Annotated in this window: 50 protein-coding genes (2 of these 50 only partly in view); 20 read left to right on the top strand and 30 right to left on the bottom strand. The window is 70.1% G+C overall.

Annotation, left to right across the window (positions count from 1 at the left end):
- Positions 1 to 240, top strand: partial view of a hypothetical protein gene (locus tag OG251_RS30390; RefSeq protein ID WP_326680089.1) — the final stretch only. The gene continues 402 nt to the left of window position 1, outside the view; only the last 240 of its 642 coding nucleotides appear in the window; its start codon lies beyond the left edge, outside the window; it ends in the stop codon at positions 238 to 240.
- Positions 241 to 303: 63 nt separating this feature from the next.
- Here OG251_RS30390 and OG251_RS30385 read toward each other — a convergent pair whose 3' ends face one another.
- The 6 genes from OG251_RS30385 to OG251_RS30360 all read right to left on the bottom strand — a co-directional run bounded on the left by OG251_RS30385 (position 304) and on the right by OG251_RS30360 (position 7,097).
- Positions 304 to 957: a hypothetical protein gene (locus tag OG251_RS30385; RefSeq protein ID WP_326680088.1), complete on the bottom strand. Its 654-nt coding sequence runs from the start codon at positions 955 to 957 to the stop codon at positions 304 to 306.
- Positions 958 to 995: 38 nt separating this feature from the next.
- A complete protein-coding gene (locus OG251_RS30380; RefSeq protein WP_326680087.1) occupies positions 996 to 1,706 on the bottom strand; it encodes a ribonuclease HII in 711 nt (236 codons plus the stop codon).
- Between the two features lie 170 nt (positions 1,707 to 1,876).
- Positions 1,877 to 3,664: a DUF4153 domain-containing protein gene (locus tag OG251_RS30375; RefSeq protein ID WP_326680086.1), complete on the bottom strand. Its 1,788-nt coding sequence runs from the start codon at positions 3,662 to 3,664 to the stop codon at positions 1,877 to 1,879.
- A gap of 216 nt (positions 3,665 to 3,880) precedes the next feature.
- Positions 3,881 to 4,789 carry an ADP-ribosylglycohydrolase family protein gene (locus OG251_RS30370; RefSeq protein ID WP_326680085.1) on the bottom strand — a complete coding sequence of 303 codons (909 nt, stop codon included), beginning with the start codon at positions 4,787 to 4,789 and terminating at the stop codon, positions 3,881 to 3,883.
- Between the two features lie 12 nt (positions 4,790 to 4,801).
- Positions 4,802 to 5,461: a histidine phosphatase family protein gene (locus OG251_RS30365; protein ID WP_326680084.1), complete on the bottom strand. Its 660-nt coding sequence runs from the start codon at positions 5,459 to 5,461 to the stop codon at positions 4,802 to 4,804.
- 25 nt (positions 5,462 to 5,486) lie between these two features.
- Positions 5,487 to 7,097 carry an ABC-F family ATP-binding cassette domain-containing protein gene (locus tag OG251_RS30360; RefSeq protein WP_326680083.1) on the bottom strand — a complete coding sequence of 537 codons (1,611 nt, stop codon included), beginning with the start codon at positions 7,095 to 7,097 and terminating at the stop codon, positions 5,487 to 5,489.
- Positions 7,098 to 7,183: 86 nt separating this feature from the next.
- Here OG251_RS30360 and OG251_RS30355 point away from each other — a divergent pair, with 86 nt between their 5' ends.
- Positions 7,184 to 7,882: a TetR/AcrR family transcriptional regulator gene (locus OG251_RS30355; RefSeq protein WP_326680082.1), complete on the top strand. Its 699-nt coding sequence runs from the start codon at positions 7,184 to 7,186 to the stop codon at positions 7,880 to 7,882.
- Here the strand turns inward: OG251_RS30355 and OG251_RS30350 are convergent, their stop codons facing one another.
- Positions 7,883 to 8,488: a YdbC family protein gene (locus OG251_RS30350; protein ID WP_326680081.1), complete on the bottom strand. Its 606-nt coding sequence runs from the start codon at positions 8,486 to 8,488 to the stop codon at positions 7,883 to 7,885. It lies immediately after the preceding gene.
- Between the two features lie 247 nt (positions 8,489 to 8,735).
- Between OG251_RS30350 and OG251_RS30345 the strand changes: the two genes are divergently transcribed.
- Entirely contained in the window at positions 8,736 to 9,272 is a 537-nt protein-coding gene (locus OG251_RS30345) for a TerD family protein (RefSeq protein ID WP_326680080.1), read from the top strand.
- Between the two features lie 412 nt (positions 9,273 to 9,684).
- Here the strand turns inward: OG251_RS30345 and OG251_RS30340 are convergent, their stop codons facing one another.
- Entirely contained in the window at positions 9,685 to 12,582 is a 2,898-nt protein-coding gene (locus OG251_RS30340; protein WP_326680079.1) for a vitamin B12-dependent ribonucleotide reductase, read from the bottom strand.
- A gap of 165 nt (positions 12,583 to 12,747) precedes the next feature.
- Positions 12,748 to 13,260, bottom strand: a complete 513-nt coding sequence (nrdR, locus tag OG251_RS30335) for a transcriptional regulator NrdR (protein ID WP_326680078.1) — start codon at positions 13,258 to 13,260, stop codon at positions 12,748 to 12,750.
- A 499-nt stretch (positions 13,261 to 13,759) separates the two neighbouring features.
- Here nrdR and lexA point away from each other — a divergent pair, with 499 nt between their 5' ends.
- Complete coding sequence (gene lexA, locus OG251_RS30330; RefSeq protein ID WP_073721923.1) at positions 13,760 to 14,557, top strand: transcriptional repressor LexA; 798 nt, start codon at positions 13,760 to 13,762, stop codon at positions 14,555 to 14,557.
- Positions 14,558 to 14,683: 126 nt separating this feature from the next.
- On the opposite strand, the gene OG251_RS30325 is transcribed toward lexA, so the two are convergent.
- The 5 genes from OG251_RS30325 to OG251_RS30305 form a co-directional block, all read right to left on the bottom strand.
- Positions 14,684 to 16,654 carry an ATP-dependent DNA helicase gene (locus tag OG251_RS30325; RefSeq protein WP_326680077.1) on the bottom strand — a complete coding sequence of 657 codons (1,971 nt, stop codon included), beginning with the start codon at positions 16,652 to 16,654 and terminating at the stop codon, positions 14,684 to 14,686.
- Between the two features lie 50 nt (positions 16,655 to 16,704).
- The gene (locus OG251_RS30320) at positions 16,705 to 18,597 is read right to left on the bottom strand and encodes an IucA/IucC family protein (RefSeq protein WP_326680076.1); all 1,893 of its coding nucleotides are present in this window, start codon (positions 18,595 to 18,597) and stop codon (positions 16,705 to 16,707) included.
- Between the two features lie 60 nt (positions 18,598 to 18,657).
- Positions 18,658 to 19,377, bottom strand: coding sequence for a GNAT family N-acetyltransferase (locus OG251_RS30315; protein ID WP_326680075.1), 720 nt, complete (start codon positions 19,375 to 19,377; stop codon positions 18,658 to 18,660).
- A 79-nt stretch (positions 19,378 to 19,456) separates the two neighbouring features.
- Complete coding sequence (locus tag OG251_RS30310; protein ID WP_326680074.1) at positions 19,457 to 21,346, bottom strand: IucA/IucC family protein; 1,890 nt, start codon at positions 21,344 to 21,346, stop codon at positions 19,457 to 19,459.
- 29 nt (positions 21,347 to 21,375) lie between these two features.
- Positions 21,376 to 22,770 carry a diaminobutyrate--2-oxoglutarate transaminase family protein gene (locus tag OG251_RS30305; protein ID WP_326680073.1) on the bottom strand — a complete coding sequence of 465 codons (1,395 nt, stop codon included), beginning with the start codon at positions 22,768 to 22,770 and terminating at the stop codon, positions 21,376 to 21,378.
- Positions 22,771 to 23,071: 301 nt separating this feature from the next.
- On the opposite strand from OG251_RS30305, the gene OG251_RS30300 reads away from it, so the two are divergent.
- Together OG251_RS30300 and OG251_RS30295 are read left to right on the top strand one after the other, a co-directional pair.
- Positions 23,072 to 24,295 (top strand): trypsin-like serine peptidase, encoded by a 1,224-nt coding sequence (locus OG251_RS30300; RefSeq protein ID WP_326680072.1) that lies wholly within the window; start codon positions 23,072 to 23,074, stop codon positions 24,293 to 24,295.
- 303 nt (positions 24,296 to 24,598) lie between these two features.
- Positions 24,599 to 25,771 (top strand): trypsin-like serine peptidase, encoded by a 1,173-nt coding sequence (locus OG251_RS30295; RefSeq protein ID WP_326680071.1) that lies wholly within the window; start codon positions 24,599 to 24,601, stop codon positions 25,769 to 25,771.
- 158 nt (positions 25,772 to 25,929) lie between these two features.
- Here the strand turns inward: OG251_RS30295 and hflX are convergent, their stop codons facing one another.
- The 6 genes from hflX to miaA form a co-directional block, all read right to left on the bottom strand.
- Positions 25,930 to 27,450, bottom strand: coding sequence for a GTPase HflX (hflX, locus tag OG251_RS30290; RefSeq protein ID WP_326680070.1), 1,521 nt, complete (start codon positions 27,448 to 27,450; stop codon positions 25,930 to 25,932).
- Between the two features lie 207 nt (positions 27,451 to 27,657).
- Positions 27,658 to 29,109 (bottom strand): M1 family metallopeptidase, encoded by a 1,452-nt coding sequence (locus OG251_RS30285; protein ID WP_326680069.1) that lies wholly within the window; start codon positions 29,107 to 29,109, stop codon positions 27,658 to 27,660.
- A 104-nt stretch (positions 29,110 to 29,213) separates the two neighbouring features.
- Complete coding sequence (locus OG251_RS30280) at positions 29,214 to 31,376, bottom strand: RelA/SpoT family protein (RefSeq protein ID WP_326680068.1); 2,163 nt, start codon at positions 31,374 to 31,376, stop codon at positions 29,214 to 29,216.
- Between the two features lie 231 nt (positions 31,377 to 31,607).
- Positions 31,608 to 32,480 (bottom strand): diaminopimelate epimerase, encoded by an 873-nt coding sequence (gene dapF, locus OG251_RS30275; RefSeq protein WP_326680067.1) that lies wholly within the window; start codon positions 32,478 to 32,480, stop codon positions 31,608 to 31,610.
- 193 nt (positions 32,481 to 32,673) lie between these two features.
- A complete protein-coding gene (locus tag OG251_RS30270) occupies positions 32,674 to 33,111 on the bottom strand; it encodes a hypothetical protein (RefSeq protein WP_326681469.1) in 438 nt (145 codons plus the stop codon).
- Between the two features lie 102 nt (positions 33,112 to 33,213).
- Positions 33,214 to 34,152, bottom strand: coding sequence for a tRNA (adenosine(37)-N6)-dimethylallyltransferase MiaA (gene miaA / locus OG251_RS30265; RefSeq protein WP_326680066.1), 939 nt, complete (start codon positions 34,150 to 34,152; stop codon positions 33,214 to 33,216).
- Positions 34,153 to 34,308: 156 nt separating this feature from the next.
- Between miaA and OG251_RS30260 the strand changes: the two genes are divergently transcribed.
- Entirely contained in the window at positions 34,309 to 34,545 is a 237-nt protein-coding gene (locus tag OG251_RS30260) for an antitoxin (protein ID WP_326680065.1), read from the top strand.
- A 129-nt stretch (positions 34,546 to 34,674) separates the two neighbouring features.
- On the opposite strand, the gene OG251_RS30255 is transcribed toward OG251_RS30260, so the two are convergent.
- Both OG251_RS30255 and miaB read right to left on the bottom strand, forming a co-directional pair.
- A complete protein-coding gene (locus OG251_RS30255) occupies positions 34,675 to 35,415 on the bottom strand; it encodes a class III extradiol dioxygenase subunit B-like domain-containing protein (protein ID WP_326680064.1) in 741 nt (246 codons plus the stop codon).
- A 160-nt stretch (positions 35,416 to 35,575) separates the two neighbouring features.
- Positions 35,576 to 37,090, bottom strand: a complete 1,515-nt coding sequence (miaB, locus tag OG251_RS30250; protein ID WP_326680063.1) for a tRNA (N6-isopentenyl adenosine(37)-C2)-methylthiotransferase MiaB — start codon at positions 37,088 to 37,090, stop codon at positions 35,576 to 35,578.
- Positions 37,091 to 37,237: 147 nt separating this feature from the next.
- Between miaB and OG251_RS30245 the strand changes: the two genes are divergently transcribed.
- Positions 37,238 to 38,236, top strand: coding sequence for a TAXI family TRAP transporter solute-binding subunit (locus OG251_RS30245; protein ID WP_326680062.1), 999 nt, complete (start codon positions 37,238 to 37,240; stop codon positions 38,234 to 38,236).
- 61 nt (positions 38,237 to 38,297) lie between these two features.
- Here OG251_RS30245 and OG251_RS30240 read toward each other — a convergent pair whose 3' ends face one another.
- Positions 38,298 to 39,692 carry a sensor histidine kinase gene (locus OG251_RS30240; protein WP_326680061.1) on the bottom strand — a complete coding sequence of 465 codons (1,395 nt, stop codon included), beginning with the start codon at positions 39,690 to 39,692 and terminating at the stop codon, positions 38,298 to 38,300.
- A 15-nt stretch (positions 39,693 to 39,707) separates the two neighbouring features.
- Positions 39,708 to 40,400: a response regulator transcription factor gene (locus tag OG251_RS30235; protein ID WP_326680060.1), complete on the bottom strand. Its 693-nt coding sequence runs from the start codon at positions 40,398 to 40,400 to the stop codon at positions 39,708 to 39,710.
- A 382-nt stretch (positions 40,401 to 40,782) separates the two neighbouring features.
- Here OG251_RS30235 and OG251_RS30230 point away from each other — a divergent pair, with 382 nt between their 5' ends.
- The 9 genes from OG251_RS30230 (at position 40,783) to OG251_RS30195 (ending at position 47,499) form a co-directional block, all read left to right on the top strand.
- Positions 40,783 to 41,568, top strand: coding sequence for an amino acid ABC transporter ATP-binding protein (locus OG251_RS30230; protein WP_326680059.1), 786 nt, complete (start codon positions 40,783 to 40,785; stop codon positions 41,566 to 41,568).
- Positions 41,569 to 41,600: 32 nt separating this feature from the next.
- Entirely contained in the window at positions 41,601 to 42,524 is a 924-nt protein-coding gene (locus OG251_RS30225) for a glutamate ABC transporter substrate-binding protein (RefSeq protein WP_073721871.1), read from the top strand.
- Between the two features lie 78 nt (positions 42,525 to 42,602).
- On the top strand, positions 42,603 to 42,740 hold the full coding sequence (locus tag OG251_RS30220) for a hypothetical protein (protein ID WP_326680058.1): 138 nt from the start codon (positions 42,603 to 42,605) through the stop codon (positions 42,738 to 42,740).
- Positions 42,737 to 43,384, top strand: coding sequence for an amino acid ABC transporter permease (locus tag OG251_RS30215; protein WP_073721870.1), 648 nt, complete (start codon positions 42,737 to 42,739; stop codon positions 43,382 to 43,384). The genes OG251_RS30220 and OG251_RS30215 overlap by 4 nt, the downstream gene beginning before the upstream one ends.
- Positions 43,381 to 44,376, top strand: a complete 996-nt coding sequence (locus OG251_RS30210) for an amino acid ABC transporter permease (RefSeq protein WP_326680057.1) — start codon at positions 43,381 to 43,383, stop codon at positions 44,374 to 44,376. The genes OG251_RS30215 and OG251_RS30210 overlap by 4 nt, the downstream gene beginning before the upstream one ends.
- Positions 44,377 to 44,533: 157 nt before the next feature.
- Complete coding sequence (locus OG251_RS30205; RefSeq protein ID WP_326680056.1) at positions 44,534 to 46,189, top strand: FAD-dependent monooxygenase; 1,656 nt, start codon at positions 44,534 to 44,536, stop codon at positions 46,187 to 46,189.
- 32 nt (positions 46,190 to 46,221) lie between these two features.
- The gene (locus OG251_RS45030; protein WP_311605579.1) at positions 46,222 to 46,308 is read left to right on the top strand and encodes a putative leader peptide; all 87 of its coding nucleotides are present in this window, start codon (positions 46,222 to 46,224) and stop codon (positions 46,306 to 46,308) included.
- 73 nt (positions 46,309 to 46,381) lie between these two features.
- Positions 46,382 to 47,056 (top strand): cysteine dioxygenase, encoded by a 675-nt coding sequence (locus OG251_RS30200; protein WP_442818386.1) that lies wholly within the window; start codon positions 46,382 to 46,384, stop codon positions 47,054 to 47,056.
- Entirely contained in the window at positions 47,053 to 47,499 is a 447-nt protein-coding gene (locus OG251_RS30195; protein WP_326680055.1) for a rhodanese-like domain-containing protein, read from the top strand. Before OG251_RS30200 ends, OG251_RS30195 begins: the two co-directional genes overlap by 4 nt.
- Positions 47,500 to 47,548: 49 nt before the next feature.
- Here OG251_RS30195 and OG251_RS30190 read toward each other — a convergent pair whose 3' ends face one another.
- Both OG251_RS30190 and OG251_RS30185 read right to left on the bottom strand, forming a co-directional pair.
- Positions 47,549 to 50,224 (bottom strand): ABC transporter permease, encoded by a 2,676-nt coding sequence (locus OG251_RS30190; RefSeq protein ID WP_326680054.1) that lies wholly within the window; start codon positions 50,222 to 50,224, stop codon positions 47,549 to 47,551.
- Positions 50,221 to 51,069, bottom strand: a complete 849-nt coding sequence (locus OG251_RS30185; RefSeq protein ID WP_326680053.1) for a helix-turn-helix domain-containing protein — start codon at positions 51,067 to 51,069, stop codon at positions 50,221 to 50,223. Before OG251_RS30185 ends, OG251_RS30190 begins: the two co-directional genes overlap by 4 nt.
- A 218-nt stretch (positions 51,070 to 51,287) precedes the next feature.
- Between OG251_RS30185 and OG251_RS30180 the strand changes: the two genes are divergently transcribed.
- Entirely contained in the window at positions 51,288 to 51,989 is a 702-nt protein-coding gene (locus tag OG251_RS30180) for a DUF6197 family protein (protein ID WP_326680052.1), read from the top strand.
- A 124-nt stretch (positions 51,990 to 52,113) separates the two neighbouring features.
- On the opposite strand, the gene recX is transcribed toward OG251_RS30180, so the two are convergent.
- Both recX and recA read right to left on the bottom strand, forming a co-directional pair.
- Complete coding sequence (gene recX / locus OG251_RS30175) at positions 52,114 to 52,857, bottom strand: recombination regulator RecX (protein WP_326680051.1); 744 nt, start codon at positions 52,855 to 52,857, stop codon at positions 52,114 to 52,116.
- A gap of 3 nt (positions 52,858 to 52,860) precedes the next feature.
- The gene (gene recA / locus OG251_RS30170; RefSeq protein ID WP_326680050.1) at positions 52,861 to 53,991 is read right to left on the bottom strand and encodes a recombinase RecA; all 1,131 of its coding nucleotides are present in this window, start codon (positions 53,989 to 53,991) and stop codon (positions 52,861 to 52,863) included.
- A gap of 268 nt (positions 53,992 to 54,259) precedes the next feature.
- Between recA and OG251_RS30165 the strand changes: the two genes are divergently transcribed.
- Positions 54,260 to 55,222, top strand: a complete 963-nt coding sequence (locus OG251_RS30165) for an SDR family oxidoreductase (RefSeq protein ID WP_326680049.1) — start codon at positions 54,260 to 54,262, stop codon at positions 55,220 to 55,222.
- Positions 55,223 to 55,254: 32 nt separating this feature from the next.
- Here OG251_RS30165 and OG251_RS30160 read toward each other — a convergent pair whose 3' ends face one another.
- Together OG251_RS30160 and OG251_RS30155 are read right to left on the bottom strand one after the other, a co-directional pair.
- Complete coding sequence (locus OG251_RS30160; RefSeq protein WP_326681467.1) at positions 55,255 to 56,496, bottom strand: AI-2E family transporter; 1,242 nt, start codon at positions 56,494 to 56,496, stop codon at positions 55,255 to 55,257.
- Between the two features lie 280 nt (positions 56,497 to 56,776).
- Entirely contained in the window at positions 56,777 to 56,971 is a 195-nt protein-coding gene (locus tag OG251_RS30155) for a DUF3046 domain-containing protein (RefSeq protein WP_326680048.1), read from the bottom strand.
- 80 nt (positions 56,972 to 57,051) lie between these two features.
- Between OG251_RS30155 and OG251_RS30150 the strand changes: the two genes are divergently transcribed.
- Positions 57,052 to 57,671, top strand: the 5' portion of a protein-coding gene (locus OG251_RS30150; RefSeq protein WP_326680047.1) for a hypothetical protein. Its footprint extends 295 nt past the window's final position; only the first 620 of its 915 coding nucleotides appear in the window; the start codon lies at positions 57,052 to 57,054; its stop codon lies off the right edge, out of view.

Raw genomic sequence — 57,671 nt, 5'->3', positions numbered from 1 at the left:
GACGGTGCGTGGATGTGGGGTCTTCGGGACGCCTGCACGCTGCACGGCCTGCGATGCGGTGCGTACATCACGCTGACCAGCGGCGGATGGCAGGTGCTCGGCGAAGGCCGCGGCGGGCGCCGGCCCAGCTCTCTGTCACGGCCGGCAGCTCTCGCCGACATCGCTGTCGATCACCGTCAGGCCCCGCTGCGTACCGGCGGCGGAGCGGCGGAGGCGCAACGGCACACGGCTGCCCGCTGAACCGGAACTCCGGTTCGCCCGCCTGCGCCTTTCGGGCAGCCGGGCGAACCTCAGGTGGACGTCTCAGACGCCCGCGCCGAGCGCGGAGTTGATCGTCTGCGGGTCTCCGCAGACGATCAGCAGTGTGTCCGCACGTTCCCGCGCCACGGGAAGCGCGCGGGCGACGACGTCATCGACGTCTCCGTTGACCGCGACGACGACCACCGGACGGGACGTGGCACGGTCGGCCGCCGAGGCGGCCGCGAAGAAGACGTCGTCGCCGGCGTCGTGCTGGGCCCAGTAGGCGGCCTCTCCGAAGGAGAGTTCATGTGCTGCCCACGGGTGCTGCTCGCCGGTGGTGAGCACCAGGATGTCACCCGGTGCCCGTCCGGATTCGAGCAGCAGATCAACGGCCTCTTCGGCCGCGTCGAGTGCGCCGCCGACCGGGGCCGGGATCAGCTGGAGCTGCGGCGCGGAACGATTCTCCTGATGCGCCGACACGGCCTGGGCGGCGGCGGGAGCGGGTACGGGCTGCGGGCGCTGCGCGGGAGGCGCGGGCCGCGCGGGGCCGGGGCCCGGACGTCCGGGACGCGGTGTGGCCGCGGAACGCGGACCTGGTACGGGACGGGGGGTCGGCGCGGTGCGGCCGGCGGCCGGAGTTGCGCGGGGACCCTGGGCGCTCTCGTGAATCTGAGGCTCCTCGGGGATGAGAGGCGTGAAAGGTGGTCTGTCGGACACCGACGCAGTCGGCGTCAGGGGTGGGCGCGTGTGCGCGATCAGAAATCGAAGCCGAGCTGGCCCCCGCTTTCCAGTGCAGCCGCCTCGGCGGAAAAACGGACCTTCTTCAGGTGCTGCCACCTGGGCAACGCGTCCAGGTACGCCCAGGAGAGGCGGTGCTGGGGCGTGGGCCCCCGCTCCTCCAGTGCGGCCCTGTGTACGGGAGAGGGATATCCCGCGTTGGCGTCGAAGGCGAAGTCTGTGTACTCCTCGGATCCCGCGCCCAGTTCGGCCATCATCCTGTCGCGGTGGACCTTGGCGATCACCGATGCCGCCGCGACCGCGATGCAGGACTGATCGCCCTTGATCACGGTGCGGACCTTCCAGGGCTGCCCCAGGTAGTCGTGCTTGCCGTCGAGGATGACGGCGTCGGGACGTACCGGGAGCCCTTCGAGGGCCCGCACCGCGGCGAGCCGCAGTGCGGCGGTCATTCCGAGATCGTCGATCTCCTGCGGTGACGCATGACCGAGTCCGTAGGCCGTGACCCAGCTCTTGAGCAGCGGGGCCAGTTCGGCGCGACGCCTGGGAGTGAGCAACTTGGAGTCGGTGAGCCCTTCGGGCGGTTTCCGAAGGCCGGTGACCGCCGCGCAAACGGTGACGGGACCGGCCCACGCTCCGCGTCCGACCTCGTCGACACCGGCGACGGTTCTGGCACCGGTGGTAGCGCGCAGCGAGCGCTCGACGGTGTGCGTGGGTGGTTCGTACGGCATGGCGCCAGCCAGCGTACGCCGACAGCAACAGCAGCAACACCCCGGGGCGCCCTGCTCGCCGCGAATCCGCTCGCGGCATCGCTGGGAGCAGGGCGAACCGGCCTCCACCGATGGCCTACGCGCGGGGAGCGACCGGGAGCGGAGCAACGAAATCGATGAGGTCGGAGAGATCAGTACGGGTCGTAGGAGTCGTCCTCACGGTTGGCGTCGCGCTCGCTGCCGCTGCCCCGGTCGAAGCAGCCCCGGCCGTCGACGACCGCCGGCCGTTTCTCCAGAATGCCCCTGGCCCGCGCTTCGCCCCAGCTCGTGGCGTACCAAGGCGGGTCCGAGCCGTCCAAGGTGCTCTGAATCTCCTGGAGCGCACAGGAACGCAGCGGTTCGGGAAGGGTGTTGAGCGCCGGTACGGCATCGGCCGAGAGGCCCCTGAGGTAGGCGATGTCGATCGGCTTGTCCTGGCGATGGCGCTGGACGTTCTGCTCCGCGATCACCGCGTCCGGCGAGAGCAGCCCGAAGGCGAGCACACCCACCGCGGCACTGACCGCGACGGCCCGCGGCAGGATCCTGGCCCCGAACACGCCCGCACCCAGAATCAGGACCATCACCACGCCGAGCCAGAGTTCCACGGCGGCGACGGATATCCGGAGCCTGGTCAGGCCGTACTCGTCGACGTACAGGTCCATGCGGCGCAGCGCGGACGCCACGACGACAAGGGTGAGTACACAGAGGGTGCCGAGCACGCTGCGGACGAGGGTGCGGTCCCGTTTGCCGCCGCGCGGCGCCCAGCGCAGAGCCAGGGCGATCACCAGGAGGGTGAGCAGTGTGGCCCAGAGCAGCTGCCAGAACCCTTGGCGCGCGTACTCGGAGCGGGTCGGGCCGGTCTCCGTCAGCACCTTGCCGTAGCCACCGAACAGGACGGTGAGCTGAAGGGCGATGAAGGCGGCGAACAGCAGATTGAGCACGATGAGCGGCAGCGCCCACTCGACCCTTCCGCGGGGCTTTCCCGGGCGGACGGTGAGCCCGTCCCAGCGCACGGGGGCGGCCGCCGTGTACGCGGCGGCCAGGGCACCGGCTAGGCCCAGCAGGAACAGGAAGAACCGCCAGGGGCCCTCGCCGACGGACGCGTCGGGGGTGAGGTTGCCGAGGAGGTCGGCGAAAGCGGCGTCGGCACTGGCGAAGAGGGCGCCGAACACGATCAGGAGCACGGCAGCCACCGCGGTGGTGCGTAGCGCCGCGCCCCAGCGGCCGCGATGCCCGTCGGCCCGGTCGCGCAGGCCGCGCCACCCCCACTGGAGCCCGGGGACGATCGAATCGAACAACCCCACTGAGCCGGCCAGCACGCCCAGCCAGCTGCGGCTGCCGTGCAGGGCGAGCGAACCCAGTGCGATGGCCGAGACCACGGCGAAGAAGGTCGGCCAGCCCGCGTCCCGGAGTGCCGGGACGGAGAGGAGTGCGAGTCCACCGACCGCCCAGGTCAGGGTCCAGGGACGGGGGCGACGGCCCACCGCCTGTGCGGCGAAGAAGGCCGCCAGCGCCGCCGGGAGGGCCACGATCAGGAGATTCGGCCCGACACCGTCGCCCAGGAGCAGTGAACTGAGCAGTGCGGTGGCCAGAACCGCCCAGAGCGTGGCGGCCCGGACGGGGGCCGGTGCGGTGGGGCGCAGCAGGGACAGCGGTCGCGGCGTTTTCGGACCGGGCTGCCACGGGTTGCCCTGATGCGGCCCGGCTCGCCGTCGCTGCTGCCGCGCCTGCGGGTCGGCGGGCGCGGGCAGCGGCCCCGCGCCCCCGGCGACCAGCACTTCGGGCTTCACCGCGGCGGGGGCCTCGGACAGCACGGAGGCCGTATCCCGCGCGGCCGCCCCCTCTCCCTCGGCCCGCGGGAACGTTTCCGGTGCGCTCGATGCCTGGGACGCGTCGGACGCGTTCGGCGGATTCGATGCCTCGGACGGTTGATCGGACATGGGCCCCCTCCCCCACCGGGGGCCGGTCGCGCGGCCAGTGGGCGGCGCGCCTGCCCCGGTGTCTCATTCGGCGCACGCCCGTCAAGATCGACGAGGGGCGGCGTGGCCGAAAGAGTAGCTGCGGCCCCCTGTGCCCAGACGGTCAGGACGATGCTGTGGCAGGACCGTGACAGTCGGCGCGGTGGGGCGGGTCGCACCGCGCCGACGGGTGTGTCATCAGCTGTGTGCCGGGGCGGCCCAATGCGGAAGGTCTTCCGTCTGCGCCAGCCAACCGGCCGGTGGCGTACCGCCGTTGCCCGCCGAGACGACTCCGCAGGCGATGGCGCACGTCGTGTCGACGTCACCGCCCGCTTGGGCCGTCTCCCAGAACGCCTGCTCGAAGTCCCCGAGATTGCGCGCCGCCGACCAGAGCGCGAACGGCACGGTGTCGTGCGCACTTGTGCGGCGTCCGTTGCCCAGGACCGCGGCGACCGTGCCGGCGTCCTGGTAGTCGAGCATGTCGCGCGCCCGGCGCAGGCCAGCACCGACAGCACTGCGCGGGACGAGCGCGACGACACCGTCGAGCAGATCCCCCGGGGTCGGGGCGCCTCCCGGGGTGGCGGCCAGCGAGGCGGCCGCGGCCACGGCCATCGCTCCCACGACAGCCTCGCGGTGCTGGTGCGTGGTGTACGAGGAGATCTCGGCCTGGTGCGTGGCCTGCTCCGGGTCGCCCGCGTACCAGGCTCCGAGCGGCGCGATGCGCATCGCCGAGCCATTGCCCCAGGACCCCTGGCCCTGGAACAGCGCGGACGCCAGCGCTCGCCAGTCGCCGCCCTCCCGCACCAGCCTGAGCAGTCGGTTCACCGCCGGTCCGTAGCCCCGGTCGAAATCGTGGTGCTCGGCGAAGGAGTGCGCGAGGGCGTCCTGATCGATGCGGTCGTGCGCCGCGAGAACGGCCACGACCGAGCAGGCCATTTCGGTGTCGTCGGTCCACTGCCACGGGCCGGGCGGCAGGGAGCGTTGTTTCAGCAGTGGGTAGTTGGCCGGGACGAAGAACTGGGAGCCCAGGGCGTCTCCCACGGACAGCCCACGCAGGCTGGCCAGGGCGCGTTCGAAGCGCCGGTCGGAAGCAGAATCAGCGGTCATCGCTCTGCCACTCTATCCGGTGATGCCGTACGGCTCGGGGGTGCGCCAGCGCACAAATGGCCGGTCAAGCGTGTAGCGGCCGTCCTCACCGAGCAGCAGCGTCCGCGTCTCGGCATTCCCGGGGTTGGACAGTGACTCGAACTCCGCCACCGACCAGTGGAACCAGCGCATACAGAAGAGCCTCATGGTCAGCCCGTGGGTGACCAGCAGGACATTCTCCGGATGACCGGGGTCCTCGAAACTGCGGTACAGGCTCTCCAGGAAAGCCCCGACCCGGTCGTACACATCGGCACCGGACTCACCCTGGGCGAAGCGGTAGAAGAAGTGGCCGTAGGCGTCCCGGTACGCCTTCTGCAGCCGCACGTCCTCCCGGTCCTGCCAGTTCCCCCAGTCCTGTTCGCGCAGCCGCGGCTCCTCCCGGACCCGCACCCGGTCGAGATCCAGGCCGAACGACCTGAACGTCTCGTGCGTCCGGCGGTAGGGCGATACATAGACGCTCACCCGCTCCCCCTCGAACAGATCACGCAGCCGGACCCCCGTCTCCCTGGCCTGTCGCAGCCCCGCGGCGGTGAGCCTCAGCGCATGGTCGGGCTCCCGCTCGTACACCGTGTCATCGGCATTGCCCTCGGACTCGCCGTGCCGGACGAGGACAATGCGCTGCGGTCGTGCCATGCGTCGAGACTAGATCGAGTCCGGCTCAATCGAGCAGTTGTCCGGACTCCATCCGGCGTATGTGACCAACGAAACGACGGCGCAGCATTCGGTCGTGAGAAACCACCACCATCGCGCCGGACCAGTCCGACAGAGCCCTCTCCAGCTCCTGAACCAGTCCGAGGGCCAAGTGGTTCGCCGGTTCGTCGAGGAGCAGCAGGTCGGCGGGGCGGGCCAGCAGTCGGGCGAGGGCCAGCCGCCGGAGCTGTCCCGCCGAGAGGGAACCGACCGGCACATGGAGGTCCCGGCGGCGGAACAGACCGTACGACAGGAGCAGTTCGGCCCGTTCGTCCTCGGCCAGTGGGAGACCCCTGCCGAACGCCATCAGCACCCGCTCCGCAGGGCGTCGCACCGGGATCTCCTGCGGGAGATACCCGATGCCGCACGGACGGACGGCGGAGCCCGCGTCCGGATCCAGGACCCCCGCCATGACGCGCAGCAGAGTGGACTTGCCCGCACCGTTCCCGCCGTGGATCAGGAGCTTCTCCCCTGCGGACACGGTGAGCTCGTCCACGGCGAGCCGGTCCCCGACACGGACACCCCTCAGGGACACCAGCTCTCCCGTCACCGCACCGGCCTCCGGGAGTGCGGCGAAGCGCAGCGGCTCCGGCGGTCTGGCCACGGGCTCTTCCTGGAGGCGGCGCAGCCTCTCCTGAGCATGGCGGATCCGTCCGGAGACCGATGACTGGACCCGTCCGGCGGCCCGGTCGTACGCCATTTTGTTGTTGTCCTTGATGGCACGCCCGGCCGCGACGCCATGGGCGGTCGTCCGCGCGTACTCCTCAAGGCGAGCCGTCTCCTCGCACCAGCGCGCGTACGCCTGCTCCCAGCGACGACGTGCCGCTTCCTGCTCGTCCCGGAAGCCCGCGTAGCCGCCGCCGTAGCGCACGACGGTTCTGCGGTCGGCGTCGACCTCCAGCACCGCGGTGGCGACCCGTTCCAGAAAGAGCCGATCGTGCGAGACCGCGACGACGGTGCCGGGATGCACGAGCAGCGCTGATTCCAGCCACTCCAGGGCACCCTCGTCCAGGTGGTTCGTGGGCTCGTCCAGCAGCAGTACCTCCGGGGCCGCCGCGACCAGACACGCGATACCCAGCCGTGCCTGTTCGCCACCGGAGAGACTGCCGAGGATCCGTTCGCGGCCGATGTGGGTGAGGCCGACTCCATGTATCGCCTTGTCGATCCGGGCATCCGCCTCGTATCCACCGCGAAGTTCGTAGGCGGTGAGCAGGTCGCCGTAGGCCGCGAGGTCCTCTTCACCCGCCGAGCCGAGGTCCGCCTCGGCTGCGCGCAGACGCCGCTCCATCCCGCGCAGCTCCGCCAGGGCCGCGTCGACCGCGTCCCCGACCGTGCGATCGGGCGGCAACTGGGGGGTCTGGGCGAGCAGCCCCGCACCGCCCTCGGACAGGGTGATCACTTCTCCGGCATCGGTCTGTTCGAGCCCGGCGAGCAGGCGCAGCAGCGTGCTCTTTCCCGCACCGTTCTCGCCGACGACGCCGATCCGCTCACCGGGGCGAACCGTGAGCGAGACGTCTTCGAGCAGAAGCCGGTCACCGCGGGACACCGTCACATCGCGGAGAGAGATCTGCGTGGGCAAGGGCGCCTCCATGAAATAAATGCAACCGTTGTCGCATTAGGAGGATTGTGGCACACTGAAGCGCACTAATGCAACGGGAGTAGCAATTGAGTGACGAGAAGGCCGCCCCGAGGGCGGTCGATTCAGACCCCGCGCCCGGCAGCCGGCGCCCCGGTGGGCGCACCGCCCGCACCCGAGCCGCCGTTCGCGACGCGGTACTCACGGGCCTGGCCGAGCAGGGCTTCCCCGGACTCTCCGTCGAATACGTCGCCGAGCACTCGGGCGTGCACAAGACGACCTTGTACCGCCGCTGGGGAAACGTCGAAGGACTGGTCGTCGACGCCCTCGAACTGGCAGGCGAGGACAGCTGGACGCCGCCCGACACGGGCAGCCTGCGGGGGGATCTGCGCGCACTCCTGCGCGAGACCGCCGACTCCTTCCGCGACCCCGCCCAGGCCGCCGCACCGACCGCGTTCATCGCCGCCGCGTTCCAGTCGCCGCGGGCGGCAAACGCGCTGCGCGCCTTCTACTCCGAGCGGTTCGGGCGCTGCGAAGAAGTGGTCCTGCGCGCCGTCGAGCGCGACGAGATTCCTCACGGCACGGATGCGGGCGCGCTCATACGGGCGGCGTCCGCGCCGCTGTTCCTGCGGTTGTTCATCACCCGCGAGCCGGTCGACGAGGGCCTCGCGGACCAGGCGGCGGACGCCGCCCTGGCGGCTGCCCTGGCCGGGGTGTTCACGGGGCCGACGCGGCCGACGCCCACCACTGACGGCACGGCCACCGGAACTCCCGCCCCAAACGGCTGATCACACCGTCCAGGACGGTTCGAGCTCCACCACGTCCCCGGTCAGCGCGGCGACATCCGTCTCGGTCTGCGCCCGCACGGAGAGCCTTTCGGCGCTCGCCGCCCGGTACTTGCCGCGCTCGGCGCTCGACTGCCACATCGACAGCACCAGGAACTCGTGCCCCGGAGCTTCTCCGAACACGCCACGCAACATCCCGGGCGACCCGGCCATCGCCGGATTCCACACCCTCTCCTGCATGAGGGCGAAGTGCTCGACACGGTCCTCGTGCACCTGACTGTGGGCCACTCTGACGACGTCCGCGTCCGCGAAGTGCGGCTCAAAGCCGGTCTTCACATCGAGCCGGTGCTCGAAGAGCTTCACCTGCATATCCCGGTACATACCGGACTGCGCGGCGGCCAGTCGGTCGTGCCCACGAGCCATGAAGGAGTCGTAGAAGACACGGTTCTCCCAGAACGCGAACACATGGGCGACCTCGGGGCGTCCTCGGCTCCACCCGCCGCTCTGTCCCCTGAATCCCGGCTCACCGAGCAGCCCCGCCCACTTTCGCTGCCCCCGCTCGAAGCCATGACGGTCGACCACGGTGCAGCGAATCCACTTGACCAGCACCGCGCCATCGTACGGGGCCGAACGTGTCGTGGGTCACCAGCGGGGAAACGCTTGCCCGAATCGACGTGTCCGACAGCCTCGCCGCGGCCGGCGGCCACGGCGAGAACGTGAAGAGCGCACCGCCGCGGTCGGCATGGGTGGCCCGAATCCGTCGCCCGACGCCAAGGCAGTTGGTTCCATGGACAGTTACGTACATGATCGGGTGATGAGAGCGGCCCGTCGGCCCGACTGCCAGGAGGGAAGTCCTGTGAGCACTCCTAACAAGGACATCGAGAAGGTCGAAGTACGGCTGAAATGGGACCCCAGCGACAGCGGCGAACCGGCCAATGACCTCGACATCATCGCCGCCACGTACACGACCGAAGAGCCCTACGGCAGCCCCTCGTACCTGGTGCACTTCGACAGCCGCTCACCGGACGGCACCATCACCCTGAACCGGGACAGCAGGACGGGCCAGGGCCTCGGCTTCGACGAAGCCATGACCATCGAGCTGGACCGGCTGGCGACGACGTACGGGCGGGTGGTCGTGGGCATCGCCATCCAACAGCGCAACGGCCACAAGACATTCGGCGACATACAGCGCACCGGGGTGCAGATCCGCGAGGGCTACACCACCCTCTCCGAGAACGACTTCTCCGGCGTCTCGGCGGCCACTGCGGCGGTCGTCGCCGAGTTCGTCCGGGACGGCTCAGGAGTCTGGGTGTTCCAGGCGGCCGTACGCGGCTTCGACGGTGACCCCGATTCGTTCGCCGCGGTGATGGGAAACCGAACCCCGGGAACATGATCCGGCGCCGCGCCGACCACATGTCCTCGGTGCGGCCCCGATGATTCCGGTCATCGGCCGCCGCACCGCTCACCGGCGGTCCCGTGCGCCCCGGAGGCGGAGGGCCCCGTAGGCGACGGCCGCCCCGGTCGCCTGCGCATCCATGGTCGAATTCCGGCCAACACCGGACAGCGAACCGTCGAACGCCGCTCACGTGCCCGCGTTCAGTGGTCCGCTGCGGCGCGGCTCCCCCTCCTCATCCAGGAGACGGGCCCTCTGCCGCCGGGCCCGGCCGTCCAGCGAACGCGTTGCAGAAGGCCGGTCCCAGTACGACGAAGGGGACCGGCCTCTGGCCGGTCCCCTTCGTGAGCCGCTGGTCAGCTACCCGTGCGGGCTACGTCGGATGCCACATCCCACGCACCCCCGCCCGGTATCAGCTGCAGCCGCTGGTGGAGCCGCAGCCCTCGCAGATGTAGCAGGAGCCCGCGCGCTGCATCTTCGTACCGCAGGAGAAGCAGAGCGGTGCGTCGGCGCTGATGCCGAGCTGCATCTCGACCAGTTCGGCCGAGGTGTGCGCCGTCTTCGGGGCGGGCTTCTCAGCGGTCTCCACCGGAGCCGCCACCGCCTTCAACGGCTCCACGTGAAGCGGAGCGGACTGGGCCAGGCTCTCGACGTCCAGTTCGCCGTCCTCGAAGGACGGCTCGTACGAACCCGTGTCGAGGTGACGCTGGCGCTCCTCGGCCGAGTGGATGCCGAGCGCCGAACGGGTCTCGAAGGGCAGGAAGTCGAGCGCCAGGCGGCGGAAGATGTAGTCGACGATCGACTGTGCCATCCGCACGTCCGGGTCATCCGTCATACCGGCCGGCTCGAAGCGCATGTTCGTGAACTTCGAGACGTACGTCTCCAGCGGAACGCCGTACTGCAGACCGACCGAGACGGCGATGGAGAAGGCGTCCATCATGCCCGCGAGGGTCGAACCCTGCTTGGACATCTTGAGGAAGACCTCGCCGAGACCGTCGTCCGGGTAGGAGTTGGCGGTCATGTAGCCCTCGGCGCCACCCACGGTGAAGGAGGTGGTGATGCCCGGACGCCCCTTGGGAAGGCGCTTGCGAACCGGGCGGTACTCGACGACCTTCTCCACCGCGGTGCGGATGGTGTCCTCGGCCTTGGCGGTGACCGCCTCCTTCTCCTTCTCCTTGGTCTTGGCGGAGAGGGGCTGGCCGACCTTGCAGTTGTCGCGGTAGATCGCGAGCGCCTTGACGCCCATCTTCCACGCCTCGAAGTAGACCTCTTCGACATCCTCGACGGTGGCCGTCTCCGGCAGGTTCACCGTCTTGGAGAGCGCGCCGGAGATCCACGGCTGGATGGCCGCCATCATCCGGACGTGGCCCATCGCGGAGATGGAACGCTCGCCCATCGCGCAGTCGAAGACCTCGTAGTGGTCGGTCTTCAGACCGGGGGCGTCGATCACATTGCCGTGGTCGGCGATGTGGGCGACGATCGCCTCGATCTGCTCCGGCTGGTAGCCGAGACGGCGCAGCGCCTGCGGCACGGTGCCGTTGACGATCTGCATCGAGCCGCCGCCGACCAGCTTCTTGAACTTCACCAGAGCGAGGTCCGGCTCCAGCCCGGTGGTGTCGCAGGACATCGCGAGACCGATGGTGCCGGTGGGCGCGATGACCGACGCCTGGGCGTTGCGGAAACCGTTCTTCGCGCCGAGGCGGATCACGTCCTGCCAGGCCTCCGTGGCGGCGGCCCAGATCGGCGCGTCCAGGTCGTCCACGTGGACGGCCTTGGCGTTGGCGTCGGAGTGCTGCCGCATGACGCGCTGGTGCGGCTCTGCGTTGCGGGCGTAGCCGTCGTACGCGCCGACGACCGCGGCGAGCTCGGCGGAACGCTTGTACGAGGTGCTGGTCATCAGCGACGTGATGGCACCGGCGAGCGCGCGGCCGCCGTCACTGTCGTACGCGTGGCCGGTCGCCATCAGCAGTGCGCCGAGGTTGGCGTAGCCGATGCCCAGCTGACGGTAGGCGCGGGTGTTCTCGCCGATCTTCTGCGTCGGGAAGTCCGCGAAGCAGATCGAGATGTCCATCGCGGTGATGACCAGCTCGACGACCTGGGCGAAGCGCTCGGACTCGAAGGACTGGTGGCCCTCGCCGTCGTCCTTGAGGAACTTCATCAGGTTCAGCGAGGCGAGGTTGCACGAGGTGTTGTCCAGGTGCATGTACTCGCTGCAGGGGTTCGAGCCATTGATCCGGCCGGACTCCGGGCAGGTGTGCCACTGATTGATCGTGTCGTCGTACTGGATGCCGGGGTCGGCACAGGCCCAGGCGGCCTCGGCCATCTTGCGGAAGAGGGACTTGGCCTCGACCTCTTCGATGACGTCACCGGTCATCCGGGCGCGCAGCCCGAACTTGCCGCCGGACTCGACGGCCTTCATGAACTCGTCGTTCACCCGGACCGAGTTGTTGGCGTTCTGGTACTGGACGGACGTGATGTCGTCGCCGCCCAGGTCCATGTCGAAGCCCGCGTCGCGCAGGGCGCGGATCTTCTCCTCCTCCTTCACCTTGGTCTCGATGAAGTTCTCGATGTCCGGGTGATCGACATCGAGGATGACCATCTTGGCCGCGCGGCGCGTGGCGCCACCGGACTTGATGGTTCCGGCGGAGGCGTCGGCACCCCGCATGAAGGAGACCGGGCCGGAGGCGTTACCGCCGGAGGAGAGCAGTTCCTTGGAGGAACGGATACGGGAGAGGTTCAGGCCGGCGCCCGAGCCGCCCTTGAAGATCATGCCCTCTTCCTTGTACCAGTCGAGGATCGACTCCATGGAGTCGTCGACGGCCAGGATGAAGCACGCGGAGACCTGCTGCGGCTGCGGGGTTCCGACGTTGAACCAGACAGGCGAGTTGAAGCTGAAGATCTGGTGCAGGAGGGCGTACGCCAGCTCGTGCTCGAAGATCTCGGCATCCGCGGGAGAGGCGAAGTAGCTGTACTCCTCGCCGGCCTTCCGGTACGTCTTCACGATCCGGTCGATCAGCTGTCGCAGACCGGTCTCGCGCTGCGGCGTGCCGACAGCCCCACGGAAGTACTTGCTGGTGACGATGTTGACCGCGTTCACCGACCAGAAGTCGGGGAACTCGACGCCACGCTGCTCGAAGTTGATCGAGCCGTCGCGCCAATTGGTCATGACGACGTCACGGCGCTCCCACGCCACCTCGTCGTACGGATGCACGCCGGGGGTGGTGTGGATGCGCTCGATACGCAGACCCTTGGTCGACTTGGTGCCCTTGGTGCGGGAACCTCGTGCCGGGCCGCTCGCCGTCTCTGTCATGCCGCCTCCCATATGTGGGCAAAAACGCCCTGAAGTGCCCAGTTCTTCCCGGGACACAGTGTGTGTCTGATGCTCCGGACGCCGCGTACGGCATCCGCGAACAGGTCTTGTACTGCCCTGTCGCCGTCCGGCAGCCCACTGCCGGACGGGACGAGCGGGTACCGCTCAGTCGGCGGCAATGGCGGGCGCCGGGACCTCAACGGTCTCCCGGCTCCCGCCGTCCTCCACGAGGGGCTGCCGCTCGCGCAATTCCACGATGGCGGCCTCGAAGTCTTCGAGTGAATTGAACGCCCGGTACACGGACGCGAAGCGCAGGTAGGCGACGAGGTCGAGTTCCTGCAGGGGACCGAGTATGGCCAGACCCACGTCATGGGTGGTCAGCTCGGCACTTCCGGTGGCACGCACCGCCTCCTCGACCCGCTGGCCGAGCTTGGCGAGGGCATCCTCCGTTACGGGCCGCCCCTGGCATGCCTTGCGCACGCCGGAGATGACCTTGGTGCGACTGAAGGGTTCGGTCACGCCACTGCGCTTGACCACCATCAGCGAGCACGTCTCCACCGTCGTGAAGCGGCGGGAGCAGTCGGGGCACTGGCGGCGCCGACGGATCGACGTGCCGTCGTCGGTGGTGCGACTGTCGACGACCCGGCTGTCGGGGTGCCTGCAGAAGGGGCAGTGCATGGCTCCCAACCCTCCTTCACAGCACGACTGAATAGCCTCTTCAGGTCCGTCGCGGACCCTTCGAAGCAAGCTCAAGCATAGGCGATCGCCACGAGCCCGATGAACCCGGACCACAACTTCTGGGCGGCTGGAGTAATCCAACCACTAGATCTAGGGTTTGGCCGCGTTTTCTGCCCCAGCGCGTGTCGTACGCCCGGGGCGGCCCGAAGGCGGGGCGAGCCAGGCATGAGGGTACGGGAAACACGCTGTCGCCGAGACGCCGGGGCACCGGTCGGCACCCTGGAGCGACACCCCCGCGAGCCACCCCGTACGCTCCGGAGGCGCCCGGGGACGCTACCGTAATGAACCGAATTGCCGGTCACTCCATGTCCCGCTCATACACCTGGCCGTAATGCCGCGACAGGCCTTTATTCGTTTTTCACTCGAACGTGTGTTTGGCGCAACCTTTCGAAAGCTACTACCGTTGTCCAACTAGGGAGAACATTCGAGAGGGGCCGACGTGACCACCACCGCAGACAGTGCCACCATCACTGCCCAGGACCACCGCTCCCAGAGCCGACTTGAGCCGGTGCATGCAATGAATGACTCAGTCACGAACACGGAGGGACCAGAGCCCGCGCGCCCTGCGCGCTCATTGCCCGGCCGGCCCCCAGGAATCCGTGCGGACAGTTCTGGGCTCACGGATCGGCAACGGCGGGTGATCGAGGTAATTCGGGATTCCGTGCAGCGCCGCGGATACCCGCCGTCGATGCGGGAAATCGGTCAGGCGGTGGGACTGTCCAGCACCTCTTCCGTCGCCCATCAGCTGATGGCCCTGGAGCGCAAGGGCTTTCTGCGGCGCGATCCGCACCGCCCGCGCGCCTATGAAGTCCGTGGATCCGATCAGCCCAGCACCCAGCAGACGGACACCACGGGCAAGCCCGCCGCTTCCTATGTGCCACTGGTGGGCCGGATCGCCGCCGGTGGGCCGATCCTCGCGGAGGAGTCCGTCGAGGACGTCTTCCCGCTCCCCCGCCAGCTGGTCGGCGACGGAGAGCTGTTCGTCCTGAAGGTCGTCGGTGACTCGATGATCGAAGCGGCGATCTGCGACGGCGACTGGGTCACCGTACGGCGCCAGCCCGTCGCCGAGAACGGGGACATCGTGGCCGCGATGCTGGACGGCGAGGCGACCGTCAAGCGTTTCCGGCGCGAGGACGGCCATGTGTGGCTGCTCCCGCACAACGCCGCGTATCAGCCGATCCCCGGCGACGAGGCGACCATCCTCGGCAAGGTCGTCGCGGTGCTGCGGCGGGTGTGAAACCCGCCGATTCCGACCGGGCCCCGGGATTCACTGCGCCGATCCCGGGGTCCTGCTGTGTCACCCGATGGCCGACGCCGCCGCATGCCCCGACTGTTGCAGCATGCGAGCGGCCCACTCCCCTGCCTACTTCCCGTCGGCCTTGGCCGCCGCGTCGATGGACGCCAGTGAGCGTCGGGCCTGGTTACGGTCGGTCGTGTACCAGAAGTCAGGCAGTGAAGCGCGCAGATAGCTCCCGTATCGAGCATTGGCCAGCCGGGGGTCCAGCACGGCGACGACTCCCTTGTCGCCCGTGGCCCGCACGAGCCGACCGGCACCCTGGGCCATCAGCAGCGCGGCATGGGTCGCCGCGACCGCCATGAACCCGTTGCCGCCCGCCTCCTCGACGGCCTTCTGGCGGGCGCTCATCAGCGGATCGTCGGGCCGGGGGAACGGAATCCTGTCCATGATCACGAGCTGGCAGCTCGCCCCGGGCACATCGACGCCCTGCCACAGCGACAGGGTGCCGAAGAGACAGGTCTCCGGATCGGCGGCGAAGTTCTTGATCAGCTCGCCGAGCGTCTCCTCACCCTGCAACAGAATCGGCTTGTCCAGCCGGCCCCGCAGTTCCTCGGCCGCCGCCTGAGCCGCTCGCATGGAGGAGAACAGACCCAGAGTCCGGCCGCCTGCCGCCTCCACCAGTTCGGCGAGCTCGTCCAGCATGTCCGTACGGGATCCCTCCCGTCCTGGCGTGGCCAGATGCCGGGCGACGTAGAGGATGCCCTGCTTCGGATAGTCGAACGGCGACCCGACGTCCAGGCCCTTCCACTGGGGGACGTTGTCGCCCGCGGTGCCTTCCGGGGCGAGCCCCAGCGAAGCCCCCACCCCGTTGAAGTCCCCGCCCAGCTTCAGCGTCGCGGAGGTCAGGACGACGGAGCGTTCGGCGAACAGCTTCTCGCGCAGCAGGCCGGAGACGGAGAGCGGTGCGACGCGCACGGAGGCCCCGAAGCGGTCGTGTCGTTCGTACCAGACGACGTCGTACTCCGAGCCCTGTGTGATCCGCTCGGCGACACTGTGGACCGACTCGACCGAGGCCATGGCCTGCTTACGGACCGCGTCCTCGTCCTGGACCGACTTGTCCCGGGTGGCGCCCAGAGCGGAGATCACCGTGCGCGCGGCGTCGCGCAACGCCATCAGGGCGTACCCCAGATCCTCGGGCACCTCCTCCAGGCGGCCGGGAAGCGCCAGCTCCATGACCCGCTCGAACCCCTCCGACGCGGTCTGCAGGGCATCGGCGGCCTTCTCGTTGACCAGCTTCGCCGCGCGGCGGACCGCGCGGTTCACCTGCCCCGGAGTGAGCTCACCGGTGGCGACGCCGGTGACCCGGGAGACCAGCTCGTGGGCCTCGTCGACGATCAGCACCTCGTGCTGCGGGAGCACGGGAGCACCCTCGATGGCATCGATCGCCAGCAACGCGTGGTTGGTGACGACCACGTCGGCGAGTTTGGCGCGCTCCCGGGCCATCTCCGCGAAGCACTCCGCGCCGTACGCGCACTTGGTCGCGCCCAGACACTCACGCGAGGAGACGGAGATCTGCGCCCAGGCCCGGTCCGAGACACCGGGAGTGAGGTCGTCCCGGTCCCCGGTCTCCGTCTCGTCGGACCAGTCCCGCATCCGCAGCAGGTCCTGTCCCAGTTTGCTCGACGGTGCCGCCGCCTCGAACTGGTCGAAGAGCCCCTCCTCCTCGTCCTGCGGGACCCCTTCGTGGAGCCGGTGCAGACAGAGGTAGTTCGAGCGCCCCTTGAGCATCGCGAACTGGGGACGGCGGCGCAGCAGCGGATGCAGCGCGTCGACCGTACGCGGAAGGTCTCGTTCCACGAGCTGCCGTTGGAGCGCGAGAGTCGCCGTGGCCACCACGACGCGCTCCCCGTGCGCCAGCGCGGGCACCAGATAGCCGAGGGACTTGCCCGTGCCGGTACCGGCCTGGACGAGGAGATGGGATTGGTCGTCCACAGCCTCGGCAACGGCCTCGGCCATGGCGGCCTGGCCGGGCCTTTCCGAACCGCCGACGGCGGTGACGGCGGCATGGAGGAGCTCGGGGAGAGATGGCTTCGTCATAGCCCGACCACCCTACGGCGCACCACTGACAACGGCGATCACTCCCGGCCTCACACGGCGGGGTGGAGCGGATTGGGCACGGTGCCGTGGATGGCGGCGTGCGGACGCTGAGGCCGGTCGCGGTAACCGTCCACATGCAGACGGTTACGGTTGAGACAGAGGCGCTCGATCTCCGGAGTGAGCATGTCGAACGTCTCGAACCGTTCCTTGAGCTCGGGAAACCGGGCGTGATGACGAAGAATCTCCGCCCGGACAAGTGACCAGAATTCACTCTCCGGCACACCCAGCTGTTCCTCGCACAGGGGGGACAGATAGCGGAAGACCCCGATGAAGAGACCGGAGTGGATGAACTGGGTGAGGAAGGAGGGTTCCTCGGTCAGCAGGACGCGCCGTACGTCCTCGGGCATCGAATCGTGCTCCGGCAACGGCAGGGCACTGACATTGACGTCGTCGACGAAGTCCTTGATCGCGAGTCGTACGGGGACGTCCTGTTCGTCGAAGACGACGATGGTGTTCTCGCCGTGCGGGGAGAACACCGTTCCGTAGCGGTAGAGGAAATGCAGCAGAGGCGGCACCAGAGCGGCGAACAGCCGGGTGAGCCACACGGTCGGCGTCAGTCCGGACCGGTCGACCAGCTCGGCCGTGAACGCGCGGCCGTCGGGGTCCGTGTGCAGCAGTGAGGCCAGGGTGCGGGCGCGTTCGCCCGGTGCCAGCCGAGGAGGCAGGGGCTCTCGCCAGATCGCGCCGAGGATCTCCTTGAACTGGTACGGCGCCTCGGGAAGATGGTCGTACAGCGGGTGCTCGACGGCCACGGAAGCGACCTCGCCGAGAAGAATGATGCGACAGGTGTCACGCAGGAACGGATCGGCGTCGCACAGTCCCTGCACCCAGGCGGTGACGGCCGGCGCGGCGAGCGTGCGCTCCGTGGGAAGACCGCGCCATACGAGCGTGTTGAGGATCGACAGCGGCAGTTTGACCGTGTGCCGGTCGGGTCGCCCCACATTGGAGAACGTACGGATGGACTGCTGCGGCAGCCGGGCGTCGTCGTCGGCGTGCAGCGCGACGATGTCCCCGTCCGCGATGGCCGGGGCGAAGAGCGGAACGATCCATTCGTTCCACTGCCAAGGGTGTACCGGGAGGTACAGATAGTCCTCCGGGTCGAGGCCGCGCGAGCTGAGTTCGGCGACGAAGGACGCGCGGACGGGGGCGTCGAGTTCCTGGGCGTAGAGGCGCTCGGGAGTGGCCAGTCTCGTCACCCCCCGGTATCCCGCGATGCGGGTGCTGACGGCGATCCAGGGCAGACGTACCGCTCTGCGTGTCTCCGGGGTGAACCGGGCGGTGTCCTCCGCGGAGAAACCGAGGCGCCCTTTGTTGGCGACGAGCCACGGGTGACCGGTCTGGTGCCCTTCGAGCTCGGCGTAGTCGAGCTCGGCCAGGCGGTCGGCGGTGAGAGCGGTGTGATCGAGACGGGAGTCGGCCGCCAGCGTGGTGGTGACCTCACGGATGAGATGGCCGAGCGTGGCACCGTCGAGTCCGAGGAGACCGCGGGCACGGGTGAGGAACCGGAGCGGATCCCGGAACGGCCGCGTCCGGGCTTGTGGTTCGCCGGAACGGCCCGCCGATTGCCCTCGGGGCATGCCGGAAGGCCCGGTCCTGGACGGCCCTTCGCACACATGGATCGAATCCGGGACGACGCGCCAGCTGCCGTAGACACCGCGGCCCGCCCGGAAACTCAGAATTGCGCCGTCGTCGAGCCGGATCGCGTAGGTGTCACTCTCCCCGGGCCGTTGCACTGGCTCGATGATCTCTTCGTAGGCGAATTCGCCGAGCATCTTGGCGAGCAGCCGGGCTGCCGCCCGCTCCCAGACCGTCCGGTTCAGCTCCGGGGTCCTGAGCAGGCCGTGGGATTCGGCTGATTCATGGCTCGCAGGGTATTTCGGCACAGGGACTCCTCCGGGTGGAACCGATGGGGTTCGAGCGGTCTGGGCAATACGGCGAGTTGTTCACAGCTGGGCACGGTGCGTTCGGTCACGGATCATCAGGGCGGCGCGCTTGGCGGGGAGTTCCACCTCGGCGGAGAAGCGGAAGCCGGCGCTGAGGAATGCGGCTACGGACGGCGTATTGCGGAGGTCCGGCTCCGCCACGACGCGTCCGCACAGGGGAAGGTGATCGAGTACGAGGTCGGCGACGGTGCGGAGCAGGGTGGCGCCGATGCCCCTGCCCCGGTTGTTCACGCCTCCGATGAGGAGGTGGATGCCGGTGTCATGAGGCCGGGCCGGATAGTGGCGCGCCAGCGGGTCCAGGTCCGCCCGGTAGATCTCCCAGTAGCTCATGGGCATGCCGCCGAGCACGCCCAGACAGGGGATGCTGCGTCCGTCGCCTTCGAGCTGTGGTCCGAGATGTTCGGCGGTGACGGCGTCGGGTCCGGCGAGTTCCCAGAACGCGGCGACCGCCGGGTCGTTCATCCAGCGGCTGAGCACGGCGAGGTCGCGCTCCAGTCGTACCGGGACCAGCTGGAACACGCCCCTGGCTGTGGTGACGGGGCGCCAGGTGGCGGGATCCCCGAGCAGATCGGAGGCGGCCGGCCGTGCGTCGGCCGCTCTCACGTCGTCGCCCGACAGAGCCAGGAGTTCTTCGGAGAGCCTCAGGTCGAGGGTGTCCTCGGCGCTGGTGGCGGGCGCCGCGGTGGGGCCGGGCTCCGGGTGCGCATCGGCGGGAGGCACGGTGATGCTCTCCTCTCCTGGGTCGGTCAGTCGGCTTTCCCCGTGGCACAGGGGCGCGACGGCTCGGGGACGTGATGGCTCAAGTGGTCAGAGGATTGGCGATGGAGACATAGACGGACTGGGTGTCGACGGGTCCGACCAACTCGTCGAGACCGTGCATCCGGGTCAGCAGGTTCGCCTTGCAGCGCAGTTGCCGCGTGTGAAGGAGGTACGCGGGCAGGGGCGAGCCCATCCCCGCGGCACCGGCCAGGAAACGGCGGAAGGCGGCGAGGAGGAGCTGCTCGTCGGCGAGTTGCTGTGCTCCGAAGGAGCCGATGAGTCCGAACACGTTGTTGATGCCGAGGTAGTAGGCGAAGCGCTCGTCGGTGACCGGATCGGAGACGAAGGTGTCGCTGACGGTGCCGATGCCGGGCAGCCGCTGTTCCAGCGCGGCACGGTGGGATTCTCGGAAGTAGTAGCCCTGGTTGTCCCGGTAGCGGCCTCCGATGGGCCAGCCTTCGGGATCGAGCAGAACCAGCGTGTTCTGCTGGTGGGCTTCCAGGGCCACCCCGGCGGTGGCGTCGAGCCAGAGCACGGGGCGTACGACACGGTCGAGGTAGCGCAGGAACCACTCGGCGCTGACGGCTCCGGTCGTCCGCCCGGTGCGCGTGGCGAGGCGGGAGACGATCTCCGCGAGCCGGGAGCTCACCTGGGTGCGGCCCGGCCAGGGGCGCTGCGCGGTGAGTCCGGCGATGCACACGGCGTCGTCGTCCGGTCCGAACGGGTTGTGGCGGAGCATGACATCGAGGCCGGGTACGGGCAGGCCGTCCATGCTGTCGACGGCGAGCCAGGCGGGGTCGCGGACGATGTCGAAGCCGGGATGGGCCTGTTGCCACTGTGCGGCCAGCCCGGTGCCGAGCAGGCGGTGGACCTCGGCGCCGCGGTGCAGTTCCTTGCGGAGGTTCTCGCGACGGGAGTTGGTGATGCGTACGCCGAGGGAGAGCTTCAGCATCAGGTTCGCGCCGGGCCGGTGCACGGTGCGGATGGAGGAGGTGGGGTGCCAGCGTTCACCGTGCCGGCCGAGGTCGTGGAGGAGCCCCGCGTCCCGGAGCGCGGACACGTCCGGCCGGCGGTGCAGTTCGGCGGCCTGCCAGGGGTGCAGCGGGAGCGCCGCGGTGTTCCCGGGGAGGCGCAGCCCGTCGGTGTGGGGGGCGAGGAGGGCCTCCGCGGACACCGGGCTGCCGTTGTCGGTCCAGGAGGATTCGGTGGCCAGCACCGATCGGTCCACGGCGATCCAGTGCAGCGGGAACGAGCCGTGCAGCTCCGGTGAGTAGAGGCGCGCCTCCGACTCGGAGAGACCTTCGCGGCTCTTGGGCGTCGGGTGCAGTGGGTGTCCCAGCAGGAGGGACTGTTCGGCCGTGAGGAACAGGTCGGCCTCGGCGGGAGCTTCCGGGGTACGCCGTCGCTGGGCGATGAAGTCGGCGGTGTGGCGTACCGAGTCGGCGACCCTGGCCACCAGGTCGGCGCCCCCGTGGCTGCCCGCCTCGCGGCCGAGGAGTGCCGCGACGGTGACGGCGTCGACGGCCGGGCCGTGCTCGGGTGCGCTCTCCAGGGCCGGTGCCCCGAAGCGGTGTGCTCCGGTGGCGGACCAGTAGAGGACGGGAACGAGCAGGGCGGTGCCGGTGGCGGGCAGGGGGACGCGCAGGGTGTCGCGGTCGGGGCGGGGCAGGTCGTTCTCCCGGATCCAGCAGCGCAGCAGGTTCTCGGTGCCCGCCGCGTCCGCGGCCCGGACCGGATCCGGGTGGTCCAGGAGATCCGCCGGTGCGGAGCCGCCGGGAGTGCCTGCGGGGGTGCGGAGATCTCTGCGGGGTGCGGCCTTCTGGCGGGGGACCGTCACCGCCTCGACCGTGCCGGGGCAGGCCGGGCCGTCCTGCCCCCGGTGCGGGTGGGACAGAGGGCCGTCGGCCTCGGATGCGTGGGTGGGGTTCACGGCGGTCTTCCTTGTGGGGGTGTCCGGGGTCAGTGGTTCGACCCGGCAGCGGCCCGACGGTTCGGCGAGCGCTCGGCGGCGGTCAGTGCGTCGGCGAGGCGGTCGACGACCGCCGTCGCCTGTTCGTCGGTGAGGGTGAGGGGGGGAAGCAGGCGGACCACGGCGCCGTGTCGTCCGCCGAGTTCGACGATGAGACCGCGGCGCAGGCACTCCTGCTGGACGGCGCGGGCGAGGACGGGGTCCGGTGGTGGCGGGGCGGAACTGCCGCCGGTCGTGGTGGGGAGCGGCGCGGCCTCGGGATCGACGAGTTCGATGCCGATCATCAGGCCGCGCCCCCGGACGTCGCCGATGCTCGGGTGATCCGCGCTCAGCCCCCGGAGGCGGGCGAGCATGCGGGCGCCCAGGGTCGCGGCGTGCTGCGCGAGCCCGTTGCTCCGTACGTACGCGAGGGTGGCCGCCCCCGCCGCCATGGCGAGTTGGTTGCCGCGGAACGTACCGGCGTGGGCCCCTGGCTGCCACACGTCCAGTTCGGACCGGTAGACGATCACGGCGAGCGGGAGGGAGCCGCCGATCGCCTTGGAGAGCACCATCACGTCGGGCACGATGCCGCTGTGTTCGACCGCCCAGAAGGCGCCGGTCCTGCCGACGCCGGTCTGCACCTCGTCGGCGATCAGCGCGATGGAGCGGGCCGCGGTGATCTCCCGCATCCGGCGCAGCCAGCCGTCGGGGGCGGGGTTCACCCCGCCTTCGCCCTGGACCGGTTCCAGGATCATCCCGGCGGGGGCGGGGACGCCGCCCTTCTGGTCGTCCAGGAGGTGCTCGGTCCAGTGCGCGGCGATGTCGGCCCCCCGCTCGCCGCCGATCCCGAAGGGGCAGCGGTAGTCCTGGGGGAACGGCAGCCGCGTCACACTGGTGTCCGGGGCACCGCCCGAGGCGGCGAGCGCCCCGGCCGTCATACCGTGATAGGCGCCCGTGAAGGCCAGCAGTCCGGTGCGTCCGGACGCGGCGCGGACCAGTTTGAAGGCCGCCTCCACGGCGTCCGTGCCCGCGGGGCCACAGAACTGGATGCGCGCGTTGTCGGCGAACTGCCGCGGCAGGGTGGCGAACAGCTCGGTCGTGAAGGCGTCCTTGACCGGGGTGGCGAGGTCGAGCACATGGAGGGGGGCTCCGGAGTCGATGACCTTCCTGATCGCCTCCAGCACCACCGGGTGGTTGTGTCCGAGTGCCAGCGTGCCCGCCCCGGAGAGACAGTCGAGATAGCGCCGTCCGTCCGCCCCCTCGATGGTCAGCCCGCGCGCCCTCACCGGCACGATCGGCAGCGAGCGCGCATAGGTGCGGGCAGCCGATTCACGCAGCGACTGACGTCGGAGAATGCCCTCGTGCGCGGAGGGCGGTGCCACCGGAGCTGGTTCGGTCACGGCCACGGCTGTAGGTCCTCCTGCGATAACGGTTGCCTTGCACGTCAGTACGTCGCCCCACGGGCGAACTACGCGGATGAACGCTGTCCCCGTCTCCCCCGTACGTACCAACGACGCCGATCGCCGGGGATCACGGGTAAATCGGAAGATCCTTGCGGACGCGGAACCACGGCCCTGCCGCGCACCGTCCCCATCGGCACCGGCATAGTGGGGGCCGCACTCGGGGTGGGAGGGAGTGTCCCGACGCCCCACATGCCCGAAGTGCAGTACTGAGTCACGAGTGTCGAAGTCCCAGGGGGATCACCAGATGCGACCCATTCGCCCGACCGATGCCGCACACCCCGGGAGGCGCCGACTCCGCACGCCCTCCCCCGTGCTCGCCGCAGCGGCCGTCGCCGCCGTCCTCGCGCTCACCGCCACCGCCTGCGGGCCGGAGGAGGACAACGCGGGCGTCACGCCGAGCAGCTCGGCCGGTCAGTCGTCCGACGGCAAGGTCACGATTCCGGACGACCTCAAGAACCGGCTCAAGGAGCACGGCATCGACCCGGAGAAGTGGAAGGACGGCGAGTGGAAGAACTGGAACAAGGAGAAGTGGCTGCGTGAGGCCAAGGACTTCGTCAACCCGATCATCGAGGGCCTCTGGGACCCGGACCGGATGCGGGATGCCGACAAGTCCCCGGAGAAGCCGGTCGACAACGACATCTCCGGCGACGAGGGCGTGACGGACCCGACGCCCTCCCCGGTCGAGGCCGCGGCCGTATCGACGCCCTACCACGACAACGCCCCGGAATCCGGGAAGCTCCTCTTCGACGGGCCCGAGGGCTCGATGGTCTGCTCGGCGACCGTGGTGAAGGATCCCGCGAACCCCGGCAAGTCCAACATGGTGTGGACCGCGGGGCACTGCGTCCACGCGGGCAAGAAGGGCGGCTGGTACCGCAACATCGCCTTCGTCCCGGCGTACAACAACAGCGGCCTGTCGCTGGAGGAGCTGCAGAACGCACCCAAGGAGAAGATCGCACCGTACGGCGTGTGGTGGGGCCAGTGGGCCCAGACGTCCGAGCAGTGGATCGCCGAGGGCGCGTCGGTCGGCGGACAGGGCGCTCCGTACGACTTCGCGGTGCTGCATGTGACGCCGGAGAAGGGCGCGACGGGCAAGTCTCTTGAGGAGACGGTCGGTTCGGCGCTTCCGGTGGAGTTCAACGCCCCGGCGGTGGCGGAGATCGCGGACATGACGGCGACCGGATACCCGGCCGCGCCGCCGTTCGACGGTCAGAAGCTGCTCCAGTGCAAGGACAGGCCGGGCCGCCTCTCGGTCGTCAAGGACGAACCGACGATGCACCGTATCGGCTGCACGATGACCGGCGGCTCCTCCGGCGGTGGCTGGGTCGCGGCGGGCCGGGACGGCAAGCCCGCCCTGGTCTCCAACACGTCGATCGGCCCGGTCACCGCGGGCTGGCTGGCAGGCCCGCGCCTCGGCAAGGAGGCCAAGGGCGTCTACGAGGCCGTCAGCAAGAAGTACGCCGGGCAGTAGGCCGGCCGCCGACCGGCAACGTCCTTGGCGGTACCGGGAATTCACCCCGTTCCCGGTACCGCGGACGCCGACCGATCCGGCCGATCCGGCTGATCCGGTGGTTCGAACGACGTCGGCCCCCCTGACCGGTTCGCGGTCCGGGGGGCCGACGTCGCCGTACGCGGTGGAGCTCTGTCCCCGTGGCCCGGACCGGGGCGGGACACCATAGGGTGGGCGCACACCATGGGTGGTCAGCGGGTGGACCATTCCTTCCATGTGACGCGTCCATGGCAATTTGTAATGTACTCAGGGGGATTCCTTTCCATGCGATCGATACGTCCGCTGCTGGCCGCGACCGGCCTCGTCGCGGCACTCGCGCTGACGGCCACGGCCTGCGGCCCCGACGAGGACGGCGCGGCAGGCAGTTCGGCCACAGCCGGTTCGGCCGGCGAGAAGGGCTCCGACGGCGGCCTTCCCGACGGTCTCGGCGACACACTCAAGAAGCACGGTGTCGACCCGGAGAAGTGGAAGAACGGCGAGTGGAGGAACTGGAACAAGGACACATGGCTGCGCGAGGCCAAGGACTTCGTCAATCCGGTCATCGACGGACTGTGGAAGCCCGAACGGATGACGTCGGCCGAGGAACCGGCCAAGACGATGGCGGCCGGTGACCTGACCGGCGACCAGGGCGTCAGCGATCCGGAACCGGCACCGGTCCGGGCCGAGCCGGAGAAGCTGCCCTACCACCAGTACGCGGCCCCGGTCGGCAAGGTCTTCTTCGACTCGCCCGAAGGCTCCATGGTCTGCTCGGGCACCGTCGTCAAGGACCCGAGGAATCCCGGCAGGTCCAACCTCGTCTGGACGGCCGGACACTGTGTTCACGCCGGTGCGAACGGCGGCTGGTACCGCAACATCGTCTTTGTGCCCTCGTACAACGACCAGGGCAAATCGGCGGCAGCACTGCGGAACGCCCAGCCTCAGGAGGTCGCCCCCTACGGCACGTACTGGGCGGACTGGGCCGCGTCCTCCGGCGAATGGATCGCCGACGGCGGTCCGACGGGCGGCGAGGGCGCTCCGTACGACTACGCCGTGCTGCATGTGAAGCCGCAGAACGGTACGAAGTCGCTGGAGGAGACCGTGGGCAATGCCCTCCCGGTCACCTTCGACGCTCCTGGGATCCAGCAGATCAGCGGCATGGGCGCCTGGGGCTACCCCGCGGGGCCGCCCTACAACGGTCTGCTCATGCACCAGTGCGTCGACCGTCCGGGCCGGCTCTCCATCAGCCCCGGGACTCCGACGATGTACCGCATCGGCTGCACGATGACCGGCGGCTCCTCCGGCGGCGGCTGGTTCATCGAGGGGCCCGACGGCAAGTCGACGCTGGTGTCCAACACATCCATCGGACCGGTCACTTCGGGCTGGCTGGCCGGTCCCCGGCTCGGTGAGGGCGCGAAGGGCATCTTCACGATGATGAGCGACAAGTTCGCCGGTCGGTAGTCACGGCACCGGGTCCCTGGCCGCGGGGCGAGGGCGGCGACAGCCGGACCGCTCGGTGGTCGCGGGCCCGGCACGCCGGAAGGCCCGTTCCCGGGAGGCCATGAGGTCTCCCGGGAACGGGCCTTCTGTCCGTACGGCTGTACCGCGGGTGTGCGGCGTCAGTGCGCGGCGAGAACGAACACCGCCAGTTCGGCGGCCAGCTCCTCGTGCACCCGCGCCTTGAGGAGTGTGCCCTCCGCCGTGTGCTCCTCGGAGATCACCTCGCCCTCGGCGTGCACCCGGGAGACAAGGCCGCCCTGGGTGTAGGGAACGAGCGCGTCGAGCTCGACGGACGGCCGCGGCAGCTCGGTGTCGATGAGTGCGAGCAGCTCCTCGATCCCGGCGCCGGTCCGCGCCGACACGGCGATCGCGTGCTTCTCGATGCGCAGCAGACGCTGAAGGACCAGGGGGTCCGCGGCGTCGGCCTTGTTGATGACGACGATCTCCCGCACGTTGACCGCGCCCACGTCACGAATCACCTCGCGTACCGCGGCGAGCTGCTCCTCCGGAACCGGATGGGAGCCGTCCACGATATGCAGGATCAGATCGGAATCGCCGACCTCCTCCATGGTGGAGCGGAACGCCTCGACGAGGTGGTGCGGCAGGTGCCGTACGAACCCGACGGTGTCGGCCAGGGTGTAGATGCGGCCGCTCGGCGTCTCGGCCCGGCGCACGGTCGGGTCCAGCGTGGCGAACAGGGCGTTCTCCACGAGGACACCCGCACCGGTCAGCCGGTTGAGCAGCGAGGACTTGCCCGCGTTGGTGTATCCGGCGATCGCCACCGAAGGCACCTTGTTGCGCTTGCGCTCCTGCCGCTTGATCTCGCGGCCGGTCTTCATCTCCGCGATCTCCCGGCGCATCTTCGCCATCTTCTCGCGGATCCGGCGCCGGTCCGTCTCGATCTTGGTCTCACCGGGACCACGGGTGGCCATGCCGCCACCGCCGCTGGAACCGCCGCCGCCCATCTGACGGGAGAGCGACTGACCCCAGCCGCGCAGACGCGGCAGCATGTACTGCATCTGTGCCAGTGAGACCTGCGCCTTGCCCTCGCGGGACTTGGCGTGCTGAGCGAAGATGTCGAGGATCAGGGCGGTACGGTCGACCACCTTCACCTTGACGACGTCTTCCAGGTGGATCAACTGGCCGGGGCTCAGCTCACCGTCGCACACGACGGTGTCGGCCCCGGTCTCCAGAACGATGTCGCGCAGCTCCAGCGCCTTGCCCGAACCGATGTACGTGGCCGGGTCCGGCTTGTCGCGCCGCTGATAGACGGCGTCCAGTACCTGGGCACCTGCCGTCTCGGCGAGCGCGGCCAGCTCCGCGAGCGAGATCTCCGCGTCGTGCACGGTCCCCGAGGTCCAGACACCGACCAGCACCACGCGCTCCAGGCGCAGCTGTCGGTACTCGACTTCGGTGACGTCCTCGAGCTCGGTGGAGAGGCCCGCCACGCGCCGCAGCGCGGCCCGCTCGGAGCGGTCCAGCTGGTCGCCGTCCCGCGCGCCGTCGATCTCGTGGCTCCAGGCGACGTCCTCTTCCATCAGGGCGTCGGCCCGAAGGCTTTCGTTGAGGCTCTCGGTGGCATTCTCCGTGGCGCTCTGCGCGTCCTGCGCGTCCTGGGGAAGGGAAGAAGAGGAGGTCATTGGATCCTTACGTCGATAGATGTGCGTTACGTCAGTCACAACGCGTGACGTGCTCGGATGATTCCCGCTGACGGGATTCCCGGCGCGGCCGCGGTGCCGACCTGTTGATAGTGGCACGGCCCTGCCGGGCCCGTCACTCGGGTTTCCGCCGTTCCGGACCCCGTTCCGGGGCCTGTGCCGACCCCCGTACCGACTCCCGTGCGCGGCTCACCGCGCGGCCGGCTTCCGGCTGCGCCAGTCCGGGTGTCCGGGCATCGGGGGCGTCTTCTTCCCGTACAGCCAGGCCTCGAAGAACGCGCCCAGATCGCGTCCGGCCACCCTGGACGCCAGTTCGGTGAAGTCCGCCGTGGTCGCCGACTCGTCCCGGTACTTGTGCACCCAGGTCCGCTCCAGCCGGTCGAAGGCGGCGGTGCCGATCTCCTGGCGCAGCGCGTAGAGGACGAGTGCGCTGCCGTCGTACACCACTGGCCGGAACAGGCTGATCTTCTGCCCCGGAGCCGGGGCGTCCGGATGTGCCGGGGGCCCGCCGGCCGCCCGCCAGGCGTCGGACCGGGTGTACGCCTCCCGCATGCGCCGCTCCAGCGGCTGCTCGGCGTGCTCCTCCGCGTAGCGGGCCTCGTACCAGCTCGCGTGTCCCTCGTTCAGCCACAGATCGGACCAGGACCCCGGCGAGACGCTGTCGCCGAACCACTGGTGGGCGAGCTCGTGGACCATGACCGAGTCGACGTACCACTCCGGGTAGGCGGGTTCGGTGAACAGTGACCGCTCGAAGAGGGAGAGCGTCTGGGTCTCCAGCTCGAACCCCGTCTCGGCGTCGGCGATCAGCACTCCGTACGTCTCGAAGGGGTAGGCGCCGACCTGCCGCTCCATCCAGGCCAGCTGGTCCGGGGTCTTGCTCAGCCAGGGTTCCAGCTTCGCGCGGTCCGCCGCCGGCACCACGTCACGTACCGGAAGGCCGTCGGGGCCGGTGCGCCGCAGGACGGTGGACCGGCCGATGGAGACCTGGGCCAGTTCGGTGGCCATGGGGTGCTCGGTCCGGTACGTCCACGTCGTGGTGGCGCCGTGCCGGGTGCGGCCGGCGGGCAGACCGTTCGCGACCGCGGTCAGTTTCTCCGGGGCGGTGATCCGGAACGTGAAGTACGCCTTGTCGGCGGGGTGGTCATTGCCCGGGAAGACGCGGTGTGCGGCGTCGGCCTGATTGGCCATGGCGAGGCCGTCGGAGGTACGGACCCAGCCGCCGTTGTTCTGGTCGCCGGTGGGATCACTGGTGTGCCGGACCGTGATGTTCAGGGGCACTCCGGCCGGGAGACGTCCCGGTGCCCGGACGACCAGGTCCTCGTCCTTCGTACCGAAGTCGGAGGCCAGACCGTTGACCTCGACACCGCGCACGGTGCCGTGCGTGAAGTCGAGGTTGATCCGCTCCAGTGGCGCGGTGGTCCGTGCCCTGATCCTGGTGACGGCGTCCAGGGGTCGGGTGTTGCTGCCGTGGTAGGTGAACGCGATGTCGTACGACAGGACGTCGTAGCCGGGGTTGCCGAGCTCGGGAAAGAGCCGGTCGCCGATGCCGAGCGGCACGGGCGCGGGAAGGGTGGCGGCAACGAGGGTGACCGACGCGGTGGCCAGCAGGGCGGCGCGCAGTCGGCGGGAGGTGAGCGGCATGGACTACGGCTACCAGCGACCGCCGGTCGCGCGGGTACGGCGCGCGCCGCACCACCCGAACGAGGTCGGCCGGTCGAGGGCCGGAACCGGCGGGGCGTCTCCGGTCAGCCTGCGGGGGCCGGCTGCTGGGCGCGGCTCACGTCGTACACCCCGGCGACATCGCGCATGGCTCGCATGAGGGCGGGAAGACCCGCGGCATCCGGGAGCTGGAGGGTGTAGGTGTGCCGGACCCGCTGCTCACTGGGGGGTTCGACGGTGGCGGAGACGATCGCCGCGTCGGCCGTCGCGATCGCCTCGGTGAGGTCGGCGAGCAGCCGGGGCCGGCCGAAGGACTCGGCGATCAGGGTGACCCGGCATTCCGAGGCGTCCCTCCAGTCACCGCTCTCGTCCCAGCCGGCCGCCACCGGCGCGCGGCCGATCTCCCGCATATGGGCCACGGCGGGGCACTCCTGGCGGTGCACGGTGACGGCGCCGCCGCGTACCAGGAACCCGACGATGGCGTCGGGCGGCACCGGGGTGCAGCAGCCGGCCAGGCGTACGGGTCCGCCCGGCCGGTCCAGCACGACACCGGCCCTACGGGCGTCCGTCCTGGTGCGCCCCGTCGGCGCGCCCTCCGGGGTGCCGGTCGCGGGGTCCGCGGGCTGCGGTCCCGGCCCTTCCGGACGTGCGGCGTCCGGGGTCCGTTCGTCGTCCGGATGAGCGTCGAGCCAGCCGGTGATGGCGATCCGGGCGGCCGGGGTGCGGGCGTGGTCGAGCCAGTCGGGCGAGGGGCCGGACGCGGTGTCCTCGGTGAGCAGCGGCTGTACGGTGTCGCCGTCGCCGAGGACGGTGCTGAGGGTGGCGAGGCGGCCGTTGACGCGGGCCCCGATACAGCCGTGGGCCTCTTCGCCGTACTGCGCGTAGGCGGCGTCGACGCAGGTGGCTCCGGCGGGGAGTCCGAGCGTCCCTCCGTCGGTGCGGAACACCGTGATCTCGCCGTCCTGGGCGAGGTCGGCGCGCAGGGTCGTCCAGAAGGTGTCGGGGTCCGGGGCGGACTCCTGCCAGTCGAGGAGCCGGGAGAGCCAGCCCGGCCGGGTCGGGTCTGCGCGCTCGCCGTCGGCCGGTTCGGCCTGCTGCGGTGGGGTCGCGTTGTCCTGGGTGTACGGATTGCCGAGTGCGACGACGCCCGCCTCGGCGACCTTGTGCATCCGGTGCGTGCGGATGAGGACTTCGGCGACCGCTCCGTCCGGGCCGACGACTGCGGTGTGGAGCGACTGGTAGAGGTTGAACTTGGGGGCCGCGATGAAGTCCTTGAACTCGGAGATCACCGGGGTGAAACACGTGTGCAGTTCACCGAGGACGGCGTAGCAGTCGGCGTCCTCGGTGACCAGGACGAGCAGCCGCCCGAAGTCGGTGCCCCGCAGTTCGCCGCGTTTGGTCCCGGCGCGGTGCAGGGAGACCAGGTGACGCGGTCTGATCAGGACTTCGGCGGTGATGTCGGCCTCCCGCAGCGTGGTCCTGACGCTGTCGGCCATGGTGCCGAGCAGGTCGTCCTTGCCGCCCGCGGTGGCGATCACGGCCAGGGTGTGCGCGTACTCCTCGGGGTTCAGGATCGCGAACACGAGGTCTTCGAGTTCGGTCTTGAGCGCCTGTACGCCGAGACGTTCGGCGAGCGGGATGAGCACGTCGCGGGTGACCTTGGCGATCCTGGCCTGTTTCTCGGGTCTCATCACCCCGAGCGTGCGCATGTTGTGCAGCCGGTCGGCGAGTTTGATCGACATGACCCGGACGTCGTTGCCGGTGGCGACGAGCATCTTGCGGAAGGTCTCGGGTTCGGCGGCCGCCCCGTAGTCGACCTTTTCGAGTTTGGTGACGCCGTCGACGAGGTAGCGGACCTCTTCACCGAACTGCTCGCCCACCTGATCGAGTGTCACCTCGGTGTCCTCCACGGTGTCGTGGAGGAGGGAGGCGGTCAGCGTGGTGGTCTCCGCGCCGAGTTCGGCGAGGATCAGTGTCACCGCGAGCGGGTGGGTGATGTAGGGCTCGCCGCTCTTGCGCATCTGTCCCCGGTGCGACGACTCCGCCAGGACATAGGCCTTGTGCAGGATGGAGAGGTCGGCGTCCGGATGGTGGGCGCGGTGGGCCTCGGCGACATGCCCGATGGCGTCGGACAGCCGGTCGCGGGAGGCCGGCCCGAGCAGTGCCACACGTCCGAGTCTGCGCAGATCGATCCGGGGACGACCCCGTTTGCGAAGGGGAGCACCTGGATTGGCGGCCTCTGCACTCATGGGGCACCTCCGGCAACGTCGACCGGCGGTGGGGAGAGGCGGATGCGCCTCCGGGCCGGTGCTTGATGCTACCGACCCCACCACGTGGCACAGTCCGGCTCTCGCCCAGCGTGAAACGGATCACCCATTCGAGCGAAGTTCCCGGCGTGTCCGTGAGGTCCCGTCGTACGCCCGGACGAGCAGCTCAAGGGAAGATCCCGCCGGGCACCCGGAGGGCACCGCGACGGTGTCCTAACCGATGGCCGTTTCGAGCCAGACCGGATCGATGAAGCCTTCGGCGACGATCACGGCGGGGCCGGTCATCTCGATCCCGCCGTCCGGGTTCTCGGTGATCACCAGCGTGCCGCCGGGCAGATCCACCCGGTACGTGACGGGGAGGCCGGTCCGCGCGGGGTCCAGGCCGTCGCGGCGGGCGGTGGCGACCGCGACGGCACAGGCGCCGGTGCCGCAGGAGCGGGTCTCGCCCGAGCCCCGCTCGTGGACGCGCATCGCGACATGGCCGGGGCCCCGGTCCACGACGAACTCGACGTTGACCCCGTCGGGGTAGACCCCCGCCGGGCTGAACGGTGGCGCGGAGCGCAGTTCACCGGCGTGCGCCAGGTCGTCGACGAACGCGACCGCGTGCGGGTTGCCCATGTTGACGTTGCGGGCCGGCCAGCCGCGTCCGTCGAGGGTGACCGTGACGCCCTCGTCCGGAAGCAGGGCGCGTCCCATGGAGACCGTGATGTCGCCGCCCTTGGCGAGGTGGACCCGCTTGACTCCGCCACGGGTCGCGACGGTGAGGTCGCCCTCCTCCACGAGCCCGGCGCGCCGCAGATGTGCGGCGAAGACGCGGACTCCGTTGCCGCACATCTCGGCGATCGAGCCGTCCGCGTTGCGGTAGTCCATGAACCACTCGGCCTCGGCCGCCATGGCCAGCGCCTCGGGGTGCGCGGCGGACCGTACGACATGCAGCAGACCGTCGCCGCCGATACCGGCCCGGCGGTCGCAGAGCCGGGCGACGACGGCTGCGGGCAGGTCGATGGCGTTGTCCGGGTCGGGGACGATCACGAAGTCGTTCTCGGTGCCGTGACCCTTGAGGAAGGCGATCTGCGAGGTGCTCACAGGGCAACTGTACGAGGCCGCGCCGACGGCCCGCGAACCCGGATCCGGGGGTGGAGCCGCTACGCATTGCCGATCGGGTGCCGGTGCTGGGGCCGGTTGCCCGGTGCTGGTGCCGGTGCCGGTGCCGGTGCCGGGAAGCGTCCGGCAGGAGAGCAGGGGGACGGCCGGTCGTGCGTCGGCCGCCGACCGGCTCTCAGGACCGGAGGCGGGCCACGCGCCAGACGGCCAGGGCGACCAGTCCGGCGCAGACGGCGACGTACAGGGCGATCACGCGCCAGTCGGGACGCTCTCCGGTGCCCCTGGCGGGCAGGCCGGGCCAGGTGTGGCCGACGCGGCGGGCCGCCATCATGCCCCAGCCGGCCGCGCAGCAGCTGATCAGAAGTCCCAGCATGGCGACGACCGCGCCGCCGCCGCCGAACTCGAAGGCGAGCGGGAAGGCGAACATCAGGGAGCCGATCGCGGCCAGCATGACGATCGGTGCGAGCTGCCAGATACGCAGTCGGCGCGCCGGGCGGAGCTCGACCTCCACCTCGGGGGTGACGTGCTCGTCGGGCCCGTCGGGGCTCAGGCCGCCCGTCGTGTGCCCCGTATCCGGTGCGTCTTGTTCTGTGTCGCGAGGGCCGGCCTCCATCGCCACGCGCCCTCCCAACTCGGACTGGTCGATCGATGCTCGATGATGGCACGATCACGGGTGCCGAAATGACGGCCGGAGCTTCCCGATGCCATCACGTGATCAGGCTGTAACCGCTCGTTCGACCAACGTCAGCGCCCGGTGCGGGAGTTCCCGGCGCTGGTCCTCCGTGCCACTGAGCCATTGCACACGCGGGTCGCGGCGAAACCAGGAGTCCTGACGGCGCGCGAAGCGTTTGGTGGCGCGCACCGTCTCGGCTCGCGCCTCGTCCGCGGTGCACTCCCCCGCGAGGGCCGCCAGCACCTGCTGGTAGCCGAGCGCGCGGGAGGCGGTGAGCCCCTCCCGCAGTCCTTCGGCCTCCAGGGCGCGCACCTCGTCCACGAGGCCGGCCTCCCACATCCGGTCGACCCGCAGGGCGATGCGCTCGTCCAGTTCGGGGCGGCCGACATCGACGCCGATCTGCACGGCGTCGTAGACCGCCTCGTCCCCGGGGAGATTCGCGGTGAAGGGCTTGCCGGTGATCTCGATGACTTCGAGGGCGCGGACGATGCGGCGTCCGTTGCTGGGCAGGATGGCGCGGGCGGCGTCCGGGTCGGCGACGGCGAGCCGTGCGTGCAGTGCGCCGGGGCCGCTGCCGGCCAGTTCCCGCTCCAGCCGGGCCCGCACCTCGGGGTCCGTACCGGGGAACTCCAGGGCGTCGATGGCGCCCTTCACATAGAGGCCGGAGCCGCCGACGAGGACGGGGGTACGGCCTTCGGCGAGCAGCCGGTCGATCTCCAGCCTGGCCAGCCGCTGGTACTCGGCGACGCTGGCGGCCTCGGTCACGTCCCAGATGTCCAGCAGCCGGTGCACCACACCGCCGCGCTCGGGGAGCGTCAGTTTGGCGGTGCCGATATCCATCCCGCGGTAGAGCTGCATGGAGTCGGCGTTGACCACTTCGCCGTCGAGCTGCTGGGCAAGAAATACGCCCAGATCAGACTTTCCGGCTGCGGTGGGGCCGACGACCGTGATGACGCGGGGGGCTGAAGCGGGACTTGTCACCGGCACAGTCTCGCAAATCTCCGGCCTCTTCCCGAACGTGCCGAACGGCCATCGGAGCAGCGCGACCGCCCACCCCGCCGAGTAAAATCGGCGGTAACGGACAATGGGGTGGGAGAGAGCGCTCGTACACAGTCCCCTCTGCACGGAAGGTGCCCCATGGGTTTCCTGGACAACCTGAAGGCCAAACTGGCGCCGGCCAAGGACAAGGTCGGCGACCTCGCGCATCAGCACGGGGGCAAGATCGAACAGGGCCTGGACAAGGCCGCACGCACGGTGGATCAGAAGACCAAGGGCAAGTACAGCGACAAGATCGTGTCCGGTACGCAGAAGGCGAAGGACGCCGTGGACCGTCTGGGCCACAAGGACGAGGGTGGTAGGCCGCCCACTACCTGATCCGGACCTGATGTCGCCGTGATCACGCGCAGGACGGCCGTGGAGCTCATCGCTCCACGGCCGTCCTGCGTGTGCGCTCGTTCCCCGCCGGTCCGGCAGGGGGCACGGCCACCCACCGGCCCGGCCGTTTCACGACCAGGCGGCGACGGTGTAGCCCACGCCGTACGGGGCGTCCTCGTACAGCAGTTGCCCGCCCAGGCCCGCCCCCTCGGCGGCGCCCGCGAGTACCTGCCACGGCGCGCGGCCCGCCACCTTCAGTTCGTACGCGAGGGACTCGTCGAGCCCCCGGAGCGCGGCGAGATCCGCGGACCCCAGGGCACGGGTCGCCCGCGCGTCGAAGTCCATGGCCCGCTCGTCCAGATATCCCGGCGCCTTCAGCGTGCGGCAGGCACTGCCGTCACCCATCACCAGGAGCGCGACGCGCTCGGCCCCGGCGGCCAGCTCCCGCCCCGCCCGCGCGCAGCGGTCGCCGTCGAGGGGCTCACCCACGCCGAGTCCCTCGACCGGGGCGTCGGCCCATCGCGCCCGGTCCAGCAGCCACGCGCCCACGGCGAGCGAGGTCGGCAGCGGCCGGGCCGGCGCGACCGGAGTCTCCCCGGCCGCGCGACCGGGCGAAGGCCCCGCGCCCAGGCGCACTTCGAGGTCGACCCCGAACCCTCCGAAGGACCCGGTGGCGCCTGCGGGATGCGCTCCACGGGACTCCTGCTCGGCGGGACCGACCACCACGAGCAGATCGGGCCGGGAGGCGGCGAGCACGCCCAGAGCGTCGAGGCACGCGGTCCTCGCGGCATCGAGCTCGGGTGCGGCTCCGGCAGCGACCTCGGGCACGAGGAGAGGCGGGCAGGGGCACACGGCAGCGGCGACAAGCATGCCGATCAGCGTACTGCGGGGCGCCCCGGCTCCTGGTGCGCCGTCAGCCGACGCCGGGAGCCCGGAGCCGGGGGGCGGGGTCGCAGGCCGAAGCCGGGAGCCGGGGAAACCGGGGCAGGGAGCCGGGGCCCGGAGCCGCCCGGCCTCCCCGGTGGCGGTCTCAGCCGCAGCCGGGAGCCGCCGCGGCCGGCAGCGGCGCCGGGACGCCGATGCCCGGCAGACCGAGCATCACACCGGCGGGCTTGGCGGCCGCCGCCGAGGTGCGCCGCTCCCAGGCGTCCCCGGCGCGTGTGCTCCGCACGCCCAGCGGCGCGCCCTCGGCCAGCAGGTGGTGCGGGGCGGCGTAGGTGATCTCCACGGTCACCACATCGCCGGGGCGGACCTCCTGCGAGGGCTTGGTGAAGTGGACGAGACGGTTGTCGGGGGCACGGCCGGAGAGGCGGTGCGTGGCGCCGTCCTTGCGCCCCTCCCCCTCGGCGACCATGACCTCCAGGGTGCGGCCGACCTGCTTCTTGTTCTCCTCCCAGGAGATCTCCTCCTGGAGTGCGGACAGGCGCATGTACCGCTCCTGCACGACCTCCTTGGGGATCTGCCCCTCCATGTCGGCGGCCGGGGTTCCGGGCCGCTTGGAGTACTGGAAGGTGAAGGCGTTCGCGAAGCGCGCCTCGCGCACCGCGTGCATCGTCTGCTGGAAGTCCTCCTCGGTCTCGCCGGGGAAGCCCACGATGATGTCGGTGGAGATGGCGGCGTCCGGCATCGCGGCACGCACCTTCTCGATGATCCCGAGGAAGCGTTCCTGCCGGTAGGAGCGTCGCATCGCCTTCAGGACGGTGTCCGAGCCCGACTGCATCGGCATGTGGAGCTGCGGCATCACGTTCGGGGTCTCGGCCATCGCCGCGATGACGTCGTCGGTGAAGTCGCGGGGGTGCGGCGAGGTGAAGCGGACGCGCTCCAGTCCCTCGATCCGTCCGCACGCGCGCAGCAGCTTGGAGAACGCCTCGCGGTCGCCGATGTCGGAACCGTACGCGTTCACGTTCTGGCCGAGCAGGGTGATCTCGGACACGCCCTCGGCGACGAGCGCCTCGATCTCGGCCAGGATGTCGCCGGTGCGACGGTCCTTCTCCTTGCCGCGCAGCGCGGGGACGATGCAGAAGGTGCAGGTGTTGTTGCAGCCCACGGAGATGGAGACCCACGCGGCGTAGGCGGACTCGCGGCGGGTGGGGAGCGTGGAGGGGAACGCCTCCAGGGATTCGGCGATCTCGATCTGCGCCTCCTCCTGGATACGGGCGCGCTCCAGCAGCACGGGCAGCTTGCCGATGTTGTGCGTACCGAAGACGACGTCCACCCAGGGCGCCCGCTTGACGATCGTGTCGCGGTCCTTCTGCGCGAGGCAGCCGCCCACGGCGATCTGCATCCCGGGCCGCTTGGTCTTCATCGGGGCGAGGCGGCCGAGGTTGCCGTAGAGCTTGTTGTCGGCGTTCTCCCGTACCGCACAGGTGTTGAAGACGACGACATCGGCATCACCGTCGGCGTCCTCGGGCGCGCGTACGTAACCGGCGTCCTCCAGGAGACCCGACAGCCGTTCGGAGTCGTGAACGTTCATCTGGCACCCGTAGGTGCGCACCTCGTAGCTTTTCTTGACGTCCACTGCTTCGCTCCGGTTGCCGCTGCTCATGCGACAAGGGTAGGCGGTAGTCGCGCGCCTCCCGCCGTCCCTCCCCTTCCCCCCTGTCCTCCCGCCCTCCGCGGAGCCCGTGTCCTCCCTCCGCCCGGCGGCGGCCGGGCCTGGCCACCACGGGTGTGAGCTGGCAGGATCGCGGCCATGCTCCACGCACTGTCCCGATTCGGCCGACGACGCACCCTTCAGGGGGGCGCCGCCGTCGCGGTCGTTCTCGGGCTGCTGCTGTGGTGGGTGCTCCCCCTGGGGGAGAGGACGCCCACCGGCTCGCTGACCTTCTCCACCGGCGTACACAGCGGCGTCTACCAGCGGTACGGCGAGCGGCTCGAAGGAGCCCTGGCCAAGGACATGCCCGAGGTGTCCGTACGGTTGCAGACCAGCGAGGGCTCGCAGCAGAATCTCGAACGGGTCGCGACGGGGAAGGCCGACTTCACGATCGCCACCGCTGACGCCGTCGCCACCTACCTGCGCGACGGCAAGCCCGGCGCACAGCGGCTGCGCGGCTGTGTGCGGCTGTACGACGACTACATACAGCTGGTCGTGCCCCGCGACTCCGGGATACGCAAGGTCTCCGACCTGCGGGGCAAACGCGTCGGGGTGGGGCAGCAGGGGTCCGGTGTCCGGCTGGTCGCCGACCGGCTGATGAACGCGGGGGGCATCGATCCGAGGACCGGGATCACCCCGGTGTCGGCCGGCATCGACACGATGCCGACCCGGCTGGCCAACGGTCTGCTCGACGCCTTCTTCTGGTCGGGCGGTCTGCCGACCGGTGCGGTGCAGGAGCTGTCGGACCGGTTCGCCATCCGGCTGGTGCCGCTGGAGGATCCGCTGATCGCACAGTTGCAGGCGGCGGGCGGATCCACCCGCTACTACCGCTCGGCCGTGATGCCCGCCGACGCCTACCTGGACGCGCAGCAGGGACAGTCCGTGCCCACCGTCGCCGTCGCCAATCTGCTGGTCACCACGGACCGTACGGATCCCGCGATGACCGAGGCGTTCACCCGGACCGTGATCAACAGCAGGGACCGGATCGGGCGCGAGGTGCACGCGGCGCAGCTGGTGGACCTGCGGACGGCGATCTACACCGACCCGCTCCCGCTGCACGAAGGGGCCGGGCGCTACTACCGTTCGGTCAAACCCTGAGCGTCCGGCCCCACCGTTCGGTCAAGCCCTGAGCGTCCGGCCGCCGAGGGGGCCCGCCCGGTCAGCTGTGCGGAGTGTTCCGTGGCGCCGACACGGTCACCCGCAGCCCGTGCGGCTCGTGCGGGGCGTACGCGATCGAACCGCCGCCCGCCGCGAGCAGCACCCGGGAGATGGACAGCCCCAGGCCCGACCCCTTGACGTTCTGGTGCCGGTTGCTGCGCCAGAAGCGGTCGCCGATACGTTCCAGTTCCTGTTCGGTGAGCCCCGGTCCGCGATCGGCGACCACGACCGTGGCCCGGTCGGCCTCGGCGGCGACCGTGACACGTACGTCCTGGTCCGGCGGCGTGAACTTCAGGGCGTTGTCGATCACGGCGTCGAGGGCGCTGGAGAAGGCGATGGGGTCGGCCCAGGCGGTGACCGCCGCCGCGCCGTCCAGTGTCAGGATCACGCCCTTCTCCTCCGCGAGCGGGCGCCAGGAAGCGACCCGCTCGGCGGTGAGCGCGCCGATGTCGGTGAGCTGGAGGTCGGCCTCGGTGTGCTCGGCCAGCGCGAGGTCGAGGAGATCGTCGAGGACCTGGCCCAGGCGCTTGCCCTCCGTACGCACCGAGGCGATCTCCTCGTTCCCCTCGGGGAGTTCGAGGGCGAGGAGCTCGATGCGCAGGAGCAGCGCGGCCAGTGGGTTGCGCAGTTGGTGCGAGGCGTCGGCGACGAAGGCGCGCTGCTGCTCCAGCACGTCCTCCACGTTGTCGGCCATCTCGTTGAACGAGCGGGCCAGGCGCCTGAGTTCCGGCGGCCCGCCGGAGGCCGCGACCCGTGACCGCATGCGGCCGCTGGCGATGTCGTGGGTCGCCGCGTCCAGGATCCCTACGGGCAGCAGCACCCAGCCCGTGAGCCGGAACGCCGCGCCGACCGCCACCAGCATCGCGAGGGCCTCGCCGAGGCCGATCAGCAGCCAGCCGTTCAGCGTCCGGGACCTCATCTCACCGGTGGGCGAGTCGATCACGACGACGGCGACGACGTCACCGTCCCGCACGACGGGCGAGGCGACGACGACACGGCCGTTCTGCCACGGCCAGACCTGGGGCGGATCGTGGGAACGGCGGCCGAGCAGTGCTTCCTTGAACGCCGCACGCCCCTCCCCCTCGACGGGCAGGAGCCAGTCGGAGGGAGCCTTCGCCAGCGGTCTGTCGTCGCGGAAGAAGACGCCCACCCGTATCCCGTACACGGAGTCGTACGCCTCCAGCTCCGCCTGGAGGGTGCGTCTGCGTTCGTCGTTGTCGGGGATGGGCTCGCTGACGAACTGCGCCAGCGCAGCGAAGCGCGCCGTGTCATCGATCCGGTCGATGACGACGCGCTGCTGCTCGGCGGCGGCCACGCTCACGGCGAGCGGAAAGCCCAGGGCGAGCAGAACGGCTGCCATGAGGACGATGAGCAGCGGAAGCAGGCGGGTACGCACCGGGAACGTACGCCCTTACGCGGACGGCGAGACGAGCCGGTAGCCGACGCCCCGCACGGTCTCGATCAGTGCGGGCAGCCGCAGTTTGGAGCGCAGGGAGGCGACATGCACTTCCAGTGTGCGCCCCGTTCCCTCCCAGCTGGTGCGCCACACCTCGCTGATGATCTGCTCCCGGCGGAAGACCACGCCGGGCCGCTGGGCCAGCAGCGCGAGGAGGTCGAACTCCTTTCGGGTGAGCTGGACTTCCTCGCCGTCGACGCTGACCCGGCGGGTCGGCAGCTCGATGTGGACCGGTCCGAGCCGCAGGGCGGCGGCGGGTGTCGGCGCGGTGTCCTCGCCGGATGTGGTGCGCCGGGCGACGGCGTGGATACGGGCCAGCAGCTCACCGGTGTCGTAGGGCTTGACGACATAGTCGTCGGCGCCGAGGTTGAGGCCGTGGATGCGCGAGCGCACGTCGGCGCGGGCGGTCACCATGATCACCGGGGTCGCGGTCCGCTTGCGGATCTTGCCGCACACCTCGTACCCGTCCTGGTCGGGCAGCCCGAGGTCGAGGAGGATGACCCCGAAGGGCTCCTTCTCCGCGGGCAGCAGGGCGCGCAGGGCCTCCTCGCCGTTGCGGGCGTGCACCACCTGGAAGCCGTGCCGGGCGAGCACGGCGGACAGGGCCGCCGCGACGTGGTCGTCGTCCTCGACGAGCAGCAGTCTCATGGCCCTCCTTTCCGTCTCCCCGGGCCTTGCGGGCCTCCGGGCTACTTACTGATGTCGCGTGGCGTTACGTGCTGTTACGTACCGATACATGGCGTTTCACTCCGCGTGGCCTCTGTGAGGCTTCCCGTTCAGCGGCGTTTCACGTCCGATCTCTTCAGGGCATCCACTCCGATGACGGGCACGTCAGTCAAGGGCCTGCCGGTTACAGCAGGGTTTCCGTTATGCACCCGGTACGCCCCGGCGCTGCTCCAGGCGTCCCGTTCACGCGGAGTGTCCGGTTGCCGCCGGATCGTTATGCTCAATTTCCGCTCAGATGTAATGACTCTGGTCGCACTGCGTCACTAGTGTCCTTGCCAACCGAGGAGGACGGAGCAAGAAGCCGATGAGCGGAGTTTCAGTGACCAAGGCCGCCGAGGATGCCGCGCCTGCGGCGAACGACCTTGTCGTACTGAGCAACGTCAACAAGCACTTCGGCGCGCTGCATGTGCTCCAGGACATCGACCTGACCATCGCCCGTGGCGAGGTCGTGGTCGTCATCGGGCCTTCCGGGTCCGGCAAGTCCACGCTGTGCCGCACCATCAACCGCTTGGAGACGATCGACTCGGGCGCGATCTCGATCGACGGCAAGCCGCTGCCCCAGGAGGGCAAGGAGCTCGCCCGGCTGCGCGCCGACGTGGGCATGGTCTTCCAGTCGTTCAATCTCTTCGCGCACAAGACCGTGCTGGAGAACGTCATGCTGGGCCAGACCAAGGTCCGCAGGACGGAGAAGAAGGCCGCGGAGGAGAAGGCCCGGGCCCTGCTCGACCGGGTGGGCGTCGGGGTGCAGGCCGACAAGTACCCGGCGCAGCTCTCGGGCGGACAGCAGCAACGCGTCGCCATCGCGCGGGCGTTGGCGATGGACCCCAAGGTCATGCTCTTCGACGAGCCCACTTCGGCGCTCGACCCCGAGATGATCAACGAGGTCCTCGAAGTCATGCAGCAGCTGGCCCGGGACGGGATGACGATGGTCGTCGTCACCCATGAGATGGGCTTCGCCCGTTCGGCCGCCAACCGTGTCGTCTTCATGGCGGACGGGAAGATCGTCGAAGAGGCCGTGCCCGACCAGTTCTTCAGCAATCCGCGCAGCGACCGGGCCAAGGACTTCCTGTCGAAGATCCTTCACCACTGACGACAACGACCTACGACATAAGGAAAGTTCACATGAAGCTCCGCAAGTCGGCCGCTGTCGCGGCCATCGCTGTGCTCGCCCTGACCGCGACCGCCTGTGGTGGCAAGGAGGGTTCGGCCGGCGACAAGCCGTCCGGGACCAAGCCCGGTTCCTCCGAGGCCCCGAAGCTGCCGACGTACACCGTCGCGACGGGTGTCGACCTGGACTCTCCGGCCTTCAAGGAGGCCAAGAAGCGCGGCAAGCTGGTCATCGGCGCCAAGGCCGACCAGCCGTACCTGGGCTTCGAGGACCAGTCGACGAAGGAGCGCTCCGGCTTCGACATCGAGATCGCCAAGATGATCGCCGCCGACCTCGGCTTCTCCGACAAGCAGATCGAGTGGAAGACCGTCGACTCCGGCATCCGCGAGACGGCGATCTCCAAGGGCCAGGTCGACTACTTCGTCGGTACGTACACGATCAACGACGAGCGCAAGAAGCAGGTCGGCTTCGCGGGCCCGTACTACAAGGCGGGCGCCGACCTGCTGGTGCGCAAGGGCGACACCTCCATCACCGGCAAGGAGTCGGTGAAGGGCAAGAAGGTCTGCTCGATCGTCGGCTCCACTCCCCTCCAGGAGATCAAGAAGCCCGAGTACGGTGCGAGCGTCGTCGAGCTCGCCAAGTACTCGGACTGCGTGCAGCAGCTGCTGACCAAGCAGATCGACGCCGTCACCACCGATGACTCGATCCTCAAGGGCTACGCCGCCGCGAACTCCGGCAAGCTCCAGGTCGTCGGCAAGCCGTTCACCGACGAGCCCTACGGCGTCGGCATGAACAAGGACGACAAGGCGCTGCGCGAGGCGATCAACAAGTCGCTGGAGAAGCACGTCACGGACGGCACGTACAAGAAGATCTACGAGGCGACGCTGGGCCTGTCCGGCTCGGACTACACCGAGCCGCCGGCCATCGAGCGCTACTGACCGCCGCCTCGTCGCCGAAAGCGTCCTGCCCCACCGCCGGTTCCGCGCCGCTGACGTCTCGTCACCGATGCGGCGCGGGTGACCGGCCCTGACGCCGTACGCGTGATCGAAGCGTCCCGTACGCCACCGCTGCCGCCCCTCGCGGACACGGTGTGCGTACGGGGCGCCCCTTCCCCTGCCCTGATGCCGCTGACCGCCGACGCGGAGACCTCATGAACGTACTGCTCGACAATTTCCCAGAGTTCCGCGACGGCTTCATAGGAACAGTGTCGATCACCGCCGTCAGCTCGGTTATCGCCCTGGTCCTCGGTGTCGCCATCGCCGGCTTCCGGGTCTCGCCCGTGCCGCCGCTGCGGATCTTCGGCACCGCCTGGGTGACGCTGCTGCGCAACACCCCGCTGACCCTGCTCTTCCTGATCTTCTACTTCGTCGTCCCGGAGATCCTCTTCCCGGGCATGAGCCCGTTCCTGCTCGGATCGCTGGCGCTCGGCTTCTACACCTCCTCGTTCGTCTGCGAGGCGGTCCGTTCGGGCATCAACACCGTTCCGCTGGGCCAGGCCGAGGCCGCGCGCTCGATCGGCATGACGTTCGCCCAGACACTGCGGATCGTGGTGCTCCCGCAGGCCACCCGGACCGTGATCCCGCCGCTGAGCAGCATCTTCATCGCCCTCACCAAGAACTCGGCGATCGCGGGCGCCTTCAGCGTCACCGAACTCTTCGGCTGGCAGAAGCTGATGAGCGACAGGGGCTACGAGATCACTCCCGTCTTCATCTGGGTGGCCCTGGGCTACCTGGTCGTCACCTTTGTCATCAGCGGCCTCTTCCGGCTGCTGGAGCGTCGCATGGAGGTCGCCCGATGAGCGCCAGCGTTCTCTACGACGCACCGGGACCCAAGGCCGCCGCCCGCAACCGGATCTACGCGGTCCTCGGCAGCCTCGCCATCCTGGCGCTGCTCGCCGTCAGCATCATGCGGCTGTCCGACAAGGGCCATCTCGCCCCCGAGATGTGGGACATCTTCAACTACTCGGGCATCCGGCAGAACATCGCCGACGCCCTGGTCGCCACCCTCAAGGCCTTCGGCCTGGCCGCGATCGGCTCGCTGGTCCTGGGTGTGGTGCTCGCCGTCGGACGGCTTTCCGACCACAAGCCGGTCCGCTGGGTGTCCGCCACGTTCATCGAGCTGTTCCGCTCGATCCCGCTGCTGATCACCATCTACGCCATCTGGGTCGGCTTCCTCACCGACTACTCGATGTGGGCCCTGGCGCTCGGCCTGTCCGTCTACAACGGCTGCGTGCAGGCCGAAGTGCTGCGGGCCGGCATCAACTCGGTGCCCAAGGGACAGAGCGAAGCGGCGTACGCCCTGGGCATGAGCAAGACCCAGGTCATGGTCAGCGTGCTGATCCCGCAGGCCGTCCGGGCCATGCTGCCGACGATCATCAGCCAGCTCGTGGTGACCCTCAAGGACACCTCGCTGGGCTTCATCATCCTGTACCCGGAGCTGCTGCAGACGGCCCGTCTGATCGCCTCCAACACTCAGGTCAACGGCCAGTACCCGTACGTCTCGACGATCGCGGTCATCGGCACCATCTACGTCGCGATGTGTCTGCTGCTGTCGGCGCTCGCGACCTGGATCGAGAAGCGCGGGCGACGCGCCAAGACCGGCATCCCGGTGGCCGCCGCCACCGGGACCACGGACGTGCTCGACGCACCCGGCGGCCCGTCCGCCCCCGGCACGGGGGGCATCGGAACGGGCACGGGGGGCGCAGGGGGCGCAGGCATCGCCGGGACCACCGCTGTGGATGGCACGGACGGGATCGGTGGTGGTGACGGGGCCGGAGTGGGCAAGGACTGACCCCTTCCCACCAGGAGCATTCGAGGCAGCGGCGCACGCGCCGCTGCCTCGGTCACTTGACGCAAGCACCCCCAGTGGGTTGCATACGTTCTGTGATCACGCACCCGGCTTCGACCGCCACGTTCCGCACGACCGTACGGGCCGGAGGGCACGCGCCGTGGACCCGGTGATCGTCGTCGGCGCCGGACCCGTCGGTCTGACGCTGTCGCTCGCCCTCGCCGCGCAGGGTGTCCCCTCCGTCCTCCTGGACGAAGGTCCGGGCAAGGAGGAGCCGCGCCCCGCACGCACCGTCGTGCTGCGCGAGGACACCGCCGACCTGGTGGAACGGCTCGGTTGCACCAACCTGGACGAGTCGGGCCTGCGGTGGACCGGCTGGCGTTCGATGCGGCGCAAGCAGGTGGTGCGCGAGGTGCCGCTCGGCGGGGAGGACGGCGAGACGCCGGTGTCCGCCCCGGTCCATCTGCCCCAGCACGCCCTCACCGCCGGCCTGCGGGACGCGATCCGCGCGCAGGATCTGGTGCGGCTGGTGCCGTTCAGCCGGATCGACACCCTTGAGCAGGACCCCGGCGGGGTCACGGTGCACACCAGGGAACCCGGTTCGACGTGGTGGCGCGGGAGTTATCTGGTCGGCTGCGACGGCGCCCGTTCCACCGTACGCAAACTGCTCGACATCAGGTTTCCCGGCCGTACGGCGGTGGAACGGCACGCTGTCGCCGCGCTGCGCGCCGAACTTCCGTGGCCGGACCAGGCCGTACTGCACCGGATGCCGCCCTGGCGCAACGGCGGCGCCGAAGTGACCGCGCGACCGCTGCCGGACGGCGTCTGGCGGCTGGACTGGCTCCTTCCGCCACGCGGCGAACTGGTCACCCCCGATGCTCTGATCACCCGGATCCGGGACACCCTGGCGGGGTGGTGCGGCGAGACACCGGCGTACGAACTGCTGGACACCGGGGTGTACACGCTGCATCACCGGCTCGCCCGGCGCTGGCGGGCGAAGCGCGCGTTCCTGGCGGGCGACGCCGCCCACCTGCTGGGGGCGCTGGGCACCCAGGGGCTCGACGAAGGGCTCCGGGACGCCGAGAACCTCGCCTGGAAGCTGGCCCAGTCCTGGCACCACGGCGCCGGTGACCTGCTGCTGGACAGCTACCAGGCCGAGCGCAGGGCCGCGGTCGCCGCGCGGCTGCGCGCCGCCGACCAGTCGCTTCCGATACTGCGCGGCGGTGGCGGGCTGCGGACACTGGTGCCGGGCGGTGCGCGAGGGCACGACACCCTGCTCGCCGACGGTCACCTGGGGTGCGGACCCCTGGGCGCACCCCCTTCGTACACGCACTCCCCCCTTTCTGCGCAGCGCGACGAGGCGCACACCCCCGTGGGTACGCCCCCTGGTGCGCCGGTCACCGATGTCGGGGTGACGGCGCCCGACGGCAGGACGGTGCGCCTGCGCGAACGGCAGGGGCGCGGGAACTTCCTGGTGATCCTGATCGCACCGGGCACCGGGGTGTGGGACCGGCGCCACTGGCTGACCGCGGGTGTCATGCCGCGGCTCGTGGAGGCCGTCGACGCGCTACCGGTCAGGAGTGAGCTGCTGGTGGCCGAGAGCTATCCGGGGGCGTCGGCCCACACGGTGCTGCTGGTCAGGCCGGACGGGCACCTGGTGGCGGCCTTCGGCGGCGTGCGGCCCGCGGAGCTGTACGCGGCGGCCGACGCGGCCCGCGGCGGCGGACGCTCCGAGGACGGGACCGGCGACGACACGGAGACGGCGCACTCGGTGCGTGCCTCCATCGGCTCCGACCGGACCGCAGACATCAATTGACCCTCGCAGGCGCACATGGTGTACTCCAGATCATGACCGACACCGATGTGCGCCTGTGGCGGAGGGTCCATATGGACCTCGTCCGTTACGCGGGCTGCGTGTGTCGCCCGTCCTGCTGAATCGCCTTCCCCTGCCGGCCCGTGCCGCTTTCCGCACGGCTGTGCCTTCGCGCGAACTCTCAGGACGGTCCCTGTGTCTGCACCCTCCCCTTCCGTAACCACGGCTGCCTCCGATTCCCCCTCCGGCGCCGATTCCTCGTCCGGTCCCGGTTCCCCCTCCGGCGCCGACTCCTCGCACGTCTCCGATTCCTCCGCCGGCTCCACCGGCATCTCCGGTTCCGCTGTCCCCGCCGGCTCCGCGTCCGCGACCCCCGCCGGGCCGGGCATCACAGAGCTGCTCGACTTCGTCCGCCGTACCGCTCAGGACACGGCTCTCATCGGCTCCCTGCCCCTCGACCCCGAGGGACGCACCTGGGTCCGGCTCGCCGGGCCCGGCGGCAGCGAGGCATGGCTGATCGGCTGGCCCCCCGGCACCGGCACCGGCTGGCACGATCACGCCGACTCGATCGGCGCCTTCACCACCGCGGCGGGCACGCTCAGGGAACACTCGCTGGCCGCACGGCTGCCCACCGACGGCTGGAAGACCCTGGAGCTGAGCGAAGGGGTCGACCGGTCACGTGAGTTGACGACAGGTCAGGGCCGGGCGTTCGGACAGCACCATGTGCATGAGGTGCTGAACGAGTCCGACCGTGAACACGCCGTCTCGGTGCATGCCTACTACCCGCCGCTGCCGCAGATCCGCAGGTACAGCCGGTCGGGCGCGGTACTCCGCCTTGAGCAGACCGAACGTCCGGAGGACTGGCAGTGAGCACCGGTGGCAGCGGCGATACCGACAGCGGCACGAACCGTACGGAACGGGTGGGCATCGACGCCTTGCTGGAGCGGATCAGGACCGGTTATGACCGGATCGGCCCGCAGGACGCGGCGGCGGCAGCGGCGGACGGCGCACTCCTGGTGGACATCCGCTATGCGGCGCTTCGCGAGAAGGACGGCCTCATTCCGGGAGCGCTGGTCGTGGAGCGCAACGAACTGGAGTGGCGGCTCGATCCACAGGGAAGCCACCGCGCCGCCGAGGCGGTCAGCCACGACCTCCGGATCGTGGTGATCTGCAACGAGGGGTACGCGTCGAGCCTCGCGGTCGCGTCGCTGCGGCAGTTGGGACTGCACAGGGCCACCGATCTGATCGGCGGATTCCAGGCATGGCGCGCGCAAGGGCTCCCGGTCGACGCCCGACCGGGAGCACCCTCCTGACCGGGAGCACCCTGGCCAGTAGCCACCCCCGCGTGTCCGAAGGGGGTGGCTACTGCCTGGATGTGGCCACCTCCACCGGTCGGGTCCTCAGCGCCAGCCGACCGGGAAGAGCGGTGGCGACCAAGGTCAACAGGGCGGCCGCACCCACCACTTCCGCGTACACCAGGGGCAGCACACCGGGTGCCGCGCTGCCGGTCATGCCGACGCTGAACGCGGTCAGTACCGCCAGCGCGATACCGGTGCCGAGGACGGTGGCCAGGAGCAGCACCGCCAGCGCTTCGATCCGGAGCATCCGCAGGACCTGTCGGCGGGTCGCCCCGGCCAGCCGGAGCATCGCGAACTCCCTGATCCGTTCGGAGACAGACATGGCGAGGGTGTTCACGACGGCGATGGCGGTGAAGGCCAGCACAAGCCCCATGGCCAGATAGTTGACCTCGGCGTTCGCCTGAGTGCGGTCGGCCTGGAGCCGGTCGACCGCGGCCGGTTCGAGAACGGCGATCCCGGGAAACTCCGCGATCCCGGTGGCGAGTTCGTCGCGTCCCAGCTCCGAGGCCACCAGGACCGTGGCGGCCAGCGGGTTGTCCATGTGGCGGGCGACCTGGTCGTGCGGCAGGGTCAGATCGCCGAAGCCCAGTCCACGGGCGTACACGGCGACGACGGTGAAGGTCGCCGGGGTCCCGTCGCCCAGGTGCAGTGCCAGCCCGTCGCCGGGACCGAGACCCAGCCGGTCGGCCGCGAGTTCACTGATCGCGGCTGGACGAGCGGTCGTGGTGAAACCGTTGAGCGAACCACTGGTGACATCCGGGTCCCAGGTGCGGCTGAGACCGGCGGGGGTGACGCCCTGGGCCGTGTACTTGTCCAGGCCCACCCGCACGGTGGTGCGTACGACTTCGGTGGCGGCCGAGACCCCGGGCGTCGCCCGGATCTTCCGGGCGACGGCGGACGGGACTCCGGGGCCCTGACCCACCAGGACCGCGGTGGCGCGGGTGCCTTCGCGGGCCTGTGTACGGGCGGCGTCACCGAGCGTGGGCTGGACGAAGAGAACGGTGCAGGTCATCCCGATGAGCAGGGTGAGGGGGGTGACGACAGCGGCCATCCGGGCGGCGTGGCCACGCAGGTTGGCGGTGGCGAGGCGGCCGCCCGGACCCGCCTGCCGCAACGGTCCGGCGAGCAGCGCGGCCGTCGCCCTGACCAGGAGCGGCCCCAGCAGGGAGACGGAGGTGGCCAGCACGACCACCGCGAGGAAGGTGACCGGGGTCGACGCGGCCTCGGTACGCAGGATTCCCAGTACGGCGACGAGGACCAGACCGCCCGCCAGCAGCACCAGCCCCGCGACGATCCGGCCCCACGCCGGACGGTCCCCCTCGACCGCGGACTCGGCCATGGCCTCGGCGGGTCGGATACGGGAGATCCGGCGGCCGGAGATCCGCGCGGCCGCCCAGGCTCCGACGAGAGTGATGGCGACCGCGGCGAACAGCGGGAAGATGCCCGTGGTGCGTTCCAAGGAGGCGGGTACGGCACCCATGTCGATGAATCGACTGTGCAGCCAGCCCGCGAGCGGCAGCCCGGCGCATGATCCCAGCACCCCGGCCACGGCTCCCACCAGCAGCGCTTCACGGCCGAGCAGCCGGCGGACCTGGCGAGGAGTGGCGGCGATGGCGCGCAGCAGGGCCAATTCGCGGTGGCGCTGCTGGATGGAGAGCGCGAATGTGCCGACGACGACCAGGACGGCGACGAGGAGCGCGGTACCGCCCATCGCGCCTCCCATGGAGATGAGTTTGATACGGGCGCCCGCGGCGTCCAGGAACTCGACCGGCCCCCGTTCGTCCCCCGCGGCGACCTGCGCCGTCGTGCCCTTCAGCGCCTGCTCGACCCGCTGTTCCAGCCGGCCGGGGTCCGTGCCGGGCTCTGGGATCACACCGAGGGCGGATATCCGGCCGGGGCGGGCGGCGAGCCGCTCGGCCTCCGCGGGGGCGAAGAAGAGTGAGGTCTGCTGCCTGAGATCGGCGCGATGTGCGTCGTCGGCACGGTCCGCGACGCCTGCGGGGACACCGGAGCCGGTGGAGGTCTTTGAGGTGGGGGAGACAGCGGAGGCGCGGGAGGCACCGGGGCGCAGGGAGGCATCGGCCGATGTGGGAGCGGCGATTCCGCTCACGCGGTACGGCCGCGGAACGCCGGTGGACTGCACGGTGAGCCGGTCCCCGGGCTGAAGTCCGGCCCGCTCGGCGAGCCCGCGGTCGATCACCACGTCGTCGGCCGAGGACGGGGCCCTGCCCGCGATGATCGCGAACGGCGTGAGCGGTGCGGAGGCCCAGGAGTGGCCGTACGACGGCCGGTCGGCGGACATGTGCTTCCGGCCGTCGGACAAAGGCTGGGCGAGGAAGGTGAGTTCGGGGACCACCGCGTGGACACCGTCGAGGGCACGTACCCGGTCGGCGGTGGCGGCGGGCAGCCACGCGCGCTCGGCGACGGGCTTCGCCTTGTGCTTGGTCTTCGTCTTCCCGTTGCCCTTGTGCTTGACCGTGGTCCGGTGGACGTTCTGGTCGGCCGAGACGATCAGCGGGGTGGCCGCGTACCGCTCGGTGGTGATCCTTCCGCGAAGACCGGTCTCCAGAAGAGTGCCGCAGGCGGTGATGAGCGCGGCGGCGCACATCAGGGCCAGCAGGGCACCGAGGAACCCGCCTTTCCGGTCCCGGATCGTCTGGAGTGCGTAGCGCAGCATCATCGTGCGTCCGTCTCTGTGCGGTCGATCGTGGAGTCGGGGGCCGGGAAGGCGAGCAGGCGGGTGTGGACCGTGCGGGACGCGGGAGGGACATCGCCCTCGGGCCGCTTGTAGCGGTTCATCAGGGCGATGTACTCCTCGAAGAACTCGCGGAGTTCGGGGAGAGTCAGCCGCAGGGAACCGCGCGAGTACGCGAAGGCATCGGCCCACTCGCCCTCGTCCGGCTCTCCCGCCTCCTCCGCCTGCCCCGGGCCGCTCGGCCGACCGCTTTCCGGGGCGGGCAGCGGGGCGTCGCGCTGGAGCCGTTCGAAGAGGGCGAGGTCCTCGGCGTACGCGTGGTGATTGAGCTCGTCCATGACGAGCCGCGTCTCGGGGTTCTGGCGGGACCTGGGCGGGAAGCGCCGGTCGCCCGGAATCGCACGCCACCATCTGCGGCGGTGGGCCCCGGGGACTTCCGCCCCGGAACCGGACGCTCCCGCGTCTCGGGTCCCGGTGTCTTCGGGTTCGGTGTCTTCAGGTTCGGCGCCCTCAGGGTCGGTTCCCTCGTGCCGAGTGTCCCCGGGTTCGGCGCCCTCGGGCCCGGTGTCTTCAGGTTCGGCGCCCTCGGTGTCGGTCTCCTCGTGCCGGGTGTCCTCGGGGGCGGTCTCCTCGACGAACCCGTACCGGGCCAGTTCACGCAGGTGATAGCTGGTGGCCCCGGTGTTCAGACCGAGGGCACGGGCCAGGCTCGCGGACGTCGCAGGGCCGTGCAGGGTGAGGTGCTGAAAGATCCGCTGGCGTCGCGGCTGGGTGAGCGCCTTGAGCGCCGCCAGTTCGGTGATCTCGGTACCGCCGGGCTTCTCTGCCATGACGTACACACTGCTCTGTGCACAGATATCTGTGCACTGGAGCATGCCTGCGTCTTGATACGGGGGTTAGCCCCCCCGTTCGACGCACTTCTCACCCACTTTCCGGTCCCCCTCCGCCCTTCACCACACCCGAACGCCACACTCCGGTGGAGCAATCGCCGTGCGCGACCGACATTCGCCTCATACAGAGGACCGAAATGTACGGAGATGTCGCACTGATGGAAGCCCCTGCCCTCACCCCTGATCAGCTCGACCTCCAGGCGGCCCGCCTTCATGAGACGGAGGCATGGCAGCAGATCGTCACCGGCTGGGAGTACACCGCCCCGGCGCCCGCGTTCCCCCCGGCGTCGACCCCGTCGGCACAACCGGCCGTGGAACCAGCGGAGAAACCGGCAGAGGATCCGGTGGTGGCGGGGAACCCGCCCCGGAGCACGGCGCAGGGCTCGGCCGACTGGCGAAGCCTGCTGTCCGTACCCGTCGGTCAGCTCATCGACGACGCGATGCGGACGCTGCCCGCCGCCCCGCCGTACGAACGCCCGCTCCCCGGACGGCTGGGTGCGGCCCTGCCCGACCGCGTCCATGCCTGGCGGCGCGTCGGGCAGCCGGACCTTCGCCCCTCCACCCAGCTCGGCTACGCACGGCAGGTCCTGACCGAGTGGGGCTGGCAGAACACCCCGTACCGGCTGCGCAACGCCCGTGGCGCCCGCTGCATCTGTGGCGCCCTGCTCACCGCGCACCGGCTCGGTTACGGATCCCTCGGCACCGTGAACCGGGCCGGGGCCTGGCTGATCACCGAGCTCCGCTCCCAGGGCTGGCCAGGCCTGATCGGCCCCTGGAACCGGCACCCCGGCCGCACCGCCACCGATGCCCTTGCCCTGATCGACGCCACCATCCGCCGGGCATCGTCCGCCGGGCACTGATCCGCCCCGCCACCCACGAAGCGGTCCCCCGGCCGCCGGAGCCCCCTCCCCCGCCCCGAAAGCCCTGCCCCACCCCGTCCTGACCGTGCCCCTCCCCGCCCCCGTGGACGGACCACCGCCCGGTTCAGAAGGGCTCGTCCAAGCCTTCCGTGTCCTCGCCCTCCTCCTCCAGCGCCTGTCGCACCACGCGCAGGGCCATGCCCTCCCCGTACCCCTTGCGCGCGAGCATGCCCGCCAGGCGGCGCAGACGTTTGTCGCGGTCCAGGCCCCGCGTGGAGCGGAGCTTGCGTGCCACGAGCTCGCGGGCGGTCTCCTCCTCCTGCTCCGAGTCGAGTCGGCCGACCGCCTCGTCGATAAGGGCGGAGTCCACCCCTTTGGTGCGCAGTTCGCGGACGAGGGCGCGGCGTGCGAGCCCCCTGCCGTGGTGCCGGGACTCCACCCAGGCGCCCGCGAACGCCGCATCGTCGATCAACCCGACGTCCTCGAAGCGCGACAGCACTTCTTCCGCGGCCTCGTCCGGGATCTCACGCTTGCGCAGGGCGTCCGCGAGCTGTTTGCGCGTTCGAGGGGTCCCGGTGAGCAGACGCAGACAGATGTTGCGCGCCTGCTCGACCGGGTCTCGCGGCTCCCCCTTCTCGGCCCTCGACGAGGAAGGGGAGCCGCTGCTTCTGGTGCCGGAGCGGCCGCGTCGGCCCGCCCCTTCGCCGAACCCCGTTCCCGCTCCCCCGCGGGACCGGGAACGGGAACGTCCTGCGGGACCGTCCCCCGACTCGGACACGAACCCTTCGCCGGGTCCGCCGGTGAACTCGGGACCGGGTCCCGCGCCGGATTCATCGGCGCTGCCCGGCCACTCCGTACGGCGCGTCACGGTCTAGCTCTTTGCCGCCGCGGCCTTGGTCGGCTTGGCCTTGGTGGCCGACGCGGGTGCCGCCTTCGCCGCACCGTCGGTGGTCGCCGCCGCGTCCGTGGCCGGTTCGGCCTCTGTCTTGGCCTTGTCCTTGTCCGGCCGGATGCCGACACCCAGCTTGTCGAGGATCTTCCTCTCGATCTCATTGGCGAGATCGGGGTTGTCCTTGAGGAAGTTGCGGGAGTTCTCCTTGCCCTGGCCGAGCTGATCGCCCTCGTACGTGTACCAGGCGCCGGCCTTGCGGACGAAGCCGTGCTCCACGCCCATGTCGATCAGGCCGCCCTCGCGGCTGATTCCCTGGCCGTAGAGGATGTCGAACTCGGCCTGCTTGAAGGGCGGCGCGACCTTGTTCTTCACGACCTTGACACGGGTGCGGTTACCGACGGCGTCGGTACCGTCCTTCAGCGTCTCGATCCGGCGGATGTCGAGGCGCACCGAGGCGTAGAACTTCAGGGCCCGGCCACCGGTCGTGGTCTCCGGGGAGCCGAACATCACACCGATCTTCTCGCGGAGCTGGTTGATGAAGATCGCGGTGGTCTTGGACTGGTTGAGCGCGCTGGTGATCTTACGGAGGGCCTGGCTCATCAGACGGGCCTGCAGACCCACGTGCGAGTCACCCATCTCGCCCTCGATCTCCGCACGGGGCACCAGGGCCGCGACGGAGTCGATGACGATCAGGTCGAGGGCACCGGAGCGGATCAGCATGTCCACGATTTCCAGCGCCTGCTCACCGTTGTCCGGCTGGGACAGGATGAGGTTGTCGATGTCGACGCCGAGCTTCTTCGCGTACTCGGGGTCGAGGGCGTGCTCGGCGTCGATGAAGGCCACCGTGCCGCCGAGCTTCTGCGCGTTCGCCACGGCGTGCAGCGTCAGCGTCGTCTTGCCGGAGGACTCCGGCCCGTACACCTCCACCACACGGCCACGCGGCAGGCCGCCGACGCCGAGTGCGACGTCGAGCGCGGTCGACCCGGTGGGGATCACCTCGATCGGCTCGTTCGGCCGCTCACCGAGGCGCATCACCGCGCCCTTGCCGAATTGCCGTTCAATCTGTGCGAGTGCGGCGTCCAACGCCTTCTCGCGGTCGTTTCCTGCCATGGGTTCCACCCGATTTGCTTGAGTCGATCGCTTCACGTCAAAGACGCTAACCCCTGCCACTGACAATGGGCCTCGACGTCCTCCCGGCCTGTGGACAACTCCACGGTCGGGCCCGGGAAAACCCGGCCGGAATCCCATGAGAATGGATGTTCGATTTCAGTGTCAAGCGCACCACGCCGGGCCCGCGCCACCGAGGGTAGCGCCTTATAGCAGTCGACATTCCACAAGTCAATGAAGAGTGTCGAACCTCATGCTAAATTCCTGCCATATGCGGACATCTCATTCAAGACTTTCGGATCCCGGCGGTCCACGTTCCGGCGCTGCAGGTTCCGGGCTCGCCGGAAAGGTCGCGCTGGTCGCGGGGGCTACCCGCGGCGCGGGCCGGGGAATCGCCGTTCAGCTGGGCGCCGCCGGGGCGACCGTGTACGTCACCGGTCGTACCACCGGGTCCGAGCGTTCCGAGATGGACCGGCCCGAGACGATCGAGGAGACCGCGGCTCTCGTCGACGCCGCGGGCGGCCGGGGGATCGCCGTCCAGGTGGACCATCTGGTCCCCGACCAGGTCAGTGCGCTGGTCGGGCGTATCGGAAGCGAGCAGGGAGCCCTGCACATTCTGGTGAACGACATCTGGGGCGCCGAGATCGAGTGGAACAGGTCGGTCTGGGAATCCTCCCTGGAAACCGGCCTGCGCACCCTGCGGCTGGCGGTCGACACACATGCCATCACCAGTCACTTCGCGATCCCGCTTCTCATCGAGACGCCGGGTGGTCTGGTCATCGAGGTGACCGACGGGACGGACGAGTACAACGCCGTCAACTACCGGGTGTCGTTCTTCTACGACCTGGCGAAGGCCGCGGTGAACCGGATGGCCTTCGCCCTCGCGCACGAACTGGCACCGCACCGCGCGACCGCCGTGTCGCTCACGCCCGGCTGGCTCAGGTCCGAGGCCATGCTCCAGGCCCACGGGGTCACCGAAGCCACCTGGCGTGACGCGATCGCGCACTCGCCCCATTTCGCCATCTCCGAGACCCCGTCCTTCGTCGGCCGGGCCGTGGCCGCCCTCGCGCAGGACCCCGAGGTGGCGCGCTGGAACGGGACATCCCTGTCCAGCGGGCAGCTGGCGCGGGTCTACGGCTTCACCGACCTCGACGGCAGCCGGCCCGACGCCTGGCGGTACATGACCGAGGTCCAGGACCCGGGGCTGCCCGCCGACGTCACCGGATACCGCTGAGACACCGCGGGCCCGCTCCGGGCCGCGAGGCGTCAGCTACGGTCGCCCGTCCCCGTGGCACCACCCGAGCCGTCGGCGCTCTCCGGTCCGTCGGACCCCCCGGACCGGTCCTGCCCGTCGGATCCGGCCGGCCGGACCGGTCCGCTGGTTCCGTCGCCGCTGCCGGGGGCGGACACCGCACGGCGAATCCGTGAGCGCACCGATTCGCCCCGCTGCCAGCCGTGGCGGCCATGGACTCTCGGGTCGTCCGTCACGTCGTACCGCTTCACGTAGGCGCCGAGGAACGCCTGGAGCGTGGCCACGGCCGGGATCGCGATCAGCGCGCCGACGGCACCCATCAGCGCCGTACCCGCGATCACCGAGCCGAACGCGACCGCGGGATGGATGTCCACGGTCTTGGAGGTGAGCTTGGGCTGGAGCACATAGTTCTCGAACTGCTGGTAGACCACGACGAACCCGAGCACCCACACCGCGTACCAGGGGTCGACGGTGAAGGCGATCAGCATCGGCAGGGCGCCCGCCAGATACGTACCGATGGTGGGGATGAACTGCGAGACCAGCCCGACCCAGACCGCGAGGGCCGGGGCGTAGGGAACTCCGAGGATCACCAGCAGGATGTAGTGCGCGATGCCGGAGATCAGGGCCATGAGACCGCGCGAGTAGAGATAGCCGCCGGTCTTGTCGACCGCGATCTCCCAGGCCCGCAGTACCTCGGCCTGCCGGGCGGGCGGGAGAACGGAGCACAGAGCGCGCCGCAGCCGGGGGCCGTCGGCCGCGAAGTAGAAGGAGAACAGGAAGATCGTCAGCAGCCGGAACAGCCCGCCGAGCACCGTCGTGGAAACATCCAGCACGCCGGTCGCGCTGTTCTGGACGTACTTCTGCAGCCAGTCGGAGTGCAGCAGGCTGTCCTGCACCTCGACCCGCGAGAGGTCGGTGTTGAAGGTCTGGTTGACCCAGCTGATCACCGAGTCGAGGTACTTGGGAAATTCGTCGACCATGTCGACGATCTGACCGGCGAGCATCGAACCCAGCAGCACGATGAAGCCGACACCGGCGATCAGCACGCCGAGGAAGACGAGGAACGTGGCGAGGCCGCGGCGCATGCCGCGGGCCGACATCCGGCTCACCGCGGGCTCGATGGCGAGCGCGAGGAAGAACGAGATGAGCACGTTGATCAGCAACCCGATGAGCTGGTCGAACGCCCAGCTGCCGAGCCGGAAACAGGCATAGAGCGCCAGTGCCAGCACCATCGCGCGCGGCAGCCAGCCGGGCATGCGGACCGGCCCCGTGCCGGACGGCGTCGGTGGCGCGGCCGGCGGAACGGGCGGGGAGGTGGACGGCTGGGTCTGGGCGGTCTCGTCTGTCGGTGCCACGGAACAAGTCTCGCCTACGCCGGTGACAGCCGGCCGCCCGCCCCGTCAGCGCAGGTCGCGGGGATGCCCACGGGCCCGTCGGCGCTGCTCTCCGCGGTGCCCACGGGCCCGTCGGCGCTGGTGAGCGGGGATGTCCACGGGCGCCCGTGCCGACGACTGTGGAGGGACGCCCATGGGCCTCTCAGCGCTTGTGGGCGGGGATGTCCACGGCCTTGCAGACTCCTCGCCAGACGTCCTTGGCATCCCATCCGGCGGCGAGTGCCTGGTGCACCGTACGACCGCCCAGTTCGGCCATCACATGGTCGCGCGCGAACGAATCCGCGTACCCCTCACCGAAGTGGTCCGCCATCCGTTCCCAGAAAATCGTCAACCGCATGCCACCAGTATCCCGCTCCTGAGAGTGCAGCCGGGCCGCTACGCATCTGCCAACGGCACTTTCCGCTCTACGGTCGGTTCATGGCTGGAACCGGAGCAAACCCACTCGCCCGCGCCGAACAGTTCATCTGGCTCACCGCCCGCGTCCTCGAACAGCGGCGGTTCGCCCACGACTTCCTCGAAGGAAATACGGACGCGGTCGAGACGGCACTCGCCGCCTATCTGAACGAGGACGGCGGCTACGGCCACGCCCTCGAACCCGACCTCCGCGGCCCTGTGAGCCAGCCGCTGCACACCGCCCACGCGCTGAACGTTCTCGACTCGATCGGCCGCTGCAACGGACCACGGGTCGAGCGGATCTGCCGCTATCTGACCGATGTGTCGACCAAGGAGGGCGCACTGCCCGCGCTCCTGCCCACACAGCGCGGCTATCCCGCCGCGCCGTTCATCCCGATCGTCGACGACCCGCCCGCCGAGCTGCTGGCCACCGGCCCGATCGTCGGGCTGCTGCACCGCAATCAGGTGTGGCACGCCTGGCTGTTCCGGGCCACGGACTTCTGCTGGGATGCCGTCGACAACCTGGAGCAGTCACATCCGTACGAGATCGAGGCCGCGGTCGCCTTCCTGGACGGTGCTCCGGACCGCGCCCGCGCCGAGGCCGCGGCGGGCCGGCTGGGACGGCTGGTGCGCGAGCAGCGGCT

Source organism: Streptomyces sp. NBC_01237 (assembly GCF_035917275.1).
In the GTDB taxonomy this organism is placed as follows: Bacteria; Actinomycetota; Actinomycetes; order Streptomycetales; family Streptomycetaceae; genus Streptomyces.
The sequence above is the reverse complement of the archived record's forward strand: the minus strand, read 5'-3'. Positions and strand labels throughout refer to the sequence as shown.

Bases quoted from the DNA above. Each gene is read 5' to 3' on its own strand.
- OG251_RS30380 (WP_326680087.1), bottom strand. From the start codon at position 1,706: ATGCCGTACGAACCACCCACGCACACCGTCGAGCGCTCGCTGCGCGCT.
- OG251_RS30375 (WP_326680086.1), bottom strand. From the start codon at position 3,664: ATGTCCGATCAACCGTCCGAGGCATCGAATCCGCCGAACGCGTCCGAC.
- OG251_RS30370 (WP_326680085.1), bottom strand. From the start codon at position 4,789: ATGACCGCTGATTCTGCTTCCGACCGGCGCTTCGAACGCGCCCTGGCC.
- OG251_RS30365 (WP_326680084.1), bottom strand. From the start codon at position 5,461: ATGGCACGACCGCAGCGCATTGTCCTCGTCCGGCACGGCGAGTCCGAG.
- OG251_RS30340 (WP_326680079.1), bottom strand. From the start codon at position 12,582: ATGACAGAGACGGCGAGCGGCCCGGCACGAGGTTCCCGCACCAAGGGC.
- nrdR (WP_326680078.1), bottom strand. From the start codon at position 13,260: ATGCACTGCCCCTTCTGCAGGCACCCCGACAGCCGGGTCGTCGACAGT.
- OG251_RS30325 (WP_326680077.1), bottom strand. From the start codon at position 16,654: ATGACGAAGCCATCTCTCCCCGAGCTCCTCCATGCCGCCGTCACCGCC.
- OG251_RS30300 (WP_326680072.1), top strand. From the start codon at position 23,072: ATGCGACCCATTCGCCCGACCGATGCCGCACACCCCGGGAGGCGCCGA.
- OG251_RS30295 (WP_326680071.1), top strand. From the start codon at position 24,599: ATGCGATCGATACGTCCGCTGCTGGCCGCGACCGGCCTCGTCGCGGCA.
- hflX (WP_326680070.1), bottom strand. From the start codon at position 27,450: ATGACCTCCTCTTCTTCCCTTCCCCAGGACGCGCAGGACGCGCAGAGC.
- OG251_RS30285 (WP_326680069.1), bottom strand. From the start codon at position 29,109: ATGCCGCTCACCTCCCGCCGACTGCGCGCCGCCCTGCTGGCCACCGCG.
- OG251_RS30280 (WP_326680068.1), bottom strand. From the start codon at position 31,376: ATGAGTGCAGAGGCCGCCAATCCAGGTGCTCCCCTTCGCAAACGGGGT.
- OG251_RS30270 (WP_326681469.1), bottom strand. From the start codon at position 33,111: ATGGAGGCCGGCCCTCGCGACACAGAACAAGACGCACCGGATACGGGG.
- OG251_RS30260 (WP_326680065.1), top strand. From the start codon at position 34,309: ATGGGTTTCCTGGACAACCTGAAGGCCAAACTGGCGCCGGCCAAGGAC.
- OG251_RS30255 (WP_326680064.1), bottom strand. From the start codon at position 35,415: ATGCTTGTCGCCGCTGCCGTGTGCCCCTGCCCGCCTCTCCTCGTGCCC.
- miaB (WP_326680063.1), bottom strand. From the start codon at position 37,090: ATGAGCAGCGGCAACCGGAGCGAAGCAGTGGACGTCAAGAAAAGCTAC.
- OG251_RS30245 (WP_326680062.1), top strand. From the start codon at position 37,238: ATGCTCCACGCACTGTCCCGATTCGGCCGACGACGCACCCTTCAGGGG.
- OG251_RS30235 (WP_326680060.1), bottom strand. From the start codon at position 40,400: ATGAGACTGCTGCTCGTCGAGGACGACGACCACGTCGCGGCGGCCCTG.
- OG251_RS30230 (WP_326680059.1), top strand. From the start codon at position 40,783: ATGAGCGGAGTTTCAGTGACCAAGGCCGCCGAGGATGCCGCGCCTGCG.
- OG251_RS30225 (WP_073721871.1), top strand. From the start codon at position 41,601: ATGAAGCTCCGCAAGTCGGCCGCTGTCGCGGCCATCGCTGTGCTCGCC.
- OG251_RS30215 (WP_073721870.1), top strand. From the start codon at position 42,737: ATGAACGTACTGCTCGACAATTTCCCAGAGTTCCGCGACGGCTTCATA.
- OG251_RS30210 (WP_326680057.1), top strand. From the start codon at position 43,381: ATGAGCGCCAGCGTTCTCTACGACGCACCGGGACCCAAGGCCGCCGCC.
- OG251_RS45030 (WP_311605579.1), top strand. From the start codon at position 46,222: ATGACCGACACCGATGTGCGCCTGTGGCGGAGGGTCCATATGGACCTC.
- OG251_RS30190 (WP_326680054.1), bottom strand. From the start codon at position 50,224: ATGATGCTGCGCTACGCACTCCAGACGATCCGGGACCGGAAAGGCGGG.
- OG251_RS30185 (WP_326680053.1), bottom strand. From the start codon at position 51,069: ATGGCAGAGAAGCCCGGCGGTACCGAGATCACCGAACTGGCGGCGCTC.
- OG251_RS30180 (WP_326680052.1), top strand. From the start codon at position 51,288: ATGGAAGCCCCTGCCCTCACCCCTGATCAGCTCGACCTCCAGGCGGCC.
- recA (WP_326680050.1), bottom strand. From the start codon at position 53,991: ATGGCAGGAAACGACCGCGAGAAGGCGTTGGACGCCGCACTCGCACAG.
- OG251_RS30165 (WP_326680049.1), top strand. From the start codon at position 54,260: ATGCGGACATCTCATTCAAGACTTTCGGATCCCGGCGGTCCACGTTCC.
- OG251_RS30160 (WP_326681467.1), bottom strand. From the start codon at position 56,496: ATGCCCGGCTGGCTGCCGCGCGCGATGGTGCTGGCACTGGCGCTCTAT.
- OG251_RS30155 (WP_326680048.1), bottom strand. From the start codon at position 56,971: ATGCGGTTGACGATTTTCTGGGAACGGATGGCGGACCACTTCGGTGAG.